This window comes from Antarcticimicrobium sediminis (genome assembly GCF_004348975.1).
Taxonomy (GTDB): Bacteria; Pseudomonadota; Alphaproteobacteria; order Rhodobacterales; family Rhodobacteraceae; genus Antarcticimicrobium; species Antarcticimicrobium sediminis.
Map to the genome: position 1 here is coordinate 1 of NZ_SMFP01000021.1, position 46,057 is coordinate 46,057.

Sequence of the window (46,057 nt, forward strand, 5' to 3'; positions counted from 1 at the left end):
CAAGGCTTATCATCCCTGCGATATTTGAGGTCTCCGGGTTGCTAAGCCTTGCTGCCGCCGGCGCTCTTGGTGACATTCCTGCTTTGCGCAGTGGGTGACATTTCTGGATGGTTGCAACATCTGTGCGGCGCGGCAGATTCTAAACTGGGTTGCGACAAATCCCCTATCTTGCTGGAAAGCAAGGAGAACGGACAATGGCTCACACAGAACTGGATTTGCTTGAAAGACGCACGATTGAGGACATGTTGAACGCGAAGATGCCGGTGAGCAAGATCGCGTCCGAAATTGGCAGACACCGCTCGACGGTCTATCGCGAAATCAAGCGCAACGCCTTCACGGACGATGAATTGTCGTATCTGAATGGCTATTACGGGGTGAATGCGCAAAAAACAGCAGCGGCCAGGCGCGCACGTCGACGCAAGCTGGTTCGCTTGGCAGACCTCCGCGACGCGGTAATTGCGCAGTTGAAGGAAGGCTGGTCGCCGGAACAGATCGCCGGGCGTCTTGGCTTCGAAAACCGCCCTGTGCGCGTAAGCCATGAAACGATCTATGCCTATATCTATGGCCCGAACGGACAATCCGAAGAATTGGCGCGCTATCTCCCAAGCCGCCGCAAGAAACGCAAACCGCGCTACGCTCGCAGGTCCCGCGGTCAGGTCTTTCCGCCAGAACGGTCCATTCATCAGCGTCCTGACTACGTGAAATCGCGAGAAACATTCGGGGACTGGGAGGGTGATCTGATGATCTTCGAGCGCGCTCAGGGCAAGATGAACGTCGCGTCTCTGGTCGAGCGCAAGACCCGGTATGCCGTGTTGTTCCGCAACAACGACCGCAGCTCGACCCACGTCATGCGGAAGTTGATGGATGTGATGGAGCCCCTGCCCCAGCCGGCACGCCGCTCAATCACCTTCGACCGTGGCTTCGAGTTCCGCGAGTGGCGCAGGCTCAGGCCAGGTATCGGGACGGATGCCTGGTTCTGCGATCCCCAAGCCCCTTGGCAGAAGGGTTCGGTTGAAAACCTGAACAAACGCGCGCGTCGGTACCTGCCTCGGGACACGCAAGTGGCGGCGCTCTCAAATCGCTATATGAAGGCGATTTGCGACCGCCTGAACGGCACCCCCAGAAAGTGCTTGGGTTGGAGAACCCCGACCGAAGCCTTCAGAGAAGAGCTCATGAAACTGAGATAGTGGAAACCGTCGCAACGACCCTTGAGCCTTCACGCGCGCCCGGTCTCAGGCGGCGCTGCGCACGCTTTGAACAATGCTGTCGAGCACCTTGTCGAGCAGGACCATGTCTTCGGCCTCGCCCATCACGCGGATCACCGGCTCGGTGCCGGATTTGCGGATCAGCAGCCGGCCTGCCGTGCCCAGGGCGGTTTCGCCTGCCGCGATCGCCTCTTGCACGGCCTCGGTCTCCAGCGGTGCGCTGCCCGGTGCAAACCGCACATTGACCAGCTTTTGCGGCACCGGTTCGAACACGCGGGCCAGTTTGCTGGCCGTCTTGCCGGTCTCGACCATCGCGGCAAGGAATTGCAGCCCGCCGATCAGCCCGTCGCCGGTGGTGGCGTAATCGCTCAGCACCAGATGGCCCGACTGTTCGCCGCCCAGATTGAAATCGCCCGCGCGCATGCGCTCGACCACATGGCGATCCCCGACGTCGGTGCGTTCCAGCCCGATGCCGCGCGTGGCCAGAAACCGTTCCAGCCCGAGATTGGACATCACCGTCGCCACCAGCGCCCCGCCCCGCAGCCGCCCGGCCTCGGCCCAGCGAGAGGCGATCAGCGCCATGATCTGGTCGCCGTCGGCCACCTGCCCGGCCTCGTCCAGCACGATCACCCGGTCGGCATCGCCATCAAGGCAGATGCCCACATCGGCGCGGGTCTCGCGCACCCGGCGCGCTGCCGCCTCCGGGTGGGTCGAGCCGCATTCGGCGTTGATGTTGAAGCCATCGGGCTCCACCCCCATCGGGATCACCTCGGCGCCCAGCTCCCATAAGACGGCGGGTGCTGTGCGATAGGCCGCGCCATTGGCGCAATCGACCACGATGCGCAGCCCGTCGAGCCGCCGCCCGGCGGGAAAGGTCGTCTTGGCATATTCGATATAGCGCCCGCGCGCGTCCTCGAACCGCTTGGCCCGTCCGATCGAATCGGGCCGGGCCGGTGCGACACCGGCATTGAACAGGCGGGTGATCTCGGCCTCGGCGGCATCCGACAGCTTGAACCCGTCGGGGCCAAAGAACTTGATCCCGTTGTCATGCGCCGGGTTGTGGCTGGCCGAAATCATCACCCCCACGTCGGCGCGCAGCGAATGGGTCAGATAGCCCACCGCCGGGGTCGGCACCGGCCCCAGCAGAAAGACATTCATCCCGGTCGAGGTGAAGCCCGCGGTCAGCGCGGTTTCCAGCATATAGCCCGACAGCCGCGTGTCCTTGCCGATCACCACCCGGTGCTCCTGCTTGTCGGCGCGGAAATACCGCCCCGCCGCCGCCGCCAGCCGTAGCGCCGCATCCGCCGTCATCGGCCAGGAATTCGCCAGCCCGCGCACGCCGTCGGTGCCGAAAAGTCGCTCTGCCATCGCTCACATCCCCTTGCCGCACCGCGCCGGCCATTGTCTCTACGGCCCCCCGTCTATACGTATTGCGCCGGAACGCCAAGTTGCGGGAAACGATGCGCGAGGGAACACTCATGAAGGTACTTGTCACCGGAGGAGCGGGCTATATCGGCTCTCACACGCTGATCGAACTGCGGGCGCAGGGCCATGAGGTCTTTGTCGTCGACAACTTCGACAATTCCTCGCCCGAGGCGCTGGTTCGGGTCGGAGAACTGGTGCAGCAGGACATCCCCTATGCCGAGATGGATATCCGCGACACCGACGCCCTGGGCGCGCTGATGGAGCGCGAGCGCCCCGAGGCGGTGGTCCATTTCGCCGGGCTCAAGGCGGTGGGCGAATCCGAGCAAAAACCGCTGCTGTATTACGACGTCAACATCGCCGGCACGGTGAGCCTGTTGCAAAGCATGCGGCGTGCCGAGTGTCGCCGCATCGTGTTCTCCTCCTCCGCCACGGTCTATGGCGTGCCGCAATACCTGCCATTCGACGAGGCGCACCCCTGTGCCCCCAACAATGTCTATGGCCAGACCAAATACATGGCCGAACAGATCATCACCGACTGGCAGCGCGCCACCCCGGGGTCTGCGGCGGTGCTGCTGCGCTATTTCAACCCGGTCGGGGCCCATGTCTCGGGGCGGATCGGCGAGGATCCCAGCGATATTCCCAACAACCTGATGCCCTTCGTGGCGCAGGTGGCGATCGGTCGGCGCGACAGGTTGTCGGTCTTTGGCGATGATTACGACACCCCCGACGGCACCGGGGTGCGTGACTATATCCATGTGACAGATCTGGCCCGCGCCCATAGCGCCGCGCTGGAGTATGCCGCCCGTGAGCCCGGCACCGAGATCTTCAATGTCGGCACCGGTCAGGGCTATTCCGTGCTGGAGATGATCGCCGCCTTTGCCCGCGCCTCGGGCCGCGAGATCCCGCATGAGATCGCGGATCGCCGCCCCGGCGACATCGCCACTTCGCTGGCCGATCCGGCCCGGGCCAATCGGCTGCTCAACTGGCGCGCCGCGCATGGGCTGGATGAGATGTGCGCCAGCACCTGGGCCTGGCAGTCAGGCAATCCGCAGGGCTATGGCGCCTGAGCTGTCGGCGGCTATCTACGTAAACTGGGCTTCATAAACGGGGCTTTGTAAACCAAGCTGCCGCAAACGCGATCAGGACACGAAAAAAGGCAGGCCGCATTGGCCTGCCTTGATTTCATCACACCAGCCCCCGAGGGGGTCGCACCGAATCAGTTGGTGGTGGTGGTGGTCGTGGTGCCGCTTTCGTCGTCATTGGAAACGATCAGGCCCATACCGAGCACGCCCAAGCCGATTGCGGCCAGCGTGGTGGTGGTCAGCGTGGTGCCCCCGACCACGACAACGTTGCCCCCGGCTGCCGGCGGCGCCGGCGGCGTGGTCTGGGCAATGGCGGCGGTCGACAGGCCGAAGGTGGCGGCGACCAGTGCGGCAATCATCTTGTTCATAATACAAAACCTCATTGGCTGATTTAGCTTAATTTGTAGCGCAGTTTTGACACCATATCAACGCGCAGCATCATTCCCGTCCCCCACACAGGCGCTTTTCTTCCCGGCGGGCGGCTCTTGTGCCTATTTTACCAGCCGGCGCAGGCTGAGATACCCCAGATGCGGACCGGCCCATTGGCGTGATTTCCAGATGATGCCGGCGCGCGGATCGGTCCAGTAGTCATTCACCACCCGACCGCCGCCGCCTTCGCAGCGCTGCTGCAGATGGTGGGTGGCGTGGCGCCTCTCGACGATCTCGATGGTTTCGGGGCCCAGATCGACCAGCTCGCAGCTCAACGTCAGGGCGGTTTCGCGATAGTCGAGGTTGCGAATCATCTGCAGGTGTTCGCCGCCGCTGGCCGGGCCGGGCTGCCCGTCCACCACCTGCACCGCGCTGGAGAGCAGATCCCCGCCCAGCCCCCGTGTGGCGATCAGCACGCCGTTGCGCAGGCTGAGGGTCACGTTGCTGTCCTCGGTGTTCCATTGCTCGATCCGGCCGGGGCTGCTGTCGCTACGCTCCAGCGTGCGGAACAGAAACGCCCAGTCATCGCGTCGTTCTACCGTCACCTCCAGCACCGGCACTGTGACCGTGTCCAGCGCCGCGCGGGTGAGCGGCGGGCGCGTTGGCGCGGCGGTACCGCGGGCCTTGCGCGCGATCTGCCCGACCGAACCGCGCGCCGCGTTCAGCAGTTGCAATTGCGTCGGTGGCGCGTCGGTGCCGCGACTACAGCCCGCCAGCGCCAGCAGCGCCGCGGCCCCCAGCCCGGCGAGACGCCGCAGCAGACGATTGCGGCTCATTCCCAGACCCTCGCCCATTCCGCCTCCAGCCCGCTGCGATGCGCCTCACGTACCTGATCATACAGTCGGCCCGGCACATGCACCCGCTGGCCACCGTCGCGCTGCACCGGTCGAATCACCAGCCCCAGCCCGGCGCGGCTGGGCTTGCCCAGCAGCGAACTCAACGGGATGCGGAACCGCAGACCCTTGTCGAACGAGCCTTCCCCGAAATCCGCCGCCGAGACATTGGTCTGGCTGAAGAAGCCGCCAAAGCTCCAGCCATTGGCAAAGGTCCGGTCGATCGAGAAGGTGGCCCCGACATCCCCGGCCAGATAGCGCCCGACATCGACCTGCGCCGCATAGCCCTTGCCCAGATCCAGATAGGCCGAGGCATGGCCGGTGAACACGTCGTAATCCTGGAAGCCAAAGCGCTGGTCGTAATCACGCTGGATCACGTAATTACCCTCCAGCCCCAGTCCCAGACGGCTGCCCACCGGTTTCCACAGGATTTCCCCCGAGAGCCCGCCATACATCGCTTCGAAATAGCCCAGGCTCAGCCGCGCATAAAGGTTGCGACCCGGCCGCCATTGCCGTGCCACATACAGGTTTTCCAGCGTGGTGGCCTCCTGCGCGTACAGCGTGGCGTCGGTGCGCACATGCGCCAGCACCGAATTCGACAACCGCCCGTCCTTGATATTGCCCCAGACCCGCTGGCGCAGCTTGCCCGAAATCCGCCAGCCCGGCGCCGGGCGGTAGGTGGCGCGCAGGTCGACCCCCAGATCCAGCCGGAACGGCAGCGAGGGGTCGAAATAGGACGGCGAGGCGTATTGCACCACAGACCAGCTGAAATCAGGATACAGCCCGGGGCCGGCCATCGCCGTCGGGCCCGGCTTGCCCGCGGCGTCGGCAAAGCCGGCCACCGCCAGCAGCGCGGCGCTGCTGCGGGGATCGAATTCCAGCGCCTCCAGATCCGAGCGCCGCAGAATCACCGCCGAAAGCGCCATACCGTCCGAGACCGGCACCAGCCGGAAGGTCTCGACCGAGGCCGGCATGGTTGCCGCCAGCGCCCGCGCGGCGCGGCCCACGGCCGCCGCCTGCGCGGTATAGCGTGGGTTGCGATAGCGCAGTTCGGCCGTCTCGGCGCCCACCTCCAGCGATTCAAGCACCAGCCCGTCGCGTTTGAGAGTCTCGGCCAGCCGCGCGCGCAGGCCCTGCAAGGTCTCGCCGCTGTCCACCCAGGCGGTGTCCCAGCTTTCAGGCGGGCCGGCCCACTGCTCACGCGGCTGCACCGGATAGGGCGCGGGCACCGCCAGCCGGGTGACCGGGTGGCGCGGGTTGAGCTGGATCTGCGCCGACAGCCCGATCTCGGACCCATACAGGTAATAGGCCCCCAGCCGGGTCGCGGGCTTCCACTGGTATTCGACCCCGAAATTGAATGGCGAGCGCCGGGTGAACGACGAAGTCGTCTGCGTCTCGGTGACGTAAGTATCCGAGGAATATTCCAGCTTCAGCCCCAGCTTGTCGTTGGGGCGCCACTCGAGGCCGCCGAACAGCGCATAGGGTCCGCGAAACCACTGGTCATAGGAGGGCTCACCGCCGCGGCTGGTGGCGCCGGAATAGGTTGGGCGGCGGCCCAGAGAGCCGATGCTGTTATAAGAGCCCAACCGCCCCCAGCCGACACCGCCGGTGAGCATCAACCGCCCGCCGTCGCGCGCCAACCCACCCCAAGCCGGGGTGCGAAAGCTTTTGCTGGCAACGATATATTCCGCCCCGAACAGGCCGGTGCCGCTGAAATCCTGCAACCCCAAAGCAACCTGTGGCCGATAGCGCCCCTCGCGCCAAAGCCGGAAGCGGACATCGAAACTGCGGTCGTAATAGGTCTTGAACCCGAACAGGTTCAGGTTCCGCATCTGGTGATAGCGAAAGCTCCCCGACATCCAGGGCGTGGCCTGAAAGGTCAGGGTGATCCGGTTCTGGCCGCCGAACCCGGACAGGGTGGTGGCAAAGGTGCCGTCTGGCAACATCTCGGCCGAGGGCATGTCGATGCCACCGGGCGAGCCGTAAAAGTTCAGGCTGGTGGCGGGCAGCGGGGTAAAGCTGGGCTCCTCCGAGCCGATATCGGGCGGCAGGGCGCCGTCCTCGGCCAGATTTTGGCTGATACCCTGTGTCGCAACGGCTCCCGCCAGCACCACGGCCGCCGCCGCCGCCCGCAACAGGGCGGCTCCGGATCGGCGGCAGCGGAGAATCGGCTGGGACATGGGTTTGACCTGTTGCAACGGTTCTGACGGGTTAGACCATAAAGCCGCAAAGCGGATCAACGCCAACCGCCCCCGCGACGGCGCAGGCCGGACCGGGCGCGGCTTTGCGGTGACAGGTCGCCTGAGGGCGACACAAGCGGGGCAAGACCGGGAAACGACAGCAGAACAGGTGGGAGAACAGGCGATGGGGCGCCTCACAGGCGTTTGCGCCCGGCCCCGTTTTCGCCATAGCCCTCGACCCAGCGGGCGATCAGGGCGCGGGCCGCGCCCTCGTCGCCGCTGGCCAGCGCCTGGCGCAGCCCGCGCAACAGGCTCGCCACCTCGATTTCGGACAGGTGCTTTTCATGCGTGCAGAAGATTTTCTGATAGCGGGTGCCGATCAGATCGCCGTTCAGCGTCAGCTCCTCCTCCAGCTTTTCGCCGGGGCGCAGCCCGATGATCTCGATCTCGATATCGCCATCGGGATTGACCTCGTCGCGCACGCTATAGCCGGCGCTTTCGATCACCTGACGCGCCAGCTGCAGGATCGGCACCGGCTTACCCATATCAAGCACAAAAACCTCGCCGCCCTGCGCCACCGCCCCGGCCTTGAGCACCAGCTGCACCGCCTCGCGGATGGTCATGAAGAAGCGTTTGACGCGCACGTCGGTCACCGTCACCGGGCCGCCACGGCTGACCTGGTCCTGAAACAGCGGCACCACCGAGCCAGACGAGCCCAGCACATTGCCGAACCGCACCATGGTGAACACCGTCTCAGCATGCCGGGTGGCCAGGTCCTGCACCACCAGCTCGGCCATCCGCTTGCTGGCCCCCATCACATTGGCCGGCCGCACCGCCTTGTCCGACGAGATCAGGATGAAACGCTCCACCCCTGCCGCCGACGCTTCGCGCGCCAGCGTCCGGGTGCCAAGGACATTGTTGGCCAGACCGGGCAGCGGGTTGGCCTCGACCAGCGGCACATGCTTATAGGCCGCCGCATGCAGCACCACCTGCACGTGATGGTCCGCCAGCACCTTGCGCACCTGACGGGCATCGGTGACCGATCCCAGCACCGGCACGATCTCGACCCCCATCCCCTCGGTGAGGTGGGTCAGCTCCTGATGCACGGTATAGAGCGCCAGTTCCGACAGTTCATAAAGCACCAGCCGCGTCGGCCGGCAGTTCATAATCTGGCGACACAGTTCCGAACCAATCGAGCCGCCGGCGCCAGAGACCAGCACGCTGCGCCCGACATAGCTTTGGCAGGCTTTCTCCAGCCCGCCATCGGCGGATTTGCGGCCCAGAAAGTTCTGCGGCGCCACCGGGGTCAGCTTGTCGATCAGCGCCTCTTCACCGATCAGCTGCGCGAACGAGGGCAGCACCTGCACCTCCAGCCCCATCTTTTGCAGCCGCCGGGCAATCTGTGCCTGTTTCGGGGGCGACAGCGAGGGCATCGCCAACACCACCCGGCTGATCCGACGATCCCGCACCAACTGGGTGATGCGCGCCGGCGGATGTACCGGCAACCCGGCCAGCAGCATGCCCTGCAGCGAGGTGTTGTCATCGACAAAGGCGACCGGATCGATGCTGTCATGGGCGCTCAACGCCTGCGCCAGCTGGGTGCCGGTGGTGCCGGCCCCATAGATCAGCACCCGGCTGCGCGGCTCTGCCCGGCGATACATCGCAGTTACCACCTGCAGCAGCACGATCCGCACCGCCACCACGAAGATGAAATAGCACAGCCCAAAGATCACATGGGTGCCGATCGGCAGCTTCAGCCCGGCGATCCACGACAGCCCCGCCAGTGCGACCGAGAGCCCCAGCGCATAAAGTGCGGTCAGGCCGATGCCGAATCGCTCATAGGCTTTCAGCTGGATATTGGGCAGGCCCAGCGATTTCGACAGCGCCGCCGCGATCAACAGCAGATAGGGCAGGATCGGCAGGCTGACCCGCAGCGTCTCCAGCGCCGAGGTGGGCAGCACCTGCACCCCATAGGTCAAAATCAGCGCAGCCGGGATCAGCGCCAGGTCGATGCCCAGAAACACATAAGCCCGCTGGCTGCGCGACAAGGCGCTGAGCAGTTTCAGCATGTATTGCCACTCCCCGGACACCGCATCTTCATGATCGAAATCTGGTTATAGTCCAAATGGCGGGGCCGCCCGTCTTCACGGGTCATAATGACCCCGAGTATCAACCCTTTTACGGGAATGTCAAAATCCGCCAAGCAAAACACCACCGGTCCCCCAGACACCACCGGTCCCGAAGAGACCGGTGGCACAGCAGGCCCCCCCTGACCCAGTACTGGCCCAGATAGGCGACCAAGACGGCCAACCAGCCCGCCGCTTCGCCTATTGGGCGGCCTTGCCGAGTTGGACCACCTCGGCGAGATAACTTGCCAGCTCTTCGCGCAGGTCGTCACGGGCCAGCGCGAAGGCCACCGTTGCCTGCAGGAACCCCGCCTTGGAGCCGCAATCGAACCGCTGGCCGCGGAAGCGATAGCCATAGACCGGCACGTCGTTCGCGATATCCTCGGCGATCGCGTCGGTCAGCTGGATCTCGCCCCCGGCCCCACTGCGCATCCGGTTGAGGTTGCGCAGCACCGAAGGCGCCAGAATGTAACGCCCGATCACCGCCAGGTTCGACGGGGCCGTGCCCAATTCCGGTTTTTCCACCATGCCGCGGGCGCGCACCACGCTGCCCATGTCCTCGGCCACGTCGAGCACGCCATAGGAACTGGCCTTTTCGGGCGGCACCTCCATCGCGGCCACCATGTTGCCGCCGGTTTCCTCATAGGCTTCGATCATCTGGCCCAGACAGGGGGTTTCCGCCGCGATCACATCGTCGGGCAGGATCACCGCGAAGGGCTCGTTGGCGATCAACCGCCGGGCGCACCAGACCGCATGACCCAGACCCAGCGCCTTGTGCTGGCGCACATAGGCGATCTCGCCCGAGTCCATGTTGCTCGCCTTCAGCTCTGCCAGCAGCGCTTCCTTGCCCTGCTTCTTCAGCTGCTGTTCCAGCATCGGCGCGTGGTCGAAATAATCCTCCAGCGCCGTTTTCCCGCGCGAGGTCACGAAGATGAATTCCTTGATCCCCGCCTCGCGCGCCTCGTCGATCGCGTATTGCACCAGCGGGCGGTCCACCAGCGTCATGATTTCCTTGGGCACCGATTTCGTTGCCGGCAGAAACCGCGTTCCCAGACCCGCGACCGGAAAGATCGCCTTCGTTACTTTTTTACGCATGAATCCCTCAATTCAAAAGGCTCTCGGTTCAAAAACTTTTCCCACTTCGGGTCACATCCATCCCACCTGGCCCCCCTGAGCAGGCTCTCGATGTGTACCCTCCCGTCCGGGGTGAGGCAATCACCTGACATGGACAACCGCCGGTTCGGCTCATTCTCGCCCGGCGTGTGCCTCATCCTTCATCCCGTTTTGCCGTCCAGTCTCCCCTGCAACCTGCCACCCGCGCCGTCACCGGCCGCGGCGGAACAGGTTGCCGATGGTCTGGAATACCAGATCAAAGTCATAACAGATACTCTGATGGCGCTGATAGACCAGATCGAGCCGTGCCTTGGCCGGCACGCAGATCCGGGAATAGACCGCGTCGGTGTCCTCCGGGGTGGCGCAGCGCTGCAACAGCGCCGCCTCGTGCCGGTGATAGGTGATCGAGGCCAGCCCGGTGACCCCCGGGCGCGATTTCAGCACCTCGGCATAAAGCGCCGGATGACGCTCGACATATTGGCGCAGCGGCGGGCGCGGCCCGACAAAGCTCAGATCGCCTTTGAGGATGTTCCACAGTTGCGGCAGCTCATCCAGCCGCTTTGATCGCAGCCAGGCCCCCGTGGCAGTGATGCGCGCGGTCTTGTCGCCGCCCGAAACCCCGGTATCGGCCTCCACCTCCCGCATGGTCCGCAGCTTCAGCAGCATGAAGGGCGTATCCACCCCTTTCATCCGCTCGGCGACATAGAACAGCGGCCGCCCCTCCTTCCACAACAGCCATGCCAGCAGCGCCAGCAGGACGGGCCCCAGAAGCACCACCAGCAGCGAGGCAAAGAACAGATCGAAGATGCGTTTGCGCCAGGTCATGGATGCGCGGCCAAAGGGCGTTTCATGGCTTGGGGTTTTGCGCCAAGTTGCGCCCTTCGGCAACCATGTTCTGCGCCCGCCCGGCAGCGGGGTCGAGCGGCACCAGCCGGGCCAGCGCCGTGACATCAAGCGCCACCTCCGGGATCGCCGCCACTGGCGCCGGGCGCGGCACCCAGGCCAGACCCGCCGCATCCAGCAGCGCGCCCATCTCCACCACGCCCGGCGCCGCAATGTTGAGCGTCCCCGGCAGATCACCCGCGCCCGCCGCGCGGGTGGCGAGATCCGCCAGCACATGCGCCAGCGTCACCGGGCCGATATAGCTGCGCCGCGGGGTGCGCCCGTCGGCGAAACGATCCAGCGTGAATCCCGGACGCCAGCCGCCCAGGATCGCATCCGCCCCGGCCACATTGCCGATCCGCAGCGCGGTGACAGGAACACCCAGCCGTGCCCCCAGATCGGTGGCGCGGCGTTCCATCTCGGCTTTGGCGCGGCCATAATCATTGATCGGTGCCAGCGGGGCGGCTTCAGACAACAGCCCGCCCTGGGCACCGTAAACCGCCGCCGAGGAGGCCAGCAGCACCGGACGCGTCGCAGCGGCCCCGGCGCGCACTGCCGCCAGCGCCAGGGCTATATTGTCGGCCATATCCGCCCCCCGCGCCGCCGCTGCCGGGGTGACTCCGGCCAGACATAAAATCGCCTCTGCCCGCGCCGCCGCCGCCGCCAACGCCGCCGGGTCGCTCCGCGGATCGAACTGCACCCAGCCCGCCTGCGGCGCCGGCGCCACCGAGGACCGGGCCTGCCACAGCCCCTGCCCCGCAGGCCAGACCCGGCGCAGCATCACCCCGATCCGCCCGGTGGCCCCCAGGACCAGAATCGGCCCCAGAATCCGTGGAAAATTCATCTTCGCGCCCCTTCTCATCACCGTAACGGTTGACCCCCCACAGGGGGGCAGTATCTTGCAAATGGGAAATTACAACGGTTTTCCCAGATATGAATTTCCCGAAACAGGCAGGCCCCAAGTAGATGCGCACAGCTCTCAACATTCTCGTGACCCTGGGGCTGGTGGCCCTCACCGCCGCCTGCACCGCCCGCGGTCGGCTGCCCGGCGGCGCGCCGGTGCGCGAAGAGGTGCTGCGCAAATCCGCCAATGAAACCCCTGATTTCGCCGTCTACGAGGTCACCCGCGCCTTTCTGCCCACCGTCGTGCAATGGCCGGAAACCGGGCCGCAGGAACGGCTGGGCTGGATCAGCACCAGCCGCGGCCCCGGCACCCAGATCATCCAGCCCGGCGATCTGCTCAATATCCGCATCTGGGACAGCAGCGATGATTCCCTGCTGACCGCGCCCGAGCAGAAAGACGCCCGGATGGATGCGCTCAAGGTCGCCGCCAATGGCACCATCTTCATGCCCTATGTCGGCGACATCACCGTCAGCGGGCTGACCCCGGATCTGGCCCGGGCCGAGTTGCAAAGCGCGCTGGAGTCGATCGTGCCCTCGGCCCAGGTGCAGCTCAACATGGCCGAGGGGCGGGCCAATTCGGTCGATCTGGTCGGCGGGGTGGACACCCCCGGCAGCTATCCGATGCCCGACCGCAATTATACCGTGCTCAGCCTGCTGGCCGCCGGCGGTGGGGTCCAGGGCAACCTGACAAACCCGCAAATCCGGCTGATGCGGGGCAGCGGGATCTACGGCACCTCGGTCGAGACACTGCTGAACAATCCCCGGCTCGACACCCGCCTGCGCGGAGGCGACCGGGTCTTTGTCGAGGCCGATACCCGCTATTTCCTTTCCTTCGGCGCCGCCGGAACCGAGGCGATGCACCCGTTCACCAAGGACAAGGTCTCGGCGATGGACGCGGTCTCGATCATGGGCGGGGTGAATGACGGCAAGGCCGATCCGCAGGGGTTGCTGATCCTGCGCGAATATCCCGGCTCGGCCACCCGCCCCGGCAACCGTGGCCCGCGCCAGACCCGGGTGGTCTTCACCGTCGATCTGACCAGCGCCGACGGGCTGTTCTCGGCGCGCAACTTCCCGATTCAACCCGGCGATCTGGTGGTGGCCACCGAATCTCCGATCAACGACGCCCTCACCATCTCCAACATCTTCGGCAACTTCTTCGGGGTGTTCAGCCGCGCCGGGGTGATCTGACTGGCGTGACAGCCGCCGCATGACAAAAGGCCCGGGCGCTCCCTTCGCCCGGGCCTTTTTGCCGCGACCAGATCAAAGCCCAGATCAAAGCACTGTCAAATCGAAGCTCTGCCCGCTCAGTCCAGCAGGCTCGCCAGATAGGTGCCATAGCTGTTCTTGGCGAACATCGCGGCCCGCGCCGCCAGATCCTCGGCGCTGATCCAACCCTGGGTATAGGCGATCTCGTCCGGGCAGCCGACCTGCAGCCCTTGGCGTTCCTCCAATGTGCGCACGAAATTGCCCGCGTCCAGCAGGCTGGCATGGGTCCCGGTATCAAGCCAGGCATAGCCGCGCCCCATGGTCTCGACCCGAAGCAGCCCCTCCGCGAGATACATCCCCAGAAGCGAGGTGATCTCCAACTCGCCGCGCGGCGAGGGTGCCACCGCGCGGGCGCGCTCGGATGCGGTTTCGTCAAGGAAATAAAGCCCGGTGACCGCATAGTTCGAGGGCGGAACCTCTGGTTTCTCGATGATCTCGCGCACGGCGCCGGTCTTGTCAAAGCCCACCACGCCATAGCGTTCGGGATCGGCCACGTGATAGCCAAAGACGGTGCCGCCGGTCTCTTGCGCATCGGCCCGCGCCATCAGCTCCGGCAAGCCGTGGCCGAAAAAGATATTGTCGCCCAGCACCATCGCGCTGGGGGCGCCCTGCAGAAACTCTTCGGCCAGGATATAGGCCTGCGCCAGCCCGTCGGGGCTGGGTTGCTCCACATAGCTCAGTGACACCCCCCACTGGCTGCCATCGCCCAACGTGCGTTCAAATTGCGCCCGGTCCTGCGGCGTGGTGATCATGCAGATCTCGCGGATCCCGGCCAGCATCAACGCGCTCAGCGGGTAATAGATCATCGGCTTGTCATAGACCGGCAGCAGCTGTTTGCTCAGCCCCATGGTGATCGGGTACAGCCGGGTACCAGAGCCGCCGGCCAGAATGATGCCCTTGCGCTTGCGCATGTCATGTCTCTCCAAGATCTTTCAAAATATCCGTGAGCCCGCGCCGCCAGTCCGGGCGGGAAAGGCCGAAAACAGTCTCTAACGTGGCGCAATCAAGCCGGGAATTGAGCGGGCGCGCCGCCGGGGTGGGATAGGCGGATGTGGGAATATCGCGCACTGCGCAATTGATGCCGGCCTGCGCGAAGATCTCGCGCGCGAAGCCGGCCCAGCTGACATCCGGGGCGCCGGAAAAATGATAGGTCCCGCGTTTTTCAGGCTCTGATCCGAGGGTTTCGGTCATATGCACACAGGCCGCCGCGATATCCGCCGCCGGGGTCGGCCCGCCGATCTGATCGGCCACGATAGTGAGCGTCTCGCGTTCTTTCCCCAACCGCAACATGGTCTTGATGAAATTACTGCCATGCGCCGACACCACCCAGGAGGTGCGCAGCACTGCATATGCGCCACCTGCCGCGCGCACCCCCGCCTCGCCCACCAGCTTGGAACGGCCATAGGCGTTGAGCGGCGCCACCGGATCGCCCACGTGCCAGGGCGTCTCGCCAGAGCCGTCAAACACGTAATCCGTCGAGATCTGCACAAAGGGCACGCCCAACCCGGCACAGGCCGCCGCCATGGCCGCCGGGGCAGCACCGTTGATCGTGGTGGCCAGCGCCTCCTCACCCTCGGCGCGGTCCACCGCCGTATAGGCGGCGGCGTTGATCACCGCGCGCGGGGCGTGGGCGCGGATCGCTTCGGCGCAGGCGGCAGGATCGAACAAATCGGCCTCGGCGCGGGACAGAAACCGCGCGCCGGGGTCCAGCCGCTGCAGCTCGCGCGCCACCTGACCGGTTTTTCCGAACACCAGCAACCCGGTCACGCCTTGACCCCCAACCGCTCGCCAACACCGGCGCGCGCCTGCAATGGGCGCCACCAAGCCTCGTTGTCGAGATACCATTGCACGGTGCGCGTCAGCCCCTCCTCGACCGTCACGGAAGGGCGCCAGCCCAGCTCCTGCCGGATGCGGCTGGGGTCGATCGCATAGCGCGCATCATGGCCGGGGCGATCGGTGACGAAGGTGATCTGATCGGTGTAGCTTCCCGCCGGTTTCGGCCGCAACGCATCAAGAATACCGCACAGCGTTTGCACCAATTCCAGATTGCTGCGCTCGTTCTCGCCACCGATATTATAGGATCGGCCCAGCCGCCCCTTTTGCAGCACGGTGAGCAGCGCCTCGGCGTGATCCTCCACATAAAGCCAGTCGCGCACGTTGGAGCCATCGCCGTAGATCGGCAACGCCTTGCCCGCCAGCGCATTGAGGATGATCACCGGGATCAGCTTTTCGGGGAAATGATAGGGCCCGTAATTGTTCGAGCAATTGCTCAGAACCACCGGCAGACCGTAGGTCTCGTGCCAGGCCCGCACCAGGTGATCCGAGCTCGCCTTGGAGGCCGAATAGGGGCTGCGCGGATCATAGGGGGTGTCCTCGGTGAATTTCACCGACGGGTCGGCGGGCAGCGAACCATAGACCTCGTCAGTCGAGATATGGTGAAACCGAAACCCCTGCGGCTTGCCCTGCCCGATCCAATAGGCGCGGGCCGCCTCCAGCATGTTGTAGGTGCCGGTGATATTGGTCTCGATGAAATCCCCTGGCCCGTCGATCGAGCGATCGACATGGCTCTCCGCCGCCAGATGCATCACCGCATCCGGCTGATGCGCGGCAAAGGCGGCATCAAGCGCGGCGCGGTCGCGGATATCGGCCTGCACAAAGGCGTACAGCGGGCTGCCCGCGACGCTGGCCACATTGTCGAGACAGGCGGCATAGGTCAGCGCGTCAAGATTGACCACCCCATGACCCGCTGCAATCGCATGGCGCACCAACGCCGAGCCGATGAAGCCCGCGCCCCCCGTCACCAGAATTTTCATGATGTCTTACCCTTCATAAACAAACGGGCTGTCGAACGCGGCAAAGCTTTGCGCGGCGGCGTCCTTGTCGCTCAGCACCGGGGCACCACCCAGCCCCCAATCGATGCCGATATCGGGATCATCAAACCGCACCGCCCCGTCGCAATCGGGCGCATAGTAATCGGTGCATTTGTAACAGATCTCGGTTGCCGGTTCGCGGGTGGCAAAGCCATGCAGAAAGCCCGCCGGCACCAGCAATTGCTTGCCGTTCTGCGCCGAGAGCTCAACCCCGACCCAATGGCCATAGGTCGGACTGCCTTTGCGCGCATCCACTGCCACATCATAAAGCGCCCCGCGCCCGCAACGCACCAGCTTGTCCTGGGCATGGGGCGGCGCCTGGAAATGCAACCCCCGCACGGTGCCCGGCTGCATCGACAGCGAATGATTGTCCTGCACGAAATCCAGGTCGAGCCCGGCCTCTTGCATCCGTTTGCGGTTCCAGCTTTCGCAGAAAAAACCGCGCGCATCGCCAAACCGCTGCGGCGTCAGGATCAGCAGCCCCGGCAACGGTGTCTTTTCAATCTGCATGGCTATCCCTTGTTCCCTGCTGCACGGCTGGCAGCACTACAGGCCGAACACGACCAGAATATGGAAAAACCTCGACACCGCCCTCGACACCGCCGTGGTGCGCAGCACCGGGCCTGTGCGGCAGCGCGCATCGGGTCCGCTATGCCCCGCCCGCTCGTTTCTTGACCCAGCCCAGAAAGGCACCGTCGGGGCTGCGCAGGCGCGGCGCGCCGCTGCGGGCCCAGACCGCGCGCCAGTCGGCCTCCAACGCATAGACGTCGCGCCCCGGCATCAGGGCGCGGGCGGCCTCCAGCGCCTCCGTGCTCAGCCGTGGCGGGATCGCCGGCGCCTCGATCATCTGCGCCCTCGGGGTGAACCGGATCAGATCGCCGGGCTGCTCTTCCATCCTGTAATCGGGCAGGTGATCGGCCTCGATCATGTCGCGCAGCATGCGGCGGAACACCCGGCGCGGGCTGGCCGAGCCGGATTTCTTCAGCAACGTCTCGACCGACACGGTCCAACCCTCTTGTCGACCACAGTGCTTACGCGTCAGCTCGTAGATGCGCCGCTCCAGCGGTTTCCTCAGCCGGAAGTAATCGCGGCTGAGCGTCAGCACCGATTTCGACAGCACCGCGCGATACAGCCAATCGCTCAGCGTCACCGAGACCGACACCATGCGCCCGCCCCCCTTGGCGTTCTTGGGGGTGTTGCGCACGATCTCCCAGCTTTCGATCAAGCCAAACCCGGTCGTCGTCTCCTGCGTGCCGGTCACGATATTGGTGGTGATGCGGGTGCCCGCCAGCCGCTCGAACGCCTCGCGCAGCCGCCGATAGGCATCGCCCGAGGTTTCCCGGTTGGTGGCGATCAGCAGATCATGCGCCTTGAGATACAGCGTCCGGCTGACCTGTCGTCCGGCATTGATCGCCGCCATCAGCTGGCTGATGCAAAAGATCAGGATGTCCTTGTCGTGAATCGTCGCCAGCCCCTTCACGCTCGGGGTCACGGTGATCTCCACCCCATTATGGGCATAGGTCAGGATCCGCCGATCCGGCCGCGTGGCAAGCGAGAACAACGGGTGTTCCATGCTCGCCAGATCATCCTTCGGGATGGCATCGAAAACGTCGCAGAGAAAGAAATCCCCCTGCCGGTGACGGTCGGGCAACAGCCCCCCTGCCCCCCTGCTGATCGCCCTGCTCATGGTCGGTTTCCGACTCGCTGTTTTATCGTGGTTTCAATGACACTCAGCCTAAGGTTATCCACAGCCCCTCGCAACGGGGGTTCGGAATCGCAGCTTCGGGGGTTCAGAGTCATCCTATCGGGGGTTCAGATTCACTTGATCGCTCGTAAAATCCCAAAACCCCTTTGCCAACAGCAGCTTATCTGTCAGGCTGGTGTCGGGTAACTAATAGATAACACAAAAATAACTTACTAAAAAATTCTGGACGCCCTAAAACCCCTGCAGGCACCCAGCCTATCCCCCCTGAATTTGCTTAGAAAAACCAAGCTTGTGCGCCTTTTGCTTCCATGTGATGCTTTTTGTGCTACAGTGGTAAAAACACAGCACATCGGACGGTCTTCTCATGGCAAAAGACAGCGCAGCGCTCCCGCCCTATTTCAACATCGACCCTGACGCCGCGTTGGAAGAGCTCGACAGCCCCACCGATACCGCCGGATTCGCCGCCATAGCCGAGGCCTGTGCACGCGGGCGCGCCGATCTGGCCAGCCGTGGCATGGACGAGACCGGGCGCAAGCATCTGCGGCTGTTTTCGACCTGGGAAATCACCCGCTATCTGATCCCGGTGGCCAGCGCCCATTTCCGCCGCGTGTTGAAGCAGAACCCGGATCTGCCGCAGGGCCGGTCCGAGACCGAGGGCGGCGCCAAATGGTTCGCGCTTGACGAGGTGCTGCGCCTGCGCGCCTTCTTCGCAGCCCAAGGTTCCAAGGCCAAGAACTATCTCCCCTATCGCCCCGAGGGGCTGCCGGCGAAGCTGGTGGCGGTGGCCAATTTCAAGGGCGGCGTCGGCAAGACCAGCACGGCGGCGCATCTGGCGATGTCGGCGGCGCTGGACGGCTACAAGGTGCTCGTGATCGACCTCGACAGCCAGGGCTCCATGACCTCGATCTTTGGCGGTATTGTCGAGGATGAATGGCAAACCGCGTTTCCGCTGCTGGCGCGCCACTATGGCACCCATCTGCGCGCCGACAACCAGCGCCGGCTGGACCGGGGCGAGGCGCCGCTGCCGCTGGACGACACCTTGAGCGCGGCGATGGAGATGACGGCGCAGGATGTGATCCAATCCACCCACTGGCCCAATATCGACCTGATCGGGGCGCAGCTGAACCTGTACTGGGCCGAGTTCCAGATCCCGGTCTGGCGGATGCAGGCGCGCGGCTGGAAGCTGTGGGATGCGCTGACCGACCGGCTGGAGGCCGACGGGGTGCTGGATCAGTATGATCTGGTCTTCATCGACACGCCGCCGGCGCTTGGCTATCTCACCATCAACGGGCTGGCCGCCGCCGATATCTTGCTGGTGCCGTTCGGGGCCTCCTTCCTTGAATTTGATTCCACCGGTCGATTCTTTGACATGCTGCATTCCACCTTTGCCTCGATCGAGGAGGGCGAGAATATCGCCGCCCGTGCCTTGGGGCGTCCCGGTCTGGCTTTTGAATGGGATGCGGTGCGGGCGGTGGTCACCCGCTATGACGGCGCCCAGCAGGGTGAATTGTCGGCGCTGATCCAGGCCTATCTGGGGCGCACCCTGTCGCCGCACCGGCAGGATTTCACCGCGCTGATTGGACAGGCGGGCGAGCAGGTCGCCGGCATCTACGAGGCGGATTACCGCGATTTCAACCGCGAGACCTATGCCCGTGGTCGCGAAACCTTTGACGAGACCTATGCCGCCTTCAAGCGCCTGCTGATCGGCGTCTGGCGCCGTGAAGAACTGGCGGCGCGGGCGGAAGAGACACCGGCGCAAAAACCGGGGGCAAAACCGGGGGCGACAAAATCGGACTCTGCGCGCGCCCCGTTGAGCCCGGCTTAACCGAAAGCTGAGACAGCCAGCGCCAGCAAGGAGAGGCAAGATGGCCAAACGCAAACGACTGACCCCGGCCCAGGCCGATTATCTTGGTTCTGCCCCGGCGCGCCTCACCGGGCCCGGTCTTGCGGCGGGGGCCGCGCCGATGGCCCCGGCCCCGATTGCGCAGGTTTCCGGCGATGCCTCGGCCCGTGCGGCGCTGGCCGATCTTGCCGCCGAGATGGAAACCGCCCGCGCACAGGGTCTGATGCTGGAGCTTTTGCCGCTCTCAAGCATCGACGTCGGGCATCTGGTGCGCGACCGCCTAGTGCAGGACGAGGACGAGATGGCGGCCCTGATGGCAAGTCTGCAGGCGCGCGGGCAACAGACGCCGATCGAGGTGGTCCGCCTGCCCGCGCCGCAGGGCGGCAAAACCCACGGGTTGATCTCGGGCTGGCGGCGGTTGACCGCGCTGAGCAGACTTTATGACAGTGGCAAGGATCCGCGCTTTGCTGCGGTGCGCGCCGTGGTCGTGGCCCCGGACAGTGCCCAATCCGCCTATGTGGCGATGGTCGAAGAGAACGAGATCCGGGTCAACCTCAGCCATTACGAGCGCGCCCGCATCGCCCTGCGCGCGGTAGAGGAAGGCGTCTATGACAGCCGTCGCGCCGCCCTGCTCAGTCTCTATAGTGCGGCACCCCGCGCCAAACGCTCCAAGATCGGCAGCTTCATGACGCTGGTCGAGGCGCTGGATCCGGTGTTGAAGTTTCCGACTGCGATCCCCGAGAAAGCCGGTCTGGCGCTGGCCCGCGCGCTGGCCGAGGATCCTGATCTGGCTTCCCGGCTGACCGCGCAATTGAGCGAAAGCCCCGCGGTCAGCGCGGAGAAAGAACTGCGGATCCTGGCGGAGGCGGCAGAGCCCACCGCGCCTGCGCCCACCTCGGCGCCTGAGATCTCGCTTGCCCCTGCCCCGGTTTCGGCCCCGGACGCCATCAAACCCACGGCAGCGGAAAACGCCCGCAGCCCCATATCAGACTCTGATACGCCAGCCCTTCGGGGCGCTGTGGAGCGCGCCGGGCCCCGCGAGACCTATGCCGGGCCGATTCCGAGCGCGCCGCGCTCGGTCGTGGCGGCGCCGGGGGTGCAGATGATATTTGATCGGTCGCACGGCCGGATCGATCTGAGTGGTGAAGCCGTGGATCAGACTCTGTTCGAGGCGTTGCAGATCTGGCTGGCACAGCGCGACAGCTGATAGGTCAGACTCTCTGTCCCTTTGTTTCGCGGGCGAAACATCTCTCACCAGACTCTCTTGGAAGGATCTTGAGGACGGGGGGGCCGGGCCCCCCTGCCCCGGTTTGCCGAGAAAACGGCGCGAAAAATAGGTCAGTACCTATTCCCTATTGTTTCGCGTGCGAAACATGCCGGGTTTTGCCCCCGACCCCGGTCAGACCCCGGTCAGACTTGGTAATAGTCCCGATACCAGGCGACGAAGCGGCGCAGCCCCTCCTCCACCCCGACCTTGGGGGCAAAGCCGGTCAGTTCGCTCAACAGCCGCGTATCGGCCCAGGTGGCGGGCACATCGCCCGGCTGCATCGGGTGCATCACCTTTTCGGCCTCGCGCCCGCAGGCGGATTCGATCGCGGCGATGAACTCCATCAGCGCGGTGGGGGTACTGCCGCCGATATTGACCACGCGGAACGGGGCGACCGGGCTCAGGCTGTCGTGTTCGGACACGGGTGTATTGCCCGGCACCGCCTCGGCCAGCCCCAGGATGCCATCCACCAGATCGTCGATATAGGTGAAATCGCGCTGCATCTTGCCGTGGTTGTAGACGTCGATCGGCTCGCCGCGCAGAATCGCGCGGGTGAATTTGAAATGCGCCATGTCCGGCCGGCCCCAAGGCCCGTAGACGGTAAAGAAGCGGAACATGGTGGTGGGCAGGTGATAGAGATGGGCATAGGAATGCGCCATCGCCTCGGTTGCCTTCTTGGTGGCGGCGTAAAAGGACATCTGCGTATCCGCCTTGTCCGTCTCGGCGTAAGGCATATCCGTATTGGCGCCATAAACCGAGCTGGTCGAGGCCAGCAACAGATGCGCCGGCGGATGGGCGCGGGCGGCTTCCAAAAGCTCGTAGGTGCCGATCAGATTGGCCTCAAGATAATCGCGCGGCGCTTCGATCGAATGGCGCACGCCGGCCTGCGCGGCGAGATGGATGACCAATTCGGGTGAGTCGTCCCGCAGCAGGGTCTTCAACCGCCCGGGATCCTCGAGCTTGCCGATCACCGGGGTGAAATTCGGATTCTCCTCCAGAAGGGCGTGACGGCGTCGTTTCAACTCGACGTCGTAATAATCCGACAGGCAATCCAGCCCCGTGACCCGCCAGCCCTGAGAGAGCAGCCGGGCGCAAAGATGATAGCCGATGAAGCCGGCCGAGCCGGTGATGAGGGCGCTGCGCATGGCGCCTTGGTGGCGCAGCGCGGCGCGGCTGTCAAATCGGTTCGGAGGCCTGCGGAGGGTGCGCGGATTTGACACCGGCGCCGAATTGTGGGTTTTGCACCCCGAATGCCCGAATGTCTGACCCGGGCGGATCCGGGCAGGCAAACAAGAAAAAGGCGCGCGTGCTGTGAGTGAAGAGCAGACCCGAAAGGCCGAGAGCCTGGTGGCGGTGGTGGTCACCCACAACCGGCTGGAGAAGCTCAAGGCGGTGGTGACGCGGCTGCTGGAAAGCCCGGCCGCCGAACTGCAGGCGGTACTGGTGATCGACAATGCCTCCTGCGATGGCACCGGTGACTGGCTGGCGGCGTACCCCGATCCCCGGCTGCTGGTGGTGACGAGCGCTGAAAACATCGGCGGTGCCGGCGGGTTCGAGACCGGCATGCGGCTGGCCACCGAGCGGTTCGATCCCGACTGGATGGTGGTGATGGATGACGATGCCCGCCCCGCCCCCGGCGCGCTGGCGGCCTTCCATGGGGCCGACAAGGCGGGCTGCGAGGCGATCGCGGCGGCGGTCTATTTTCCGGACGGGCGCATCTGCGAGATGAACCGTCCCTCGCGCAACCCGTTCTGGCACGGGCGCGAGTTCTTTGGCACCTTGCTGCGGGGCCGCGGCGGCTTTCACATCGCGCCCGATGATTACCGTGGCGCGGGGCGCCGGGTTGATGTTTCCTCTTTCGTGGGGCTTTTCGTGTCGCGCGCGGCCTTCGCGTTGGTGGGCTATCCCGACGGGCGGCTTTTTGTCTATGGCGAGGACGGGCTTTTCACCCTTGGGCTCAGCAAGGCGGGCGGGCGGATCAGGTTCGCGCCGGACATCGCCTTTGAACATGATTGCTCGACCTTCCAGGCCCGACCGGGCCAGTTCCGGCCGCTGTGGAAGGTCTATTATTATCACCGCAACCTGCTGCTGCTGTATCGTATGGCAGCGGGGTGGATGTTCTGGCCGGCGCTGCTGGTCGTGCTGCCGAAATGGCTGCTAAAGCTGCGCCACCACCCCGGAGAGCGGGCGGTGTTCCTGCGTCTGCTGGGGCGGGCGGTGATCGACGGGCTACGCGGCCGCAGGCACCGCCCCCATGGCGAGGTGCTGGCGCTGGCCGGGGACAGCTAGCGGTTCAAAATGTCGCGGTGATAGCGCCCCATCAGGATGAGCCCCATCGTGAGCAGGGCGAGGGACACCCCCAGAACGTAGACGTGGCTTACGTATGAGGCGGTGTAGGTGGGGTAGAACCCGGTGCGCATCAGTCCAACGATGTGCATCAAGGGGTTGTACCACAAGATTTCCTGCGCCAGCGGCGGCATGGTGTCGTACAGGAAGAAGATCCCGGAGGCGATGAACAGCGGCCTTGTGAGGATCGACCAGATCATCTCCCACAGCGGAAACAGCCCCATGAGGGCACAGTTCAGGACGCCGACGCTCAGCCCCAGCAGCATCGCCAGCGCCATTGCCTCGACCACCGGCGGCAGGTCCAGCACAATGCGGCTGTCGATGACGGCGAGAATGCCGGAGAGCAGCAGGATGGTGACGAGGATCCCGGTCAGGCTGTTGAGCAGGAACCGTGCCAGCGCCGCGTCGAGCCAGGTGACGGCGGGGTATTTCAGCAGCGGTTTCGAGAAGTTGACGGCCCGTGCCACCGTGTTCGATACGGTTTGATACAGGTCAAAGGGCATGAACCCGGTCGCATAGAACAGGATAAAACTGGTCCCGAGCGGCGGGGTGCGCATGACCATCGAAAAGGCGAAGCTCAGTACCAGGATCGCGCCCAGGGGCTCCAGGATGGCCCAGGCATAGCCGCCCGGGGTGCGCCCGTAGCGGGTGGACATTTCGCGCAGCACCAGCGCCATCACCGTGCGCAGCGCTGCGAAACGATGCGGACCGGCTTGTGCGGGCGGTGGGGCGGGCGGCATCGGAGGCGGAAGGGCTGCCATGAAAAAACGGTCCGATACTAGCGTTTATCTGTGCTGTTATGTAAGAAACGGAAAAGAAGATCAAACGGCTTCGTGCCGGGGCAGGCCGCCATGACCGATAAGACATCTCTCGCTGATCCGTCCGTGGGGACGGGCCCGTCTTCTGAACTCGACACGCCGGTCGAGGCAACCGCTTTGACCCGGCCGCGCCCGGGACGCAACGGCGGCCCGAAAGGGGGCAAAAGAAAGCGCCCGCCCGAGCCTGCCCCGGTGGCGGTGCGGCCGATCGCGCAACCGGCACGACTGAAGAAACGCCATTGGGGGCTGTTGGCCAGCTTCGTGCTGATGGTGCTGGTGCCGCTGGTGGCGACGGCCTTCTATCTCTGGACTGTGGCCAGCGACCAGTACATGTCGACCACCGGCTTCACCGTGCGCAGTCAGGAAAGCGGCGGGGCGACCGAATTGCTGGGCGGGTTGGCGCAATTTGCCGGCGGCACGATCGCCTCGGACAGCGACATCCTGTATGAATTCATCCAGAGTCAGGAGATGGTCGAAGCGGTCGATGCTAAGCTCGACCTGCGCGCCCATTACACCGGGCCCTGGCCCGGGGACTGGGCCTTTGCGCTTTGGCCCGATGCTTCCGTGGAGGACCTGGTCTGGTACTGGCAGCGTATTGTCGGCATTTCCTATGATGGCGGCACCGGGCTGATCGAGGTGCAGGCCATGGGTTTTGTGCCCGAGGTTGCGCGCGCGGTGGCCAGCGCGATCCTGAGCGAGAGCCAGGACCGGATCAACGCGTTGAACAATCAGGCGCGCGAGGATGCGATGCGCTATGCGCGCGATGATCTCGACCAGGCCATTGCCCGGCTGAAAAGCGCGCGCGAGGCGCTGACCCGGTTCCGCACCCGCACCCGGATCGTCGATCCGGCGGCCGATATCCAGGGCCGCATGGGGGTGATGAACAACCTTCAGCAGCAGCTGGCCGAGGCGCTGATCGACTATGACCTGCTGCGCGGCACCACCAGTGACAGCGACCCGCGCCTGACCAAGGCGCAGCAGCGTATCGACGTGATCCGCGACCGCATCCGGATCGAGCGGCAGACCTTTACCAGCGACAACACCGATACCGGCGCGGTGGGCGAGGATTATCCGACCCTGATCGCCGAGTTCGAGAGCCTGAACGTGGATCTGCAATATGCCGAGGAAACCTATCGCGCCGCGCTGACCGCGCTGCAGGTGGCGCGCGACGATGCCGCCCGTCAGAGCCGCTATCTGGCCACCTATATCAAGCCGACCCTGGCGCAGGAGGCGGAATACCCGCAGCGCGGCATCCTGACCGGGCTGGCGGGGCTGTTCCTGCTCTTGCTCTGGTCGATCTGTGCGCTGATCTATTATTCGATCCGCGACCGCAGCTGAGCGGGCAGAGGAGCGCCGAGGGGCATGATGAGACAGAAACCTGCGCCGCCGAGCCTTGCGGGCCGCGCCCGACCCGGCCCGGTCGCTGATCAAGGATCCGGGAGGCGGCCCCGGTGATCCGGTTCGAGCATCTCACCAAGAGTTTCCGCCTGCGCGGAGAGCGCAAGGTGGTGATCGATGACCTCAACCTGACCCTGCCCACCGGCAAATCGCTGGCCCTGCTGGGGCGCAACGGGGCGGGGAAATCGACGCTGCTGGAGATGATCGCCGGCACCATGCGCCCGGATTCAGGCCGCATCGTCACCGACGGCACGATCTCCTGGCCGGTGGGGTTCGGGGGGTCGTTTCACGCGGAGCTCACGGGGGCCCAAAACGTGCGTTTCATCGCCCGCATTTACGGGGTGGATACCGACGGGCTGCTGGCCTTTGTCGAGGATTTCGCCGAGCTGGGGAAATTCTTTGACATGCCGGTGCGCAGCTATTCCTCGGGGATGAAATCCCGGCTGACCTTTGGCGCCTCGATGGGGATCCATTTCGACACCTATCTGGTCGACGAGGTAACCGCAGTGGGGGACGCCACCTTCAAACGCAAGAGCCGCGCGGTCTTTGCCGACCGGATGAAGACCTCGAGCGCGATCATGGTCAATCACTCGATGAATCAGGTCCGGCAGTTCTGCGATGCGGGCATCGTGCTGGAGAACGGCCAGATGCAGTATTTCGACGACCTCGAAGAGGCGATCGAGACCCATGAGGCGATCATGGCGGGGTGAGGGCCCCGCCTGATCTGTCGGACAGGCCGGTGCGGCCTCAGCCCAGCCGCTTTTCCCAGTAGTCGCGGGTGGTGATGTCCTCGTAGCCCTTGCGATAGGCGGCCTTGATCTGATCGTAATCCCGGAGAAACTGCACCAGTGTCTTGGTCATTTCCCAGCAGATCGAGAAGAACTCCCGCTTGGACTGGCGCACGGTATAGCCTTTGTCGCGACTGGTGTTGAGATAGGTGATCTCAGCCGCGCCGAAGGCGGGGAAAACCGGGCTGCGGTCTCCGATTCCCAGCACGATCTGGTCCCAGCGTCGGGCAGAGAAGGGCATGAGATGGCCGTTCAGGGTATATTTTCCCATCCGGTCGCGCCAGCGGTGGGATTTCAGGGTCAGGCGCCTCTTTTCAACCAGAGTCTGAGGATTGATCTCGTGCCAGACCTCGCGCTTTATCAGGCCCTTTATGGTGGCGCGTCGCGCAGCCATGTCGATGTTGTCGTCGAAGAACTGCGGCCCCTTCATTGCGTCCTGCCAGGCCAGAAGCTCGGCCCGGGCGGTTTCGTAATGCAGTCGGAGCAGGCTGCGCATGATGCGACGGATCGGCACGACAGCGGTGGCCAAGGGGCTGCGGATCAGCTCTTTCGAGACGAAGTGATGCACCACATGGCTGCGCACATCGAGATAGAGGGTCTGCGGGTTCTCTTTTTCGATGAAGTCGTCCTGAAATGACACCACGCCGTTCAGCAGAACGATGTCGAAGTCGTTCATCAGCGAGAACGAGATGTCGTCGCCGCGCACGAAAAAAGGGAAGGGGTGGTGTTTGACCTCGGCGATGGTGAAGGCGAAGAACCACCAACCGCCATAGAAGGTCGGTTGCTGCTTGCCGGTGCTTTCGAATTCCATGCGGAACACCGCCTCGGGGTTGCGCAGATCGGTGCCGCCATGGATCGGATGGCAGACGCGGTCGAACCAGGCCCCGTTTTCCCACATCATCCACTTATGGGTATTGTTGATCATCGCGCCGGCGATGGCGGCTTTCGGATCACGCGCCAAGGCCAGGAACATATAGGTGCGGGCGATATTCTCCATGTGGAAGGACGCGTCGTCATCCATGAAGAGACAATGGGTACAGCCGGATTTTTCCGCCTCCAGCAGCCCGCGGGCAAAGCCGCCGGCGCCGCCGTAGTTGGCGTTGTCGATCGGCGTAACATGGTCCGAGGTCTGGATCTCTGCGCTCTGGCCGTTGTCGACCACCTGCACCTGCACCTGGTCGCCGTAGTCGAACGCTTTCAGAAAGGCGTCCAGCCGGGTGACGGTCTGACGGACCTGTGCTTCGCGCTTGAAGGTGGTGATCGAGACCGCCAGCCGGGGCAGGGGGGCGGGCAGGCTGGTTTCAGCGGTGGCGAAGCGGCCGCCGGTCAGCGTGGCGCCGTCGCGGTCGAGCGCTTTGATCTCGACAAAGATCAGCCCCCTGGTGGAGCGGTCGGTATAATGTGACAGATCGGCGATACAGGGCTGTTCGTCTTCCAACGTGACGACTTCGCAGAAAAGAACTTCCCAAGATTGCTCCGGGATCGCCTGAAACACCCGGATCTCCACCCGGCCTTTGCCATGGAATTCTGCGAATAGCCCGTCCAGTTGGCAGGCCCGATGCCATTTGCCGATGTTGAAGAGGTTGAAATAGGTGTCCAGCCGGACCACGCCGGTTTCCCCAACCCAGAGGGTGCCTGCTGTCTGGGAAAACCCGATCTCCCCCTCGGTGTGGAAATAGAGCTCTCGCTCGGTACAGATGGCGGGATCAGGAAAGAGGAAATTTTGCAGTGTGATCATCTGAAATATCCTGGGGAAAGGGCGCTGTCCCCCCGTTCAGGGGGGGGGGCGCGGGTGTCAAGCGACGCGGTCCTGTTTCAGGGTTCGGATGTAATCGCGCAGGGTGTCGTTCGGCAGCGCCTCTTGTGGAATCTGGGTCAGGAAATCCAACGTGGCATCGGCCTCGGGAACCGGCCGGAGCCGGGTCATGTCGTCGATATCGGGAAAGAAGGCGGCCACGCCGGCTTGTTCGGACAGCCAAGTGTGGATCGGCGCGAAGCGTTTGAACAGCTCGGCCCGCAGGTCGGTGCCGAACATTTCGACGTCCTTGTTGGGGATCGGCGTGATGTGATCGCCGCAGTTCAGCAGATACTTGCGCAGGGCGCTGGCGTCTTTGGCGGGCAGGTCGTGGTTGGCGCGCCGGGCGATTTCCATTGCCGCACGCGGCAGGCTTTCGTTGGCCCGCCCCGGGGCGGGGGCCCCGGCGGGCATGATCAGATCGTTGCAGGCGAAGAAATCCTCGACCGAGCCGCCGGCTGTCAGCACGTCGGCATAGTTGCGCAGATGTCGGGGCGTCTCGCGGAAGGCGTCCAGCCAAGGCTCCACCATGCTGCGGTAATCGAAATGGATAGACTCGGTATAGTTCAGCGCGGCACCGTCCCGCAGCGAGAGAACCTTGTTGCCGAAGCGGAGCCGCTGGGCATGCCATGAGATCAGATATTCGTCGGGCCGGCGCAGTACACAGTAGAGCACCTGATCGGTGTCGGGATAGATGCCGCGCACCCGTTCGATCAGCTTGGGATGGCGGGGGCCGAAATTCGACATCACCTCGGAGCAGAGCAGAACCGCCTGCGGTTGCAGCAGCTTTGCCTGCAGCCGCAGGGTCCGGATCATCTGCGGCACACCCGGCAGGCCCTTGTGCCAGTCCGGCACGCTGCCTTTGGTGGCCTGGGCCAGCATCTGGAAGGCCAGCGCGTTATGCGGCTCGCGCGCGTTCATCGACAGCGGTTGGGACTGGCTCGCGGCCGAGAGACGCGCGGCCTGCTCTTCGCTCGGCTCGCTTGCCCCCAGAAAGTTGACGATGGCATGGATCAGCCCTTCGCTTTCGACATCCGGATACAGCAGCCCGTGCCGCATCAGCAGCGTCTGATTGCGGAACAGAAAGCTTTGCAGGGCGGTGGAGCCGACCTTGTGATGTCCGAAGTAGATAATGGTTTTCATCGTGTCGTTTGCTTCTGGCTGGGGTCAGGTGTGGGATTGTCGCATCGGAAAGACATTCGTGACGCCCGCAGGGATCAGCTGTCAGAGGTTTCGCGGATGGGGGCTGCATCCCGGATCCGCTTTTGATGCAGGAAAGCCGGCCAGTTGACCTCTTTGTTCTCCAGCAGGCCCGAGATGATCTTGGACATGACCTCCAAGGAGCGCAGTTCCGAGGCGGTGAAATAGTCTTCCGGTTCAGTGGATTGGGGCTGATCCACCGCGGTCTCGACGGCGCGCTGGAGTTCCGTTTCCATCAGGGGCTTGCCGTCGAAAAAGGCCCGGTCCATGGCCCGGGCATCCTCCTGATAGGTGGCACGGAGATCCTCGGCCAAGCTGCGGTGCAGTTGCAGCTTGGTGCGGGTCGGGGAAGGGGGCAGCGTGCCGAGCTGTCGGGCGAATTCCCAGCCCAGTTTCAGCCGCAAATCGCGTGCCCTCCGGATCTTTTTTTGCAGGACCTTGAGACGCATGAGATCTTCGAGGCAGAGGGATTCATTGGCGGCCTCCGTGCCGCTGATCTCAAATTCGATGCCGCCAAAGGCGTGATGTACAAAATCGTCCACCACGGATTTCCGGTACAACGCGTTGCGGATCATCGGGCGCAGCAGGAAGTTTTCTCCGAACATCTGGCGCCAGGCAGAAAAGCGCGGCAGGTAAATGAACTCGCCTTCATCTTTCTTGAGGGTGCAAAATTCGTCGAGAGAGTTTTCCAGTGCGCGGGGCAGACCGACCTTGGTGCGTTCCGCGAAGGTTGAAAGTAAACGCGCCGCATGTGGCCGGACATACCCGATGACGCGAATGTCATCGGCCGTATCTGCAAAAAAGGTCTGCACGACGTCATGAAACAGCTCGACTTTGACGCCTTCGATCGCTTCGGCGGAGATCACAATGAAATCAGCCTCGGACCTCCGCACTTGATCGGCCAGTTTTTGCAGCGGTTTCGCTGCTTGCCGGCGCATCTGGGGGGTGTTGGCGTCGCCATAGGTCGTACATTGCGTCCCTAGAGCGTTGGCTGCCAGTTTCGAAGGATAGAACAGGCTATGCCCCTTCAGGGAGACTTGCCCCTGCGCAAAGGCAAGCTGAATCGAGGTCGAGCCGGTTTTCCGGTCCCCGATATGGAAGACCAGCGTTTTCTTGGGGCGGTCTTGCGGGGAGATTGGATCGGTCATGTAAGGTCGCCACATTAATCATCAATACGCCCTGTCCATAAGTGCTGTAGCCTTTATGGGCAAGCATCGGGTGAGGCCTGGGTAAGGAGGAGGCCGGTATCTTGTCGGGGCCGCACGGGATATGGGCATGGCCGAGGATGGGGGCGGAGACGGCAGGATGGCACGAAAACCGGGACAGGATCAGCTGAAAAGTGCGCAGATCTCGTCCAGAAGGGCATGAACCCGGGGCGCGCTGGTCGCATCGCGCTCACCTGATCTTTTCTTGCTCTCGCGCCGGCTGCGTTTCCACTGCTCCGGGGCTTTCGCCAGTTCCACGCCGAGTGCCGAAAGCAATTGCCCGAGCGCCTGCCGTTGGGCTAGGCTGAAACGTTCTTCCGCGGTGATCGGCTGGGGGTCGTCGGTGGTGCTTGCCGCCGCGGCCTCAAGGGCGTCTGACATCGGGGTGCCGTCGAAAAAGGTCGCATCCAGCGCTGCGGCATCCTCGGAATAGGTCTGTTGTAGCGCAGGCAGCAGGTGGCGTGGCAGCCGGAGCCGCGGACCCTCGGGGTTGGTCCCATCCAGTCGGGCGGCGAGATATTTGGCGCAGGTGAACCGGATATCCTTGGGCAGACCGGCCTTGGCGATGGCGCTGTGGACGTCGCGCAGGCAGGCGAGGTGGTCGAGCGTGGGGGCGGTGTTGGCCTGCAGTTGGTCTGGCAGCGTGAAGGCGTCCGAGTTGAGGATCTGATGCAGAAAATCCGCGACCACATCGCCGCGATAAAGTGCAGATCGCACCATTGGACGCAGGGTGAAGGCGTCGCCGAATTCCGACTGCCAGGCAAGAAACCGTGGCATGTAGTGAAACCGGCGTTCCTTCGAGACGGTCTTGAAAAAACCTTCGAGGTCCTTCTGCAGGCCTCGCGCCTTGACCCGCTGGGTGTAGGAGGACAGCAAGCGGGAGATATGTGGGCGCACATAGGCGATGACCTGAATTTCTTCGATCTTATCGGCGAAGAAGTGCTGCACCTCGGCCTTAAGATCTGCTGGCGGCACCGGGGCGAAATGTTCTGATGACAGCACGGCGATTTCGGCCGATTGCTGCGCCAGCCAATCGGCGGCCTTGCGGAACTGGGTCAGGCGCTGTTTGGGGCGGGCGCCGTCATGCAGGGACATGGCGAGAGGCTGGGCATTGATCTGGTCTGGATAGGCGATGCTGCGCCCGGGAGCGGACCAGGCAGAGTCGAACAAGGCACGCTGGATCGACGTCGATCCGGTTTTCGGGTCGCCGATATGAAAGACCAGCGTTTTGCGCTCAGATGTCGTCTTGGCAGCAATCACTTCGGGCCTCCTGTCCGGGTTTGCGTTCGTGCTTAGGGTATTGTCTGGGGGACGTCTATCTTGGTCGCGCCGCCGGGGGCGGTTCGGCACGGGCTCTGGTTTTCTGGGCACAATTTGGCAGAACGAGCCATATCGGTGCGCATCCGGTTGAGAATCCCGCGGCACTGCGTGTAACTGTGCAGAACCGATTTTCAAATTCCAGGGCAGGACATTTCACGCATGACCAAGGGCAATTTTCTGATGGTGGGCGCCGGGCTGTCCGGGGCGGTGATCGGGCGGCATCTGGCCGAGGCGGGGCATCAGGTCACCGTGGTGGACAGTCGGAGCCATATCGGCGGCAATTGTCATACCGAGCGCGACGCTGACACCGGTGTGATGGTGCATATCTATGGGCCGCATATCTTTCACACCGATGACGCCGAGGTCTGGGACTATGTCAACGGCTTCGCGACTTTCCTGCCCTACAAGAACCGGGTGAAGACCACCTCGCGCGATCCCGAAGGGGATCTCGGGGTGTTCTCGCTGCCGGTCAACCTGCACACCATCAACCAGTTCTTCCGCAAGACCCTGCGCCCGGACGAGGCGCATGGTTTCATCGTCAACGAACAGGCCGATACCTCCATCACCGATCCGCAGACCTTTGAAGAGCAGGCGATGCGCTTTGTCGGCAAGGATCTCTACGAGGCCTTTTTCAAGGGCTACACGATGAAGCAATGGGGCTGTCACCCCTCGGAGCTGCCGGCCTCGATCCTGAAGCGGCTGCCGGTGCGCTTCAACTATGACGACAACTATTTCTTTCACAAATTCCAGGGCATGCCCGAGGATGGATATACCGCGATGATCGCAGGGATTCTCGATCATCCGGGCATAACGGTCCATTTAGAGACTGTTTTTGACCGCGGCCAAGCGGATCAGTATGACCATGTGTTCTATTCCGGGCCGCTGGATGGCTGGTTCGATTTCGAGCTGGGGCGGCTGGGGTACCGGACGCTGGATTTCGAACGCTTCACCTATGAGGGCGACTACCAGGGCTGCGCCGTGATGAACTATGGCGAGGTCGAGGTGCCCTATACCCGCATCACCGAGCACAAGCATTTCGCCCCGTGGGAAAGCCACGAGGGATCGGTTCTGTACCGCGAGTTTTCCCGCGCGGCAGAGCCTGCGGACATCCCCTATTACCCGGTCCGCCAGGTCGCGGAAAAGGCGCTGCTGTCGGATTATGTGAAGCTGGCCGAGGCGACCCAAGGCATCACCTTTGTTGGCCGGCTGGGCACCTATCGCTATCTCGACATGGACGTGACCATCCGCGAGGCGCTTGAGACCGCGCGCGGCTTTGTTCAGTGTCTGGACAAGGGCGAAAAGGTGCCGGCCTTCTTTACCGCGCCACTGTGAGGCGGGAGGGGAGCAGGCCATGATCGTCTCTGACTCGGAGAAATTCGTCTTCATCCACAACCCGAAATGTGGCGGTATGAGCAGCCATAACGCGCTGCGGAAATATGACACGCGGGACAATTTCTTCTTCGAATGGAAGCCGGTGAATGATGCGGGCAAGATCCTCGATATGGCCCATATCACCCCGGTTCAAATGCGGAAATTCTTTCCCAGGGCCTTCCGTGAGGTGCGCGGTTACCTGAAGTTCGTCTTCGTCAGAAACCCCTATCACCGGTTCCTGTCGGCGGTGTCGCAGCACCTGAAACTGGGCACGCCCTATATGCGGGACGCGGTGCTGGCCGACCCGGAGGCCTTCTACCGGGTATCGGCGAGCTTTGCGGTGACCGCTTTGCGGGCGCATGCGGTGGAAAATGATCACAAGCTGGTGCATTTTCGCCAGCAGTGCAATTTCGTCAATCTCGCCGGGCACCGCTGGGCCGACCACGTGTTCCGGCTGGAAGAGCCTGAGAGCCTGCAGGGCACGCCGGTGGCGGGGTGGTTGCCGGACATGTCCCAGCAAAGGTCGAACCCGACCGAGGGGGCGGTCGCGCGCGGCTATGACGTGGCGCGGCTCGGCCCCGAGGCGATTGCCGCGCTGAACGCATTCTATGCCCGCGATTTCGAGGCCTTCGGTTACGATCGGGTGTGAGTGGACGCCAGCAGAGCGATGAGATGAACCATGAGATCCTCCGGCAGGTGTTCGGGGGCGATCCGGCCTGAGGCATCTGTGGCCGCGGGGGGGAAAAAGGCTTCGTGCGATATGACCGAGCCGGCTAGGCTGGAGGCATTGTCCTCGGCGAAGTAGCGGCGCATCTCTTCGGACTGGGCGGAGGACAGTACCATCTTGGCGCGCTCGGAGAGCCCGCCCTCGATCGCCCGAAGATTACGCAGAACGGCTGTGCGCAGGGTCTTGCGCTTGGCGTCGGTCTGATCCGGCCACAGATGCGCGATCATGCCGTTGAGTTTGCGCATGATTTCGACAGAGCGGTAGTCGAGACTCTCGTTGGCGGGCTTCTCAAGCGGGGCAATCTTGTCACGAGGCGCGCCGATCGTGTCGAGAAAGTCGAACTCGAGCCTGTTTTCCGGCCAGAACCGAGGATCGAACGGGCGTATGATCACGTTGTCTTCCCCGAAGACCTCGCGCCAGGGCGTCAGTCGGCGGTTGAAAGCCAATTGTTGGTTGTTGCGGTAACTTTTGAATTTAAAGACATGGGTGGAGCCATTCTTGACGCCTTCTTGGTAGGCGGACAGCAGGTAACTGTCCTGACGCCGGATATAGGCGAGAATGAAAACCTCGAAATCCGAGAGCTTGTCGCGCACCCGGGCGACGCGCTCCGTCGTCATGTCGAGCCCGCCGAACGCCTCGGAGGAGAGGATCACCGTTTCGGCCGGGCTGGCCTCGATTGCGGCCAGCAGATCGGGCAGGGCGTGCTTGAGCCCTTCGCGTTTGCGTGGCCGCAGCCAGCCTACCGAACGCTCGGGCAGGGCGGCGGCCAGCGGCGTGTGCTGGCGGTTCTGCACATAGCTGTCCTGGGTCGCGCCGGGGTAAAGAAAACCAGCCTGTTCCAGCACTTCCCTGTTCTGGGACAGGCAATGCTGCAGGCTGGTCGAGCCAGTCTTGTTGAATCCGATGTGAAGAAAAAGCTGTTTCAAGTCCGCCCCTCCCAAGGCCGTCCCCCTGATCCAGTGCTGCCCGTGTGCCGCCGGAAAGAAAGCGGGATGAAGATATTATTAACGCATTTGTTCCTGTCGGTGTTGCGTGGTCAAGGGGGATGACGCAACCCGCGCGCTTCCGTACGGCGCTGCCCTCTGGCCCATGAGCCAAGATCCGCCGCCATGTTTACTCACTTAGTGTCAGAGTTTCGTCAAGCGTTTTTGATCCGAAGATATCCTTGTCTTGTCCCGTGCCGCTTTTTTGATCTGAAGATATCCTTGTCTTGTCCCGTGCCGCTTTGGCTTGCAACGGCAGGTGGGGCATTTTATTCCAAGAGAGCAGAGGCAGGAGACGAATTCATGGACGCGACGCAGACGGTGCTCACCAAGATTGCCGAGGCTTTCGAGGCCAGCGCGAAGCCCTTCGCGGGGCAGAACGTGCGGCTGGCGGCGCTGGGGCGTGACGTGGCCCCGGTCGAGACCCCGGAGCCGCGCCATGAGCTTGCCCCTGGCATCTGGCTGGACTTCAAAGCCGAAAGCGGCGTGGTCACCGCGGCGGGACCGGCGGAGACCGGTGAGGGGCTGCGGCTGCAACTGTCCGATCGCGGCGACAGCCCCTGGTATTCGCTGTCCTACGATCTGGACCCCGAAGCCCTGCAGGGGGCCCGGTTCCTCGGCCATTTCCTGCGCTGCGACAGCGACGGGCCGGCGCGCTTCCGGGTCTGCCTGCGCCACATGCTGGACGAGGGGTTCCGCGATGTCTTTGCCCGCGACCTGGTGGTGCTGACCGGAGGGGAGCAGGAGGATCTGGTGTTTATCCGGCTCGATCCGGAACTTACCGAGCAGACCCGCGCGGCCGAGGTGCTGTTCTTCTTCGAGGGGCGCAGTTTTGACGTGACGCTGCGCGCCATCGAAGCTCTCAAGATTTGACGGGCGGGTGGCCGTGAGCGCACGCAACTACAGTTTTGTCATCCCCGCCTATAACGACCGGGACGGGATCGCGCGGCATCTGGACTATTTCCGCGGGGTGCGCGATCCGGTGCAATTGGTGATCGTCGACGATTGCTCCGAGGACGACACCGCCGATCTGGTCGCGGCGGCGCAGATGCCTGAGCATGTGGAGATCACCTATCATCGCCAGGTCGAGAACGGCGGCCCGGCGGCGGCGCGCAACACCGGGCTGGAGCTGGCCACGCGCGACTATGCGATGTTCCTCGATGCCGACGATTTGCTGGCGCCCTGTTTCTTCGACGTGATGCGGCTGGCCCCCTTCGGGCCGGGGGTGGATTTCGTGATGTTCAAACATCACCTCAGCGCCCAGGCCGACGTCCGTTTCACCTATGACATGCATCGGGTGGACCGGACCTTCTTCAGTCGCAACCCCTACAGCCCGTTTCCGATGCAGACCTTCCGGCTGAAAGAGCGCCCCGGCGCGCTGACGACGGTGAACTTTCCCTGGAACAAGCTTTATCGCCGCGACTTCCTGCTGCAGGCCGGGATCACCTTTCCAGACCTGCGCATGCACGAGGACATCACCCCGCATTGGCAAAGCTTCCTGCGTAGCAGGACCTTCGGCGTCCTTTACTGGGCGCCGCCGCTGCTGACCCATTACGAGATCCCGCAGGGGGATCGGGCGACGCAGTATATCGGCGAAAAGCGCATGGGCGTCTTCGCCGAACTGGCCCGGATCGAGGAGGAACTGCTGGCCCATCCCGATGCGGACGCGCTGCGACCGGTTTTCGCCGAATTCTGCGGGCATCTCTTTCACTGGATGACCGGCCCGCTCTGCGCCGCCGACAATGACGAGAGCCGGCTGTGGCGGGCGCAGTATCAGGAGGCGGTGGACGCATTTTGGGAGGCGGCGCAGACGCCGCGTCCGGGAGGGGGCTCATGACCCGGATCAGCGCCATCATCACCACCTATAATGTCGAGGCATTCATCGCCACGGCGATGCAATCGGTGATCGACACCGGCTTTGACGATCTGGAACTGATCGTGGTCGACGACGGCTCCACCGACGCCACTCGGCAGGTGGCCGATGTGATCGGTGCGGCGGCCCCCTCCGACCGGGTCCGTTATGTGCCGATCTATTTTTCGCGCAACACGCCGGGCGGCGTGGCCAGCGCGGCCAATGCCGGGCTCGACCGGGCCAGCGGCGAGGTGGTGATCTTCGTTGACGGCGATGACTGGGTGCTGCCCAACATGCTGCGCCGGGCGGTCGACCTGCACCTGGCCGAAGCGGCGGATGTGACGGTCTGCGGGTGCAAGGAATATTGGAACGACAGCGGTGCCTTCACGCAGTATCCGGAGGGGCATGTCTGGGCCACCCTGCCCGAGGCGGGCAGTCTGAGCGCCAAGCGCGAGGCGGTGCTGCGCCTGGCCCCCTTCCCATGGCGCAAGATCTATAGCCGGGATTTTCTGGAGCGTCACAGTATCCGCTTTCCGGTGGGAGATTTCTTCTACGAGGACAACCCTTTCCACTGGGCCACGACCTTGCGGGCAGAGCGTTTTGTCTTTTTCCGCCCGGTCACCCATGTCCACCGTATGGCGCGCGCGGGTCAGACGGTCATGAACATGGGGCTGAAGCCGCTGAAGATCTTCGATCACGCCGAGACCATCCGCGGCCACCTGATGGCGACCGGACAAGACGCGGCGATGCGCGCGCGCTATCTGCACTGGCTGATCGAGCATGTGTTGTGGTGCTGCCGCTACGTGCCTGCGCATGGGCTGAACCAGGTCTTCAACCGGGCGCAGGCCGATCTGGCGGAACTGCCGGAAGATGAATTCTGGGCGCTTCTCGGCGAACACCCCCGCAACCATGTCGGCATCCGCCGACTCACCGCCATCTATCTGAATGACCGGATGGGGTTTCTGCGTGAGTTTTGAGGTTGTCTTGCGGTCGCTACGGTTCCAATAACAACCCTGAGGTGTCAGAGCCGACGCCGCCATGGGAGAGAGTTCATGACCAAACGCGCCCTCATCACCGGGATCACCGGGCAAGACGGATCCTATCTCGCTGAATTCCTGTTGGAAAAAGGCTATGAGGTGCATGGGATCAAGCGCCGGGCCTCGTCGCTCAACACCCAGCGTGTGGATCACATCTATCAGGATCCGCATGTGGATCACGCCCGGCTCAAGCTGCATTACGGCGATCTGAGCGACAGCTCGAACCTGACCCGGATCCTGTCCGAGGTGCGCCCCGACGAGGTCTATAATCTCGGCGCGCAAAGCCACGTCGCCGTAAGCTTCGAGGCGCCGGAATATACCGCCGACGTCGACGCCATGGGGGCGCTGCGGCTGCTCGAGGCGATTCGCTTTCTCGGGCTGGAAAAGACCACGCGGTTCTATCAGGCCTCGACCTCTGAACTCTATGGTCTGGTGCAGGAGACCCCGCAGACCGAGACCACGCCATTCCACCCGCGCAGCCCCTATGCGGTGGCGAAAATGTATGCCTATTGGATCACGGTGAACTACCGCGAGGCCTATGGCATCTATGCCTGCAACGGCATCCTGTTCAACCACGAGAGCCCGCGGCGCGGCGAGACCTTTGTCACCCGCAAGATCACCCGCGGGCTGGCGAACATCGCGCAGGGGTTGGAGGACTGTCTTTATATGGGCAATATCGACAGTTTGCGCGACTGGGGCCATGCCAAGGATTACGTGCGCATGCAGTGGATGATGCTGCAGCAGGAGGCGCCTGACGATTTCGTCATCGCCACCGGCAAGCAGTATTCGGTGCGCGAGTTCATCACTTGGTCGGCGGCGGAACTGGGGATTTCCCTGGCGTTCAGCGGGGAGGGCGTCGACGAGATCGCCACGATCGCCGCGATCACCGGCGACAAGGCCCCGGCCTTGAACGTGGGCGACGTGATCCTGCGCATTGACCCGCGCTATTTCCGCCCGGCGGAGGTCGAGACGCTGCTGGGCAACCCGGCCAAGGCCAAGGCGAACCTGGGCTGGGTGCCAGAGATCACCGCGCAGCAGATGTGCGCCGAGATGGTGGCCAACGACCTGAAAGAGGCGCGCCGCCATGCGCTGTTGCGCGCGCACGGCATGGATCTGCCGGTGAGCGTCGAAAACTGAGGGGACGGACCCGTGAAAATCTACATTGCAGGCCATCGCGGCATGGTGGGGGGCGCGATCTTGCGCCAATTGCAGGCGCGCAAGGAGGCCGGGGAAGACCTCAGCCTGATCACCCGCACACATGCGGAACTCGACCTGACCAATCAGGCCCAGGTGGCGGCGTTCATGCAGGCGGAAAAGCCCGATCAGGTCATTCTCGCTGCGGCCAAGGTCGGCGGTATTCACGCCAACAACAGCTATCCGGCGCAGTTCATCTATGAAAACCTGATGATCGAATGCAACGTGATCCACGCCGCCCACAGCGCCGGGGTGGCGCGGCTTTTGCAACTGGGCTCGTCGTGCATCTATCCCCGGATGGCGCCGCAGCCGATGGCCGAGGATGCTTTGCTGACCGGGGTGCTGGAGCCCACCAACGAGCCCTATGCCATCGCCAAGATCGCCGGAATCAAGCTGTGCGAAAGCTATAACCGGCAATATGGGCGCGATTACCGCTCGGTGATGCCGACCAATCTTTACGGGCCGGAGGACAATTTCCACCCCGAGAATTCTCATGTTCTGCCGGCGCTGATCCGCCGCTTTCACGAGGCGGCGCAGGCCGGCGCGGAACAGGTCACGATCTGGGGCAGCGGCACGCCACGGCGCGAGTTTCTGCACGTGGATGACATGGCCGAGGCCAGCCTTTTCGTGATGGATCTGCCCAAGGACATCTATGACCGCGAGACCGCGCCGATGCTGTCGCACATCAACGTCGGCAGCGGCACGGATGTCTCGATCCTGGAGCTGGCGCAGAGGGTGGCCCGGGTCACCGGGTTCGAGGGCCGGATCATGACCGATCCGACAAAGCCCGACGGCACCCCGCGCAAGCTGATGGATGTGTCGCGCCTTGCCCGGCTGGGCTGGACAGCCTCGATCGGGTTGGAGACCGGACTCGCCGGAACCTATGACTGGTTTCTGGCGCAAGAGGCCGGGGCGCTGCGGGCTTGACCCCCTTTGGCTCCTCGCCGATTGCGGCGGCGGGCCGGGGTCTTTGGCCGGTTTCTTTGTAAGGCATTTTATTTCAGGAGCGTATTGCCATGATTACCCCGGTTCTTCTTTGTGGCGGCTCGGGCACAAGGCTTTGGCCGCTGTCGCGCAAGAGCTATCCCAAGCAATTCGCCAGGCTGATGGGCGCGCAGACGCTGTTCCAGGCCTCGGCCGAGCGGCTTTCCGGGGATGGGTTCGCGGCGCCCATGGTGCTGACCAATTCCGATTTCCGCTTCATCGTGACCGAGCAACTGGCCGAGGTGGGCATCGATCCCGGCGCGGTGCTGATCGAGCCGCAGGGGCGCAACACCGCCCCCGCCGTTTTGGCCGCCGCGCTTTGGCTCGAGCAAACCGATCCCGAGGGGCTGATGCTGGTGGCGCCCTCTGATCACGTGGTGCCCGATGCGCCGGCGTTTCGCGCGGCTGTCGCGGCGGGCATCCCGGCGGCCAAGGCCGGGATGCTTGTCACCTTCGGGATCAAACCGACGCATGCGGAAACCGGGTATGGCTATCTGGAGCTCTCCGAGGATCCGGGCGATTTCGCTGCCCGTCCAATCCCGCTGAGCCGCTTCGTGGAAAAGCCCGACGCGGGCAAGGCGGCCGAGATGCTCGCCGCCGGCACCTACCTGTGGAACGCCGGGATCTTCCTGTTCTCGGTCAAGACCATCCTCGCCGCCTTTCGCGCCCATGCCCCCGACCTGATCGCGCCGGTGCAGGCGGCGGTGGCACAGGGGCGCCCGGATCTGGGGTTCTTCCGGCTTGACCCCGAGGCTTGGCAAGGCGCGCAGGATATCTCGATCGATTATGCGGTGATGGAACGGGCCAAAAACCTTGCGGTCGTGCCCTATGCCGAGGGCTGGTCCGATCTGGGCGGCTGGGATGCGGTCTGGCGCGAAGGCGGGCGGGATGCCGCCGGGGTTGGCACCTCTGGTCCGGCCACCGCCATCGATTGCACCGATACGCTGCTGCGCTCCGAGGATGCGGGGCTCGAGGTGGTGGGCATCGGGCTGCACAACATCATCGCGGTGGCAATGCCCGACGCGGTGCTGGTGGCCGATGCCAGCCGGGCGCAGGACGTGAAGCAGGCGGTCGCCGCGCTCAAGGCGAAACAGGCGAAACAGGCCGAATCCTTTCCCAAGGATCACCGCCCCTGGGGCTGGTTCGAAACGCTGGTTCTGGGCGAGCGGTTCCAAGTCAAACGCATCCACGTCCACCCCGGCGCGGCGCTGAGCCTGCAAAGCCACCACCACCGCTCCGAGCATTGGATCGTGGTCGAGGGCACCGCCAAGGTGACGGTGGATGATGAGGTCAAGCTGATCAGCGAGAACCAGTCGGTCTATATCCCGCTGGGCGCCGTGCACCGGATGGAAAACCCCGGAAAACTGCCCATGGTGCTGATCGAGGTACAGACCGGCGCCTACCTCGGCGAGGATGATATCCTGCGTTATGAGGATGTTTATGCAAGGAAATGAGGCGCGCCCGGCTGCGACATGCCGCCGGGGCTTCGCGACCGCATGAGTCCAGCGCTGGACGCCGTAATCCGCCCCGGGATTTGCCTTCCAAACCTATCAAGGCGCAGGCATCGGGACTGGGAGCACTTTTTGAAATCGGTTTTGACTGGTCCCGAAATCGGGGACGGGGAGGCGACATTTTTCTGAATCAATTTCAGAGGTGTCCCCCCATTACTTCCTGATTTTGTAACAAAAATATCAAGATAAGTATCGCGGATGGGGAATGAACATTTGCGATACTTATCTGTGGTTTTTTATTTCAAGCCGCCGCCCCCTCACCGCAGCAGCCACTCTTCGACCTCGCTGCTCACGTCCCGCATCGGGATCCAGCGGGGATCGACCGGCTGGCCCTTGCGCAGGCGCAACTTGCCGATCAACCCGACCATCGCCCATTCGGGCCGCGTCGCACGGGGGGTATAGCCCTGTGTAGGGTCGAAAGCGGGGTTCAGCCTGCGCTGGCGCTGATCTCCGGCCTCCGTGTCGCCCTCCCACAGAAGGCGGCCGAAATCGTCGCGCAGGTATTTGCCGCGCCATCGGTCCATATCGCCATCGCCGATCACCGCGGGCGCGCCAGAGATCACGCCGATCGGCACCTCGCCGGGCTGTGCGGGCCGGATCCGGGGGCCATCAAGCACCACCGACAGGCCGGTGCGATCCTCGCCCTTCGGGTTGCCATCGGCCCATTCGAACCATTCGGCGTAGTCCGCGCCGCCGCCACTCCAGGCGCCGTCGCAGCTGCCGTTGCCATCGCCAGAGAGCCGGAACTCCAGATCTCCGGTCCCGGCGGCATCGCTGAGGCAGCGCAGAAAATTGAAATCCGGGCTCGCCGCCCGGTCGGCGCGCAGCAGCTGCAGCGTCGCGGCAAAACCTGCATGGGTGCAATTGGCCTGCAGGGCAGGGGCATCCGCCGGTTGGTGGATTTCGGCCCGCCCGCCCCCCGGCGCGCCGCCAAGACCCAGATCACCGGAGCCGGCATCAAAGCTCAGCGCCTCGGTCCAGCTGCTGCCGTCAGCGCTGAGCTTGATCGAGAAATCACGGCCTCCGGCCAGCCCCATCTCGGCGTGCCCGGTCCAGCCCGACTGGAACAGCAGGCTGGCGGTATCGGCATCGCTGGCCTTGTTGATCTTCACCTGCTGATCGGCGCCGTCATGGCTGAAGAGTACGGCCTCGGATTTCACCGCCAGCCGGTTCACCGGACCCGAGGCGGTGCCGATGCCCAGCCCCGCCACATTGTCGAGCTCGGCTGCTGGCCGGACCCAACCGACCCCATCCCAGACCCGCAATAGACCCGCATTTTGGTCCCAGGCGCGCCAGCCCGGTTGCGGCGCGAGAAACAGCCAGCTGCCGTCGATCCATGCGGCAAGCTGGTTGGGCTGACCGGCCCACTCCGCCAGTGGCACCGGCCCCAGCGCGTAAAGATCGCCCTCTTCCGGCAGGGCGGGCGGGGTTTCGGCGTCAAAACCCATCACGCTGAGCTGCACCAGAATGTCGAGCCGACGCAGCGCCGCGTTATGGGTGACATAGGGTTGCGCCTGGTTCGGCACCAGGACAGGCAGGGCAAGGATTGGCGTGGTATCCGGCATCCGGCGGGCTCCTTCAGGGGGGCAATCTGTGCCCGCAGCCTCGCCGTGCCCGGTTCACCGAGGGCTAACGCGGCGCGCGGGCGGTTAAGGTTTCCGCCGCCCAGCAGGACCCAACCTCGGGGCCCAATCCCAATGCGCACCCCAATCATCACGCGGATAGCCGCAGGCATTCGAGACAAGCTTGAAACATGTTCCCCGGTTTTGCCCTTTTTTCGCACCGCGCCGTCCCCGCGCGCGTGTTGTCCTATGAGCTAGCCCGCCGCAAAACCAATGGCGGGCCCCCAAAGGCGGGATGCCATGGTGTTGCAACTGACGGGGCGGATCTCGACCGGCGACGCGCTGCTCGATACCGATCTGCGCCATATCCATATTCTGGAGGCTGAGACGGGCCCCTATCTCTATGCCGCGACCGGCCAGAATGGCGGGCTTAGTGTCTATCAGATCGACGAATCGGGGCAGCTCGCCAGCCTGGCCGACAGCCAGTATTTCGCGCTGTCGGGGATGGGGCTGGGCCGGTTCGACGTCGTGCGGGCGGATGGGGCGACGCAACTGGTGCTGCATGGGGTCGGGGCCGGCACGCTGGTGGGCTATGCGATCGAAGAGGACGGCAGGTTGAGCGATGCGGCGCCGCTGGATCTGCCCGGCAGCGGCGGGCAGACCGCAGCCGCGGTGGCCTCCTATACGCTGCGCGACGGGCATGCGGCGCTTTATATGATCGATGCCGTGACCGGGGCGATCGACGCCTTCCTGACCGACGGCAAGGGCGGGATCATCGCCGAGGCCACGCTGCACGGGCTGGCAGAGCATTACCAACTCGACAGCGAGGCGGTGCTGGCCCTCGCCGAGACCGGTAGCGGCGGCGGTGGAGGCGGTGTTCTGCTGGCCGCCGATGGCCGCAGCCAGGGGATCAGCAGCTATACGATCGACGCCGAGACCGGCGCGCTCAGCCGCAGCGCCACGCTGGGGGCGGCCGACGGGCTGGGCCTGTCCCGGCCCACGGCGTTGGAAACCGTTTCCGCCCATGGCAGCAGCTGGGCGGTGCTGGCTGCCGCCGGGTCCAGTTCGCTCAGCGTCATGGAGCTGTCGTCTGACGGGGCGCTGCGGCTGGCCGACCATGTGATCGACACCCGCGCCACCCGCTTTGCCGGGGTTTCTGCGCTGGAGGTGGTCGAGGCCGACGACCATGTCTTTGTGCTCGCCGGGGGGGCCGATGACGGGATCAGCCTGCTGTCGTTGCTGCCCGACGGGCGGCTGGTACATCTGCAAAGCCTGGCCAATGAAAGCGGGCTTGGGCTTGAAAACGTGACCGGGATCGAGGCGGTGCGCAGCGGCGATCAGATCCAGGTCTTTGTCACCTCGGGCACGACAGCCGGGCTGACGCAATTCGCCATCGACCTGAACCGGCTGGGCGCGATCATGAACAGCGCCGACAGTGACCCCGACGGCAGTTCCGGCGGCGCGATCGCCGGAACCGGGGCCGGCGACGTGATCCTGGGCGAGGGGGAAAAGCCGGTCATCTCTGGCGAGGCGGGCGACGATATCCTGGTCTCCGGCTCGGGCGGGGCGGTGCTGACCGGTGGGGCAGGGGCGGATACATTCGTGCTCGCCCCCACCGGGAACACCCTGCGGATCACCGATTTCGAGCGCGGGATCGACCGGCTTGACCTGAGCCTGTTTCCAATGCTGCGCAGTATGGACCAGCTGGCGTTCGAGCCAACCTCGAGCGGCACCTGGGTGCGGTTCGACGATACCGAGATCAAGGTGATCAGCGCCGATGACGCCCCGCTGACCCCGGCCGATCTCTGGCCCGGCGGGTTTGATACCCCTGACCGGATCAGCATGCCCACGACCCCGCCAGAGCCGGCGGGCAGCGCTGGCGCGGATGTACTTACCGGGGGCGAGGACGCCGACCAACTGCGCGGGTTGGAGGGCGACGATACACTGAGCGGGGGCGGCGGCCGCGACCTGCTGATCGGGGGCGACGGTGCGGATCGGCTGCGCGGCGGGTCCGGGCGCGACCGGCTGTTTGGCGGGACCGGACGCGATCGGTTGTTTGGCGGGACCGGACGCGATCGGTTGTTTGGCGGCGCCGGCCGCGACCGGTTGAATGGCCAGGGCGGCGCGGATCTCCTGCGCGGGGGGGATGGAGATGACACCCTGCGCGGCGGCACCGGCGATGACCGGCTGATCGCGGGACGGGGGGAGGATCTGCTGCTCGGGGCCAGCGGCGACGATACCCTCAAGGGGCAGGGGGAGGACGATCTGCTGCGCGGCGGCACCGGTGACGACCAGTTGTGGGGACAGGCGGGGAAGGATCGCCTGCTGGGCCAGGGCGGCAATGATCTGCTGCGTGGCGGCGGCGGGCGCGATGTTCTGATCGGTGGCAGCGGCAATGACCGTCTTTACGGCGATGCCGGCGATGATCGGCTTACAGGCGGCAAGGGCCGCGACCGCTTCGTGTTTGGAGAAGATCACGGCGATGACTATATCGCCGATTTCAACCCGGACCAGGACCAGATCCGCTTCGCGATCACGGGGATCAGCTTTGACGATCTGGAGATCCGCGCTGCTGACGACGGGGTCGAGATCGACACCGGCACCGGCACGATTCTGCTGGATGGGCTCGACCCCGAGGATCTGACCCCCGAACATTTCCTGTTCTCATAAGGGCGCGCGCCTATTATTTACCATAATATGAATTATTGGCTATATCTGTTGTAGCCGCAAAGCTAAAATGTCACCTATGTGCAATTCAGAAATGTCACTCTCCCTGCCGAGGATAGCAAGTAGAGAGAGCCGACATGGGATGGGTGATGATGAGCGAGCGCGACTTC

38 protein-coding genes are annotated in these 46,057 nt (G+C 64.1%); 17 read left to right on the forward strand and 21 right to left on the reverse strand.

Going from position 1 to position 46,057, the window contains the following annotated elements; genetic code table 11:
• Window positions 1–194 precede the first annotated feature (194 nt).
• Window positions 195–1,187, forward strand: coding sequence for an IS30 family transposase (locus tag E1B25_RS20000; protein ID WP_132831357.1), 993 nt, complete (start codon window positions 195–197; stop codon window positions 1,185–1,187).
• Window positions 1,188–1,232: 45 nt separating this feature from the next.
• Here E1B25_RS20000 and glmM read toward each other — a convergent pair whose 3' ends face one another.
• Window positions 1,233–2,573 (reverse strand): phosphoglucosamine mutase, encoded by a 1,341-nt coding sequence (glmM, locus tag E1B25_RS20005; RefSeq protein WP_132831358.1) that lies wholly within the window; start codon window positions 2,571–2,573, stop codon window positions 1,233–1,235.
• Window positions 2,574–2,683: 110 nt separating this feature from the next.
• On the opposite strand from glmM, the gene galE reads away from it, so the two are divergent.
• Window positions 2,684–3,697, forward strand: coding sequence for a UDP-glucose 4-epimerase GalE (galE, locus tag E1B25_RS20010; RefSeq protein ID WP_132831359.1), 1,014 nt, complete (start codon window positions 2,684–2,686; stop codon window positions 3,695–3,697).
• A gap of 149 nt (window positions 3,698–3,846) precedes the next feature.
• Here the strand turns inward: galE and E1B25_RS20015 are convergent, their stop codons facing one another.
• From E1B25_RS20015 to E1B25_RS20045, 7 genes are all read right to left on the reverse strand, one after another.
• Window positions 3,847–4,080, reverse strand: a complete 234-nt coding sequence (locus E1B25_RS20015) for a hypothetical protein (RefSeq protein WP_132831360.1) — start codon at window positions 4,078–4,080, stop codon at window positions 3,847–3,849.
• Window positions 4,081–4,203: 123 nt separating this feature from the next.
• Window positions 4,204–4,917: a YjbF family lipoprotein gene (locus tag E1B25_RS20020; RefSeq protein WP_132831361.1), complete on the reverse strand. Its 714-nt coding sequence runs from the start codon at window positions 4,915–4,917 to the stop codon at window positions 4,204–4,206.
• Complete coding sequence (locus E1B25_RS20025; RefSeq protein ID WP_132831362.1) at window positions 4,914–7,154, reverse strand: YjbH domain-containing protein; 2,241 nt, start codon at window positions 7,152–7,154, stop codon at window positions 4,914–4,916. The genes E1B25_RS20020 and E1B25_RS20025 overlap by 4 nt, the downstream gene beginning before the upstream one ends.
• 194 nt (window positions 7,155–7,348) lie before the next feature.
• On the reverse strand, window positions 7,349–9,223 hold the full coding sequence (locus E1B25_RS20030) for a polysaccharide biosynthesis protein (RefSeq protein WP_132831363.1): 1,875 nt from the start codon (window positions 9,221–9,223) through the stop codon (window positions 7,349–7,351).
• Between the two features lie 258 nt (window positions 9,224–9,481).
• Window positions 9,482–10,375, reverse strand: a complete 894-nt coding sequence (gene galU, locus E1B25_RS20035; RefSeq protein ID WP_132831364.1) for a UTP--glucose-1-phosphate uridylyltransferase GalU — start codon at window positions 10,373–10,375, stop codon at window positions 9,482–9,484.
• Window positions 10,376–10,603: 228 nt separating this feature from the next.
• Window positions 10,604–11,218: a sugar transferase gene (locus E1B25_RS20040; protein ID WP_132831365.1), complete on the reverse strand. Its 615-nt coding sequence runs from the start codon at window positions 11,216–11,218 to the stop codon at window positions 10,604–10,606.
• Window positions 11,219–11,240: 22 nt separating this feature from the next.
• Window positions 11,241–12,119: an NAD-dependent epimerase/dehydratase family protein gene (locus tag E1B25_RS20045; protein WP_245510792.1), complete on the reverse strand. Its 879-nt coding sequence runs from the start codon at window positions 12,117–12,119 to the stop codon at window positions 11,241–11,243.
• A gap of 122 nt (window positions 12,120–12,241) precedes the next feature.
• Between E1B25_RS20045 and E1B25_RS20050 the strand changes: the two genes are divergently transcribed.
• Complete coding sequence (locus tag E1B25_RS20050; protein ID WP_132831367.1) at window positions 12,242–13,366, forward strand: polysaccharide biosynthesis/export family protein; 1,125 nt, start codon at window positions 12,242–12,244, stop codon at window positions 13,364–13,366.
• 116 nt (window positions 13,367–13,482) lie between these two features.
• Here E1B25_RS20050 and rfbA read toward each other — a convergent pair whose 3' ends face one another.
• The 5 genes from rfbA to E1B25_RS20075 all read right to left on the reverse strand — a co-directional run bounded on the left by rfbA (window position 13,483) and on the right by E1B25_RS20075 (window position 18,001).
• Entirely contained in the window at window positions 13,483–14,355 is an 873-nt protein-coding gene (gene rfbA, locus E1B25_RS20055) for a glucose-1-phosphate thymidylyltransferase RfbA (protein WP_132831368.1), read from the reverse strand.
• 1 nt (window position 14,356) lies between these two features.
• On the reverse strand, window positions 14,357–15,211 hold the full coding sequence (gene rfbD / locus E1B25_RS20060; RefSeq protein WP_245510793.1) for a dTDP-4-dehydrorhamnose reductase: 855 nt from the start codon (window positions 15,209–15,211) through the stop codon (window positions 14,357–14,359).
• Entirely contained in the window at window positions 15,208–16,257 is a 1,050-nt protein-coding gene (rfbB, locus tag E1B25_RS20065; protein WP_132831370.1) for a dTDP-glucose 4,6-dehydratase, read from the reverse strand. The genes rfbD and rfbB overlap by 4 nt, the downstream gene beginning before the upstream one ends.
• A gap of 6 nt (window positions 16,258–16,263) precedes the next feature.
• Window positions 16,264–16,824 carry a dTDP-4-dehydrorhamnose 3,5-epimerase gene (gene rfbC / locus E1B25_RS20070; RefSeq protein WP_132831371.1) on the reverse strand — a complete coding sequence of 187 codons (561 nt, stop codon included), beginning with the start codon at window positions 16,822–16,824 and terminating at the stop codon, window positions 16,264–16,266.
• Window positions 16,825–16,963: 139 nt separating this feature from the next.
• The gene (locus E1B25_RS20075) at window positions 16,964–18,001 is read right to left on the reverse strand and encodes a replication initiator protein A (protein ID WP_132831372.1); all 1,038 of its coding nucleotides are present in this window, start codon (window positions 17,999–18,001) and stop codon (window positions 16,964–16,966) included.
• A gap of 382 nt (window positions 18,002–18,383) precedes the next feature.
• On the opposite strand from E1B25_RS20075, the gene E1B25_RS20080 reads away from it, so the two are divergent.
• Together E1B25_RS20080 and E1B25_RS20085 are read left to right on the forward strand one after the other, a co-directional pair.
• Window positions 18,384–19,844, forward strand: a complete 1,461-nt coding sequence (locus E1B25_RS20080; protein WP_245510794.1) for an AAA family ATPase — start codon at window positions 18,384–18,386, stop codon at window positions 19,842–19,844.
• A 40-nt stretch (window positions 19,845–19,884) separates the two neighbouring features.
• Window positions 19,885–21,069 carry a ParB/RepB/Spo0J family partition protein gene (locus E1B25_RS20085; protein ID WP_132831373.1) on the forward strand — a complete coding sequence of 395 codons (1,185 nt, stop codon included), beginning with the start codon at window positions 19,885–19,887 and terminating at the stop codon, window positions 21,067–21,069.
• 203 nt (window positions 21,070–21,272) lie between these two features.
• Here E1B25_RS20085 and E1B25_RS20090 read toward each other — a convergent pair whose 3' ends face one another.
• Window positions 21,273–22,274, reverse strand: a complete 1,002-nt coding sequence (locus tag E1B25_RS20090; RefSeq protein WP_132831374.1) for an NAD-dependent epimerase/dehydratase family protein — start codon at window positions 22,272–22,274, stop codon at window positions 21,273–21,275.
• Window positions 22,275–22,440: 166 nt separating this feature from the next.
• Here E1B25_RS20090 and E1B25_RS20095 point away from each other — a divergent pair, with 166 nt between their 5' ends.
• Window positions 22,441–23,418, forward strand: coding sequence for a glycosyltransferase (locus tag E1B25_RS20095; protein WP_245510795.1), 978 nt, complete (start codon window positions 22,441–22,443; stop codon window positions 23,416–23,418).
• On the opposite strand, the gene E1B25_RS20100 is transcribed toward E1B25_RS20095, so the two are convergent.
• Window positions 23,415–24,236, reverse strand: a complete 822-nt coding sequence (locus E1B25_RS20100; RefSeq protein ID WP_132831376.1) for an ABC transporter permease — start codon at window positions 24,234–24,236, stop codon at window positions 23,415–23,417. The two genes, E1B25_RS20095 and E1B25_RS20100, sit on opposite strands and share 4 nt — an antisense overlap.
• A 90-nt stretch (window positions 24,237–24,326) precedes the next feature.
• On the opposite strand from E1B25_RS20100, the gene E1B25_RS20105 reads away from it, so the two are divergent.
• Together E1B25_RS20105 and E1B25_RS20110 are read left to right on the forward strand one after the other, a co-directional pair.
• A complete protein-coding gene (locus E1B25_RS20105; protein WP_245510796.1) occupies window positions 24,327–25,631 on the forward strand; it encodes a KpsE/RkpR family capsule polysaccharide export protein in 1,305 nt (434 codons plus the stop codon).
• Between the two features lie 113 nt (window positions 25,632–25,744).
• A complete protein-coding gene (locus E1B25_RS20110) occupies window positions 25,745–26,401 on the forward strand; it encodes an ABC transporter ATP-binding protein (protein ID WP_132831377.1) in 657 nt (218 codons plus the stop codon).
• Between the two features lie 37 nt (window positions 26,402–26,438).
• On the opposite strand, the gene E1B25_RS20115 is transcribed toward E1B25_RS20110, so the two are convergent.
• From E1B25_RS20115 to E1B25_RS20130, 4 genes are all read right to left on the reverse strand, one after another.
• Complete coding sequence (locus E1B25_RS20115) at window positions 26,439–28,217, reverse strand: glycosyltransferase family protein (protein ID WP_132831378.1); 1,779 nt, start codon at window positions 28,215–28,217, stop codon at window positions 26,439–26,441.
• Between the two features lie 57 nt (window positions 28,218–28,274).
• On the reverse strand, window positions 28,275–29,417 hold the full coding sequence (locus E1B25_RS20120; RefSeq protein WP_132831379.1) for a hypothetical protein: 1,143 nt from the start codon (window positions 29,415–29,417) through the stop codon (window positions 28,275–28,277).
• Between the two features lie 74 nt (window positions 29,418–29,491).
• A complete protein-coding gene (locus E1B25_RS20125; protein ID WP_132831380.1) occupies window positions 29,492–30,622 on the reverse strand; it encodes a hypothetical protein in 1,131 nt (376 codons plus the stop codon).
• Between the two features lie 180 nt (window positions 30,623–30,802).
• Complete coding sequence (locus E1B25_RS20130) at window positions 30,803–32,134, reverse strand: hypothetical protein (protein WP_132831381.1); 1,332 nt, start codon at window positions 32,132–32,134, stop codon at window positions 30,803–30,805.
• Window positions 32,135–32,158: 24 nt separating this feature from the next.
• Here E1B25_RS20130 and glf point away from each other — a divergent pair, with 24 nt between their 5' ends.
• The gene (glf, locus tag E1B25_RS20135) at window positions 32,159–33,331 is read left to right on the forward strand and encodes a UDP-galactopyranose mutase (protein WP_206338598.1); all 1,173 of its coding nucleotides are present in this window, start codon (window positions 32,159–32,161) and stop codon (window positions 33,329–33,331) included.
• A 19-nt stretch (window positions 33,332–33,350) separates the two neighbouring features.
• A complete protein-coding gene (locus E1B25_RS20140; RefSeq protein ID WP_132831382.1) occupies window positions 33,351–34,019 on the forward strand; it encodes a sulfotransferase family 2 domain-containing protein in 669 nt (222 codons plus the stop codon).
• On the opposite strand, the gene E1B25_RS20145 is transcribed toward E1B25_RS20140, so the two are convergent.
• Window positions 34,004–35,023, reverse strand: coding sequence for a hypothetical protein (locus E1B25_RS20145; RefSeq protein WP_132831383.1), 1,020 nt, complete (start codon window positions 35,021–35,023; stop codon window positions 34,004–34,006). The genes E1B25_RS20140 and E1B25_RS20145 overlap by 16 nt on opposite strands.
• Before the next feature lie 360 nt (window positions 35,024–35,383).
• On the opposite strand from E1B25_RS20145, the gene E1B25_RS20150 reads away from it, so the two are divergent.
• The 6 genes from E1B25_RS20150 (at window position 35,384) to E1B25_RS20175 (ending at window position 41,601) form a co-directional block, all read left to right on the forward strand.
• Window positions 35,384–35,953, forward strand: coding sequence for a hypothetical protein (locus E1B25_RS20150; protein ID WP_132831384.1), 570 nt, complete (start codon window positions 35,384–35,386; stop codon window positions 35,951–35,953).
• 13 nt (window positions 35,954–35,966) lie between these two features.
• Window positions 35,967–36,917: a glycosyltransferase family 2 protein gene (locus E1B25_RS20155; protein ID WP_165937701.1), complete on the forward strand. Its 951-nt coding sequence runs from the start codon at window positions 35,967–35,969 to the stop codon at window positions 36,915–36,917.
• The gene (locus tag E1B25_RS20160) at window positions 36,914–37,909 is read left to right on the forward strand and encodes a glycosyltransferase family 2 protein (protein ID WP_132831386.1); all 996 of its coding nucleotides are present in this window, start codon (window positions 36,914–36,916) and stop codon (window positions 37,907–37,909) included. The genes E1B25_RS20155 and E1B25_RS20160 overlap by 4 nt, the downstream gene beginning before the upstream one ends.
• Before the next feature lie 75 nt (window positions 37,910–37,984).
• A complete protein-coding gene (gene gmd / locus E1B25_RS20165; RefSeq protein WP_132831387.1) occupies window positions 37,985–39,106 on the forward strand; it encodes a GDP-mannose 4,6-dehydratase in 1,122 nt (373 codons plus the stop codon).
• 12 nt (window positions 39,107–39,118) lie between these two features.
• Window positions 39,119–40,090, forward strand: coding sequence for a GDP-L-fucose synthase (fcl, locus tag E1B25_RS20170; protein ID WP_132831388.1), 972 nt, complete (start codon window positions 39,119–39,121; stop codon window positions 40,088–40,090).
• Between the two features lie 89 nt (window positions 40,091–40,179).
• Entirely contained in the window at window positions 40,180–41,601 is a 1,422-nt protein-coding gene (locus E1B25_RS20175; protein WP_132831389.1) for a mannose-1-phosphate guanylyltransferase/mannose-6-phosphate isomerase, read from the forward strand.
• 314 nt (window positions 41,602–41,915) lie between these two features.
• Here the strand turns inward: E1B25_RS20175 and E1B25_RS20180 are convergent, their stop codons facing one another.
• The gene (locus E1B25_RS20180) at window positions 41,916–43,223 is read right to left on the reverse strand and encodes a peptidase G2 autoproteolytic cleavage domain-containing protein (RefSeq protein ID WP_132831390.1); all 1,308 of its coding nucleotides are present in this window, start codon (window positions 43,221–43,223) and stop codon (window positions 41,916–41,918) included.
• Between the two features lie 297 nt (window positions 43,224–43,520).
• Here E1B25_RS20180 and E1B25_RS22765 point away from each other — a divergent pair, with 297 nt between their 5' ends.
• Window positions 43,521–45,890 carry a calcium-binding protein gene (locus E1B25_RS22765; RefSeq protein ID WP_165937702.1) on the forward strand — a complete coding sequence of 790 codons (2,370 nt, stop codon included), beginning with the start codon at window positions 43,521–43,523 and terminating at the stop codon, window positions 45,888–45,890.
• The last annotated feature ends 167 nt before the right edge of the window (window positions 45,891–46,057 follow it).

What these genes read in the sequence shown, in the direction of transcription:
- E1B25_RS20040 (WP_132831365.1), bottom strand. Translation starts at nt 11,218, where the DNA reads ATGACCTGGCGCAAACGCATCTTCGATCTGTTCTTTGCCTCGCTGCTG.
- E1B25_RS20175 (WP_132831389.1), top strand. Translation starts at nt 40,180, where the DNA reads ATGATTACCCCGGTTCTTCTTTGTGGCGGCTCGGGCACAAGGCTTTGG.
- rfbA (WP_132831368.1), bottom strand. Translation starts at nt 14,355, where the DNA reads ATGCGCAAGCGCAAGGGCATCATTCTGGCCGGCGGCTCTGGTACCCGG.
- E1B25_RS20125 (WP_132831380.1), bottom strand. Translation starts at nt 30,622, where the DNA reads ATGACCGATCCAATCTCCCCGCAAGACCGCCCCAAGAAAACGCTGGTC.
- E1B25_RS20140 (WP_132831382.1), top strand. Translation starts at nt 33,351, where the DNA reads ATGATCGTCTCTGACTCGGAGAAATTCGTCTTCATCCACAACCCGAAA.
- E1B25_RS20075 (WP_132831372.1), bottom strand. Translation starts at nt 18,001, where the DNA reads ATGAGCAGGGCGATCAGCAGGGGGGCAGGGGGGCTGTTGCCCGACCGT.
- E1B25_RS20105 (WP_245510796.1), top strand. Translation starts at nt 24,327, where the DNA reads ATGACCGATAAGACATCTCTCGCTGATCCGTCCGTGGGGACGGGCCCG.
- E1B25_RS20050 (WP_132831367.1), top strand. Translation starts at nt 12,242, where the DNA reads ATGCGCACAGCTCTCAACATTCTCGTGACCCTGGGGCTGGTGGCCCTC.
- E1B25_RS20090 (WP_132831374.1), bottom strand. Translation starts at nt 22,274, where the DNA reads ATGCGCAGCGCCCTCATCACCGGCTCGGCCGGCTTCATCGGCTATCAT.
- E1B25_RS20120 (WP_132831379.1), bottom strand. Translation starts at nt 29,417, where the DNA reads ATGAAAACCATTATCTACTTCGGACATCACAAGGTCGGCTCCACCGCC.
- E1B25_RS20045 (WP_245510792.1), bottom strand. Translation starts at nt 12,119, where the DNA reads ATGAATTTTCCACGGATTCTGGGGCCGATTCTGGTCCTGGGGGCCACC.
- gmd (WP_132831387.1), top strand. Translation starts at nt 37,985, where the DNA reads ATGACCAAACGCGCCCTCATCACCGGGATCACCGGGCAAGACGGATCC.
- glf (WP_206338598.1), top strand. Translation starts at nt 32,159, where the DNA reads ATGACCAAGGGCAATTTTCTGATGGTGGGCGCCGGGCTGTCCGGGGCG.
- rfbC (WP_132831371.1), bottom strand. Translation starts at nt 16,824, where the DNA reads ATGCAGATTGAAAAGACACCGTTGCCGGGGCTGCTGATCCTGACGCCG.
- E1B25_RS20000 (WP_132831357.1), top strand. Translation starts at nt 195, where the DNA reads ATGGCTCACACAGAACTGGATTTGCTTGAAAGACGCACGATTGAGGAC.
- E1B25_RS20180 (WP_132831390.1), bottom strand. Translation starts at nt 43,223, where the DNA reads ATGCCGGATACCACGCCAATCCTTGCCCTGCCTGTCCTGGTGCCGAAC.
- E1B25_RS20020 (WP_132831361.1), bottom strand. Translation starts at nt 4,917, where the DNA reads ATGAGCCGCAATCGTCTGCTGCGGCGTCTCGCCGGGCTGGGGGCCGCG.
- galE (WP_132831359.1), top strand. Translation starts at nt 2,684, where the DNA reads ATGAAGGTACTTGTCACCGGAGGAGCGGGCTATATCGGCTCTCACACG.
- E1B25_RS20150 (WP_132831384.1), top strand. Translation starts at nt 35,384, where the DNA reads ATGGACGCGACGCAGACGGTGCTCACCAAGATTGCCGAGGCTTTCGAG.
- E1B25_RS20115 (WP_132831378.1), bottom strand. Translation starts at nt 28,217, where the DNA reads ATGATCACACTGCAAAATTTCCTCTTTCCTGATCCCGCCATCTGTACC.
- E1B25_RS20015 (WP_132831360.1), bottom strand. Translation starts at nt 4,080, where the DNA reads ATGAACAAGATGATTGCCGCACTGGTCGCCGCCACCTTCGGCCTGTCG.
- glmM (WP_132831358.1), bottom strand. Translation starts at nt 2,573, where the DNA reads ATGGCAGAGCGACTTTTCGGCACCGACGGCGTGCGCGGGCTGGCGAAT.
- rfbB (WP_132831370.1), bottom strand. Translation starts at nt 16,257, where the DNA reads ATGAAAATTCTGGTGACGGGGGGCGCGGGCTTCATCGGCTCGGCGTTG.
- E1B25_RS20025 (WP_132831362.1), bottom strand. Translation starts at nt 7,154, where the DNA reads ATGTCCCAGCCGATTCTCCGCTGCCGCCGATCCGGAGCCGCCCTGTTG.
- E1B25_RS20085 (WP_132831373.1), top strand. Translation starts at nt 19,885, where the DNA reads ATGGCCAAACGCAAACGACTGACCCCGGCCCAGGCCGATTATCTTGGT.
- E1B25_RS20080 (WP_245510794.1), top strand. Translation starts at nt 18,384, where the DNA reads ATGGCAAAAGACAGCGCAGCGCTCCCGCCCTATTTCAACATCGACCCT.
- E1B25_RS20030 (WP_132831363.1), bottom strand. Translation starts at nt 9,223, where the DNA reads ATGCTGAAACTGCTCAGCGCCTTGTCGCGCAGCCAGCGGGCTTATGTG.
- galU (WP_132831364.1), bottom strand. Translation starts at nt 10,375, where the DNA reads ATGCGTAAAAAAGTAACGAAGGCGATCTTTCCGGTCGCGGGTCTGGGA.
- E1B25_RS20160 (WP_132831386.1), top strand. Translation starts at nt 36,914, where the DNA reads ATGACCCGGATCAGCGCCATCATCACCACCTATAATGTCGAGGCATTC.
- E1B25_RS22765 (WP_165937702.1), top strand. Translation starts at nt 43,521, where the DNA reads ATGGTGTTGCAACTGACGGGGCGGATCTCGACCGGCGACGCGCTGCTC.
- E1B25_RS20100 (WP_132831376.1), bottom strand. Translation starts at nt 24,236, where the DNA reads ATGGCAGCCCTTCCGCCTCCGATGCCGCCCGCCCCACCGCCCGCACAA.